The sequence below is a fragment of the Roseovarius sp. genome, from assembly GCF_040223625.1.
Taxonomy (GTDB): domain Bacteria; phylum Pseudomonadota; class Alphaproteobacteria; order Rhodobacterales; family Rhodobacteraceae; genus Roseovarius.
Genome location: NZ_JAVKFX010000003.1, coordinates 1 through 54,361, shown reverse-complemented (window position 1 = coordinate 54,361; position 54,361 = coordinate 1). Strand labels below are relative to the sequence as shown.

The window sequence follows — 54,361 nt, the reverse complement described above, 5'->3', positions numbered from 1 at the left end:
GCCGTTCTATTGGAAGCGGAAGCGATTGGCCGACATGCGACCGGCCGAGCTTGTCGGTCGTCCGTATTCTTTGGGGAAGACGGATTCTTTCGGGCGGCAGACGCACAAGTTCTCCCACGGCCACGCCCTTGTCCTCACCGGTGGCTCCGGGCGGACCGGGGCGGCGCGGTTGGCCGCGCGCGGGGCGCTCAGGATCGGGGCGGGGTTGGTGACGCTGGGGGTGCCGCCCTCTGCGCAGCAGGAGGTGGCCTGCCAGATCACCGCGCTGATGCTGCGGCGGGTGGCGGATGCGGACGGGCTGGCGGAGGTGCTGGAGGATCGGCGGGTCAAGGCGCTGTGCCTCGGGCCGGGGCTGGGGGTCGAGCGGGCGCGGGAGCTGGTGCCGGTGGCGTTGGGGGCCTCTGGCGGCGAGGTCCCGGGTCGGGCCCGGGACGGGGGGTGTGTTCTGGATGCGGATGCGCTGGCGGCCATTGCCGGGGAGCCGGAGACGTTCTTCGGGATGCTGCATGAGCGGTGCGTTCTGACACCGCATGGCGGGGAGTTTGCGAGGTTGTTTCCGGATATCGCCGAGAAACTGGATGCAGAGCCCGTCAAAGGCCCGGCCTATTCCAAGGTGGATGCGACGCGGGAGGCGGCGGAGCGGGCCGGGTGCGTGGTGCTGTTCAAGGGGCCGGATACGGTGATCGCGGCGCCGGACGGGCGGTGTTCGGTGAATTCGGCGCAGTATGATCGGGCGGCGCCGTGGCTGGCGACGGCGGGCGCGGGCGATGTGCTGGCGGGGTTCATCACCGGGTTGCTGGCACGGGGGTTTGCGCCGATGCAGGCGGCGGAGACGGCGGCGTGGCTGCATGTGGAATGTGCGCGGACCTTCGGGCCGGGGCTGATCGCGGAGGATTTGCCGGAGGAATTGCCGAGGGTTTTCAGGGAGTTGTGCGCCAGTTAAGCAAAAACCCCGGGGAGAGTCCGGGGTTTTCACTTGGTTTGGAGGGTTCAAATCGAGTGGTTAACAATTCGTATCCGGCAGTGCGCAATTACCCATGAAGCTCGCCACTTCGAGACCGTCGACATAGAGCACGCGAGGTGTGTCGAACCCGAGCTCGTAAACGGTCATCGTGGCGTTATCCTGCAGGGTCACGAACTCGCCATCGACGAGGCGGGCGACGGGCACGAGCGCCTGTTCCGCACCGAACAGGGCCTTGGCCCGCCAGTCGCGCACGAGAACCGGATGGCCGGCGGGCAGGGTCGCGTCACGCTCGGGGCGGTTGTGGCCAAGGGAGCTGGCCTTGATCCGCACCGCGCGGCCCGTGATCCGGCGGCGGCGGACCGATCGGAGAACCGCCATGCCGGTGTCGCGGGTGATGACGCGAGTGCCCGGCCGCAGGTCGGAGACACGCAGTTCCCCGTCGAGCGTCATGATGAAAGCGCCCCCGGGGAGGCCCGTCTCGTCCTGGTCGACGGTTGGAGAGAGGTCAAACGTGTCCTGCCGAGCGAATGCCGGTTTCATGTTCGTGTCCTGCTGTTTTCTGCCTCAATTTTTCCACTACAATATGGCAAGATTGCGTTAATGTCGCGTCCTTTCTTTGGACGGCGGCGATGCGCGGGCCGATTTTTTCGCTCGCATCGGCCTGTGGGCTTTGCTATTCCACAGCCTCGATGCGGGTGTGGCGAAATTGGTAGACGCACCAGATTTAGGTTCTGGCGCCGCAAGGCGTGGGGGTTCAAGTCCCTCCACCCGCACCAATCTGACCTTCAGACATTTTCTCCGAAGACATGTCGTCAGCCGGCGGCGGCCGGTTCCTGTCGGGAGAGGTGCCAGCCCCAGATGCCGGTCACGAGGATCCCGACATTGCCGGCGAGGTCCAGCAGCATCCAGGAATTCAGCACCGGTTCGACGAGCCAGAACCAGATGTTGAAGACGAAGAAGGGGACTGAGCCGACAAGCCCGAAGGTGAGGAAGGTCATCGGCGTGAAGCGTGCCGTCGCGATGATCGTGCCGCAGAGGACCGCCTGCGCGCCGAAGCAGCCCATCAGGAACCGCGCCTGTTCGGTGGCGGTGGCCAGATCAGGCCGGAAGGTGACGCGCACGACCATGGCCGGGAACAGCAGGCACCACATCCCGAGGAGCAGGAAGATGGCGGCGAGGCATAGCTGAAGGCGTCGGGGGGTCATGTCACGGGGTCCTTTCGTTGATAGTGCAATGGTTGCCGAGAGCGGGCCTGGGGCAGGTCGGTTTCGGTTCGGAGGGAGCGGTCGAACTGCGCGGCGCGGTCGAGGAACTCGTGCCGGACGGCCTGGGCGTAAGGGTTCATCGTTTCGATCGCTTCGAACACCTCCGGCGAATCCTCCCGCACCATCGCGATGGCCTTCACCAGAAGATCGAAGCTCGGGGTCGTCAACCGTGTCGGAAGGGGGCCCATGTCCGACAGCAGCTTTGCGATGAGATGGGTCAGGCCCTGGACCGTGGCCGCCTCCCTGTCGTGGGCCTCGGCGGTTGTCTCGATCACCTCGAGCTGCAGGCGCTCGCGCAGGAAGGATACGAGATAATGGTGGGGTCCGCGCACGGGACAGACCGCGATTTTCAGCCCGGCAATGCCGTCTCCGGCGCTTTCGGGGCCGAAGAGGGGGTGTGTCGCAATGATCCGGACGTGATCGGGGAGCGTGTTGCGCATCACCTCGACGGGCCAGAGCTTGACCGATGCCACGTCGATCACGAGCGCACCGGGCCGGCAGACGGGGGCGATCTCGCGAACGATGCGCTCAAGGGACGCAACGGGCGCGGCGAGGACCACGACATCGGATCGCGCCGCCGTTTCGAGGTCTGCGGGGGTGACGCCGAGGCCGAGGGCGCGTTCGCGACACTCCGGTGCGGGATCGTATGCCACGAGGTCGAAATGCGCGGCGAGGTGCCGGGCGATCAGCTGGCCGAAGGCGCCGAACCCGATGAGGCCCATTGTGGACCTTGCGGGGTCTTGCCGGGGACATCCCGCGCCCCCGGGGGCGGTGGCGCGTCTCCGGGTCACGGTCTGGCCCCCGGTTCGGCCCCGATCGGCCGGGCCCGGCCCGACACTCGTATGGGGGAGCCGGCGGCAGACGGGATGGCGACCGTGATGCGAGAGGGCGCGCCCATGTCTTCGCCCTGCCGGATCGCGACCTCGCCCTGGTGAGGCCATCCGAGGTCGCGCAGGTATCCGGCGAAGGCGGCGGCCGCGGCACCGGTGGCGGGATCCTCGTAGACGCCGTGCGAAGCGAAGAGGTTGCGCGCGTTGAATTCGTCCCGCGAGGCGGCGTGAACGAGGCAGATCGTGCCCAGCTCCCACGCGAGCATGAGCTCTTTCCCGCGCTCGAAATCGTAGGACATCGCCGCCAGCCTCTCGCGTGTCTTCAACGCGAGCACCAGGTGGGTTGCGCCGGCCTCCGCGATGGCGGGCGGAATGCGCGGGTCGAGATCGTCGTGCCCCATCGACAGGAGCGCGAGCGTCTCGGCCACGAGCTCCTCCGCGGCGGGCCGGCTGCGCGTGGGGGGCGATTGCAGCGCCGCCTGAGACCCGGTGTCATCCGACGACGCCTCGACGGTGATTTGGGCGTTGTTCAGCCGCAGCGGAAAGACACCGGCGCCAACCGTTTCCGCCAGGGCCGCGCCGAGCGCGATGGTGGCATGGCCGCAGAACGGGACTTCTGCCTCGGGGGAAAAGTAGCGCACCCGCCACTGGCCATCGGCCTCGCGCGTGGCGAAGACGGTCTCGGAATAACCGACATTCGCCGCGATGCGCTGCATCTTGTCGGCGGCGGGCAGGTGGTCCGCGATCATCACGCCGGCCGGGTTGCCGCCCCGGCCCCCCGCGGAGAAGGCGGCGTATCGACGGATGTCGCGCAGGTCGCCGGCCAAGTCGGGCGCGGTGGTTTCGATGGAGGTCATTTGCTTATCCTCTTTGCTGTCGGGTCAATCTGCCTTCGCATCGGCGGCTGCAGGCAGGCGGGTTTCGGGCGTGGGCGCTGCATCCATCACCGGCCGCACCATCAGCAGGGCGTCGCCTTCGGTGTAGTGAAGGCAGGGATGGGGCACGAGCGGGCGGCGGTCGGCGACGGTGAAGCCGCGGCGGAGGTAGAAGTCGCGGGCCGGGGCATTCTGTTCGAAGCAGATGAGCGACAGGCGGGGCAGGGCGCGGGTGAGGGCAAGCGCCTCGACATAGTCGAGGAGCGTGCCGCCGATGCCATGCGACCGGAAGGCTGCGTGCACGGCCAGGCCGGAGATATAGAGCGAGCCCGGATCCTCGAGCTCGGCATAGGGCGCCAGCACGGCATCGGGGTCCGGGGCGTCGTGGTCCGGTTCCGGCATCTCGAAGGCGTGGATCATGCCCAGCACCTCGGCGCCGTGTGTCGCCAGCAGGCAGTTCTGATAGGAGAAGGCCGTCCCGGTCCGGGCATAGCGGGCCGCGCCGACCGCTTCGACCGGTTCGCCCTCTTTCGCGTGCCGGCTCCAGATATAGGCCGCCAGCCCGTCCGACGACATCAGGAAAAGGCGCGCGATTTCGGCCGCGTCACCGCGCCTTGCCCATCGAACGTCGACTGTGTTCCGGCAGGTCATTTGGTTTTCCCTTGATCGTGGTGTTCAAACGGGTGTCGCGGCGAGGCGCGCCGGCTGGCGCCACATCGCGTAGAGCGGCGGGCAGCCCGCGACCTCGATCGTGGCGGTCTGCTGGAAGCCGTGACGGGCGTAGAGGGCGCGATTGCGCCCTGTCGTCGCCTCGAGATAGGCGGGGATACCCTCGGCATCGCATCGCGCCAGAACGGGCCGCAGTAACGCACCGCCCAGGCCATTGCCCTGTCGGTCGGGGTGGACGCCGATCATCGGCAGGTACCAGTGCGGCGCGTGCGGGTGGAGGTTGCCCATCGCCTCGAACACGGCGAAGACCTCCGCGTGGCGCGGCGCAGGGATCGAGCGCTCGATTGCGGCCATGAGCGCGGCCTCGTCGGGCCCGGCCCCCGGGGCGATCCACAGCGCGACGCCACCCTCGGCGCTGACGAGCGTGTTGTCGGAGATGGCCGGGCCGGCGAAGGCCGTTGCGAAACCCGGGAAATGGGCGAGGTAGTCGGCCCGGTCCGGATACAGCCACCGCACGGGGGGATCGGTTTCGAAGGCGGCGGTCAGCGTGCCGAGGATGGCGTTGCGGTCGGGTCTCGAGCGGGTGTCGCCGGCCGTGTCCGGCCGCCGTTCGAGCGGTTCGGCGTAAGTGGTCATGGTCTTTTCCTGTCTGGAAGGCGTCTTGATCGGGAGGGCCCCGCCCGTGGGGCGGGACGTGTTCGTGGGGTGGATCGGCTTTGAAATGGCCCGTAGGGCCTTACATCTGCTCGACCTTCTCCAACCGCTGCAGAAGCGAGGAGATCAGCCTGTCCTGCCGGTCGAGCCGCGCCTGCTGGTCGACAAGGTCTTCGTGCACTTGCTCGATGTAGATATGCGCGTGTTCCAGCTCGTTCAGCACGGCGCCGAGCTTTTCCGCAACGTTCAGCGGCGCGCCGGGCGTGGTGGGGCCCACGGCGGGCAGGTATCCCTTGGCCCACATCTCCGACGCGTGCTCGGCGATGGACAGCCTGTCGTAATCCGGTTCGAAGACGGCATCGCAGCCCGCGGCACAGGTCGGACCGGCCGTTGTCAGCGTCCCGCTCAGCACCATGTCGCCATCGGCGTTCAGGCGCATTTCCGGCCCGTCGCCGTCGACGATGTTGTAGCGGAACTCGCCGGTGCGGAGGGGGCCTTCGGTGAAGACGACGTCGGCCGACTGGTTGATGGGCGCATCCGTGGCGGTGATGCGGAAGAAGCTGAACGTGTCGTCATCGCTGATCTCGAGCGGTGCCTCCGGGGTGCCCGTGCCGATCCCCACGTTGCCGTTTGCCGCAAGCTCGAGCAGCCCGGTGGGCGCCTGGTACTGGATCCGGAAGGGCATTTGAAAGGTATCGCCGTTGATCACGGCGAACGCACTGTTGCCTGCGACCAGATCCCAGCGCCCGGGGGTTCCCTGCCGCTCTTCAAGCCGGAGCTTGGCGGCATTGAAGTTGGTAACGACATGAAGGTCGGCTTGCGGAAGGGCGGTGTTGATGCCGATGGAACCGTTATCCTGGATAGAGAGGGCATTGGACGGTGCCGCGCCCGAGACCCATAGCGGGGTCGTCCCCTCCGTGAGGTCGGACAGGAAAAATGCCTCCTGGCCCTGGGATCCCTCTTCGTTGGCCGAAAGCTGCCAGCTGCGCTTGGGGAAGTCGTCGGCAACCGTCGTGTCCTCGAAGCGAATGGCGCCGTTGATATCCTTTACCTTGAGGCCGGCGCGTGCGGACGGGATGGAGTCTTCCCCGTCGGTGCAGGCGGTGCCGACACAGAGCAGGTTGCTGTCGATGATCACGTCCTCGGTAAAGACCTCGTCGGCAAGGCCGGCGCTGGGGAGGACGGCAAGCGCCACGGTCGAGAGAAGGGTATGTTTCATGGTGTATGTCTTTCGCGGTTTCATGGTCGAAGGGTGGAAAGGATGCTCTGCCCCGACGCCGGAGGCAGGTGCGGTGGCTGTTCGGGCCGGCCGCACCTGCCCCCTCCCGAGCGGGTCAGGCGCTCTGATGCTGGAAGCAGCAATCGGCCATCGCCTCGATGTGGCGATGATCGGTGCCGCAGCAGCCGCCGTAGACCCGCAGGTTGGGCAGCACGCGCTTGAGCCGGGCGTAATCGCGGCCGAGCTCGGCCGGGTTGCCGGCATCAAGCTCTTCGGCCTCGTCGAGCTCGGCATGGCTGAGGCGCGAGGCATTGGCGCGCACGCCCCAGACCCGCTTGAGCCAGGCCGCATCGGTCTCGAGCGCGGCGCGGAAGTGATCGGGGTGGGCGCAGTTGATCATGTAATAGGCGGCCGCCCCGGCCGTCATCATGTCGGTCTGCTCGAAGGCGTCGCCCAGCGGCGTGCCGTCGGGCAGGCGGCCGTCGGTTTCGGTCGTGTAGGCCAGAACCACCGGCATCTCGGCGGCGGCGGCCGCGCGGATGATCCCGACACCCTCGTTCACCGTGCTGATGGTGACCGCGGTCACGAGGTCGGCCGCGGTCTGGGCGAACCACCCGATCTGTTCGGCGTGGAAGGCCTGGGCCTCGTCCGCCGACATCGCGGTGTCGGGCCGGTAGCCGTCGCCGCGCGGGCCGAGATTGCCCGAGATGACGATCGGAGCCACCGACCCCGCGTCGCGCCGGATCTCGGCCAGCAGCGCGATGGCAGCCTTGTTCAGCCGTTCGAGGTCGGCCGGGCCATGCCCCAGTTCCGCCCCCCAGTCGCGGCTGGCCCGCCAGGTCGGCGATTCCAGAAGGAAGCCGCTTTGGTGATCGGCCGCGATGGCGAGGTGCCGTTCGAAATAGGCGCGCAGCGTCCGGCGCCCCTCGACGGTGTCGAGCAGCGGGTAGGCGGCGAAACACGGCAGGTCGAGCCCATCGAGGAAGATGAGCGTCGTCTCGAGACCGGAATCGGTGAGCAGCGGCGTGCCGTCGGCCTGCGGCAGGCGATTGCGATGACGTGCCAGCATTACAACCACCCCCGAACCGAAGAGATCTGACGGCCGACGAGCCAGTCGGATCGGTCGATTTCAGGCAGCCCGATATCGCGTCTCTGGTGCGGGCTGAATGGCAGGATGATCTTGTTCCGGTTCCGGAACAGTTTGAAAAGGAATCGCATGGGTCGTCTCTCTGTTTGTTGACGACCCGCCTGTCGGGCATCGCTGTCACCCGGGGCGTTTGAGAAGCGTTATAAAAGCGTCAAAACGACCGGCGGCCGAGAATGGACGCTTTACCGGTTCACGCGCAGGCGCCAATAGACCGGTGCGACGCAGCGGGTTTGCCCGCAGCAAGGAGAGTCAGCCATGGATAATGAACAGATACCCGGCGGCGCCGCCGCGCCGAAAATCCGGCATGTGCGTGCAGGCGACCACGATGCCGTTCTGGAAATTCTCAACGCCCACCACGTGAACCTCGGAACCCAGCGCCTGCCGTTCCACGCCGACAGCCAGGTGGCCGCGCGCATTGCCGACGACCCGCACAAGGTGAAGCTGGTCGCGGAGATCGATGGCGCGGTTGCCGGATATGCCGAGCTCGAGTCATGGTCCGACAGGCCCCGCCAGCGCCACGGCGCAGAGGTCGACATGGTCGCCACCCACCCGGATTTTCGCGGGCGCGGCGTGGGCCCCGCGCTTCTGGAGGCCTTGGTCGACCTGTCCGACCGCTGGCTGCAGCTGACGCGCCTGCAGCTTTATGTCTGGGAGGGCAACGATGCCGCCATCCAACTCTATGAGCGTTTCGGCTTCGAGGTCGAGGGGCGTCTACGGCGGTTCGTGGTGGTCGATGGCGCCTATCGCGACGCGCTGATCATGGCCCGGCTCAGGGAGCCAATTCAGCCAGCGCCAGCCGCGTGATAGGCTGCCAACGGGCCCATGATGCCATCATGCGGGACCCCCGATGTTGCCCCGCAACCATGGCGCGCTTGCGTCACCGCGGGAGGGAATTGCGCGGGGCTGCGGATTGACGTTGCCGTCCATCCGCCGATGTGCAAGGCAGAATCCGGGCAATTCCGCCTCAACCTCAAGACTACCGGGAGGGAATGGATGCGGCCAATATCCGCCATTCTGCCGTTGGCTTTACTGGCTCTTGCAGCCTGCGATGACACTGTTTCGGGGGTTCCCACCGGGCCGGACGGCTATCTCGAGACCGTGCCGCCTGAAGTGGCGGCGCTGGCCGCGCCGGGCCAGAACCTGCAGACGGTGCAGCTTCAGTCCGACGGGTGTTACTGGTACCTGTATGAAGGGCCGGTCGAGACACTGATGGTGCCGCTGCGGGCCGAGACCGGGGGCAAGATCTGTACCTGAGCCGTCGAGGCCCGGATCTGACCCCATGAAAAAAGGCTTTCCGCCTCGTCGGCGGAAGGCCTTTTCCGTTTGGTGCCCCCGGTGAGCAGCGGGCTCAGAGCACGCCGCTGGTGGGGTAGAGATAGGCGGTCGAGCCAAGCTCGACATTGGGGTAGAGCTCGTTGATATGGGCCATGACCATGCGGATGCAGCCCGAGCTGGCGCGGCCGCCGATGGTGCGGGGTTCGGGCGTGCCGTGGATGCGGAGATAGCTGTCGCGGCTGCCGCGATAGAGGTAGAGCGCGCGGGAGCCGAGCGGGTTGGTCGGCCCCGGTTCAACGCCGCCGGCGTGCTGGGCATAGAGTTCCGGGTCGCGCTTGATCATGCTTTGGGTGGGCGTCCAGCTTGGCCACTTGGCCTTGCGCTTGATCGAGTAGATGCCGGGCACGTAGAGCTTGCCGCGGGCGATGGCGACGCCGTAGCGCATGGCCGTGCCGCCGGGCTCGATGTGGTAAAGGAAGCGGGCGACGCTGTCGACATGGATGTCGCCGGCCTTGAGCCCCGGCTTGGTTTCGACCCGGACCGGCAGGAAGCGCGGCTCGAGCCCCCAGGGGTTGGTGGTGGAGGGGTCATAGCCCGGCGGGGTGACCTGGGCATCCCACATGTCCCAGTCGCCGGCGGCGGCGCTGGCCATGCCGGGCGCGAGGGCCGGGCCGGAGAACATGGCGGCGGTCGTGATGATGAAATGGCGCCGGGTGAGCATGGCAGGGGGCTCCTTGGTTTTGTCCGGGCCGCGCAGCGCAGGCCCGCATAGTTATCTGGAACGGACAACGTATGAACTATAGAATCGGGTCCGAAGATCAATCAATAAGTCTTGAACCGTTGCAGGCTTGCAATGCGGGGGCAGGGCTGGCCTAGTCCTCGGCGATATCCTCGTTCCAGAGCTCGGGTTTTTCGCGGATGAAACGCTGCATGAGGGCGATGCAGTCGGGGTCCTGCAGGAGGTGCACCTCGACCCCGCGGTCGCGGAGGAAGGGGATGTTGCCCTCGAAGGTTTCGTTCTCGCCGATCACCACGCGGGGGATGCCGAACTGGATGATCGTGCCGGTGCACATCATGCAGGGGCTGAGCGAGGTATAGAGGGTCATGCCGCGATAGGAGCGCTGGCGGCCGGCCTTGCGCAGGCAGTCCATCTCGCCATGGGCGATGGGGTCGCCCTGTTGCACACGCTGGTTGCGGCCCTGGGCGATGAGCGTGTCGCCGCGGGCGAGCGCGCTGCCGATGGGGCAGCCGCCCTCGTTATAGCCGGCCAACGCCTCGTCATAGGCGATGCGGAGGAATCTGCGGTCGGTGTCGGTGAGCAATCGGGGCCTCGCTGTGCCGGGACGGGTGCGGGGAGGGTGGGGCAGGCGGGCCGGAAAGGGAAGTGGAATCATCCCGCACAGGCCCCAGAACCCGCTTGCACTGAGGCCCGGCCAACCCTAGAAGGGCGCGTGATTTTGACCGCCGCGGACGCCTCTGCGGCCCTTGGATGCAATGGAAGGACGAACATGCAGGTCACGGAAACCCAGAACGAAGGCCTCAAGCGCGCCTACAAGATGGTGCTGACGGCCCAGGAGCTTGATGACAAGGTCATGGAGAAGCTCAAGGAGGCCCAGCCCGAAGTCGAGATGAAGGGCTTTCGCAAGGGCAAGGTGCCGCTGCCGCTGCTGAAGAAGAATTTCGGCCAGCGGGTGCTGGGCGAGGCGATGCAGGAAGCCGTCGACGGCGCGATGAGCCAGCATTTCGAGGAAAAGGGCGAGCGCCCCGCCGGCGAGCCGACGGTGAAGATGGTCAACGAGGACTGGAAAGAGGGCGACGACGTCGAGGTCGAGATGTCCTACGAGGCGCTGCCGGACGTGCCGGAAGTCGACTTCAAGTCGGTGAAGATCGAGCGCATGGTGGTGAAGCCCGATGACGGCGCCGTGGACGACGCGCTGAAGAGCCTGGCCGAGAACGCGCAGAATTTCGAGGACCGCAAGAAGGGGACCAAGGCGAAGGATGGCGACCAGGTCGTGATCGATTTCGTCGGACGCGTGGACGGCGAGGCGTTCGAGGGCGGCAGCGCCGAGGATTACCCGTTGGTGCTGGGCTCGAACAGCTTCATCCTCGGCTTCGAGGAGCAGCTTGTCGGCGTCAAGCAGGGCGAGGAAAAGGTCGTCACGGTGAATTTCCCGGACGAGTACCAGGCCGAGCACCTGGCCGGAAAGGAGGCCGAGTTCACCTGCACCGTGAAGGCGGTGAAGGCCCCGGCGCCGGCGGAGATCGACGACGACCTGGCGCAGAAGTATGGTTCGGACAGCCTGGATGCCCTGAAGGAGCAGATCAAGGAGCGTCTGGAGCAGGAATATGCCGGGGCGTCGCGCGCGGTTCTGAAGCGCAAGCTGTTGGACGAGCTGGATAAAAAGGTCGATTTCGAGCTGCCGCCGAGCATGGTGGAGGCGGAGGCCAAGCAGATCGCGCACCAGCTGTGGCATGACGAGAACCCGGATGTGCAGGGCCATGAGCACCCCGAGGTGGAGCCCACCGAGGAGCACACCAAGCTGGCCGAGCGCCGGGTGCGGCTGGGCCTGCTGCTGGCCGATATCGGCCAGAAGGCCAAGGTCGAGGTGACCGATGCCGAGATGACGCAGGCCGTCATGGAGCAGGCGCGGCAATACCCCGGTCAGGAGCGCCAGTTCTTTGAATTCGTTCAGCAAAACCCGCAGATGCGGCAACAGCTTCGGGCGCCGATCTTCGAGGACAAGGTGATCGACTATATCGTCGAGCTGGCCGACGTGACCGAGAAGGAAGTCACCAAGGACGAGCTTGAAAAATCGGTTGAGGCGCTGGAAGACGAGTAAGCCGTCGGACAGTGACCGGAAGAGGGAAAGGCCGTCCGAAAGGGCGGCCTTTTCTGTTGGGGAGAGGGGGAAATCCGACGTCGGTATAACGTCGGTATTTTGTCGGTATTGCGTCGGTTTTTTTGTTCGGGCGGGGGGGGCTCGTCAGCCCTTGCGGGCTGCCTCGCGGGGGGGTTTTCCGGGTCTCCGGGGAGGCGCCTGTGGCGGGTGTCGGGGCGGGCGCGGCGGGAGGTCGGGTCGGGGGAGAGGGTTTCGATCGTGAGCCCGGCGACCTGTTGCAGGGCCTGGCGGATGCGCGGGATCTCGGGGGCGTCGCGGTGGAGGGCGGCGAGTTCGGTGAGGTTGCCCCTGGCGTCGAGCGTGTAGAAATGGACGAACCTGTTGGCCTCCGGCCCGCCGGGCCGGCGTGAGCCGCCGCGGTCGGAGGGGCCGAGGAATTCGCCCGCCGGGTGGCCGGGGCGGAGCGGGATGGTGCGGGTGCCGAAGGCCGTGGGCAGGATGAGCGCGTCGGGGCGGACCGTGAGCATGGGGCTGCGCCATGCGTTGAGGAAGGCCAGGCCGAGCGCCACGGCGCCGAGGACGCCGGCGAGGACGAGGAGGTTGGTCGTCAGGTCGAAGCTAGTGCCGGCGAAGAGGGCGACGCCCAGCCCGGCGCAGGCGGCGGCAAGGATCAGGACGCCCATCGCGGCGACGAGCGGGCCATCGGGTCGTCTGAAGTCTGCTGTCTGCACGGGCGTCCCTTTCCACCGGCTGAGCGAGCCTAGCAAGCGGGCGGAGATCGGCCAACGGAAAAGGGGGTGCGCTTGCCATCCAGCCCACTGCATTTCGTGTTGTGGGCGAGGACGACGTGTCAGAGGGCAACGACCGCTTGGAGCCCTTGTTTACTTGTTGCTGCGCCTGCACCAATGTCAGCTTCGACGACAGAAGAGTTTTGAGAGCGCATGCCAGACTTGTTTGAATGGATTGATACCGAAGGCGGACCTTTCCTACTCCTGCCAGAAAGGTCGCTCTCGTCGTGGCGTGGAACGGAAGGCTGGACGTTTGAAACGCATGGCGAGGATGCCAGTGATTACAGTAGGGCGTGCAACATTTCAGACTGGATTGGTCCAATTCAATACGGTGGGGACACCGGATACGTTCTTGGAGGAGACATCGGGCCTGTTTCTTGGATCACCACAAAGGAACTGGAGGGCGGCTACTTCGTACAATGGATAGGTGTAGACGATGAGGCCGAAATCTTGCCCGCCTTGCATTCCGACAAATTCGAAGAGCTACTTCTGAGCGAGAAAGCGGAACACATCAGTGTCGAGGTTCACGAACCAGGTGAACTGCGGGTCATTCAGGCAGCTGAAATTGGTGACAACCTTGTCGCACCAACGATACCCATAAAACTGCGACCGGGGATCTATGATGCAACTTCTGTATTCCTCGAAACCGCATCTCTTATGATCGTCGTCCGAAGGCTCAAACTGCAATAATGCCAAGCTTTCGCTGGAAGAAGGCGGACTTTGGCACACGTGCTCCGAAGGTCAGCTTCGTCCCGCATAGCGGCCGTTCATGCTGAGCCTTTGATCGTCAATGCCTCCCGAAGAAACCCTCGGGAGGCATTCCTCGGGTCCGGACAGCACCGCCACGAAAAAGGGCCGCACCAGACGGCGCGGCCCCTGATCCTTGCAAGGCGGGAGGCTTACTTGTCCTCGTCGTCGCCCTGGCTGTCGTCCTCGGGGAGCACGTCCTCGACGGCGTCGGCGAGGTCTTCATCGTCGGAGGCGGCGGAGCCGATATCGTCGAAGAGTTCCGCGATCTCGTAATCGGCGGCTTCCTCTTCCTCGGCGGCGGCTTCCTGGATGGTCTTGCCGGACGCCTGAAGCTCGGCCTCTTCGGGCGAGCGGGCGACGTTGACCTTGATGATCACCTCGACCTCGGGGTGCAGGGTGATCATGACCTCGTGCAGGCCGAGCTCCTTGATCGGGCCGCCCATGGCGACCTGCTTGCGGTCGATCGAGAAGCCGTCCTCGCAGACGGCGTCGGCGGCGTCACGGGTGGTGACGGAGCCGTAGAGCGCGCCGGAATCGGAGGCCTGGCGAATCACGACGAACTGTTTGCCGTCGAGGGTTTCGGCCAGTTTCTCGGCTTCCTTGCGGGTTTCGAGGTTTTGCGCCTCGAGCTGGGCCTTCTGGCCTTCGAACTGGGCGATGTTGGCCTCGGAAGCCGTCAGCGCCTTTTTCTGGGGCAGGAGGTAGTTGCGGGCGAAGCCCGGTTTCACGTCGACGACTTCGCCCATCTGGCCAAGCTTGGCGACACGTTCGAGAAGGATGACTTGCATTGGTATTCCTCCTTACTTCACGGCGTAGGGCAGGAGCGCGAGGAAGCGGGCGCGCTTGATGGCGCGGGCCAGTTCACGCTGCTTCTTCGCCGAGACGGCGGTGATGCGCGAGGGCACGATCTTGCCGCGCTCGGAGATGTAGCGCTGCAGGAGACGGGTGTCCTTGTAATCGATCTTGGGTGCATTCTCGCCCGAGAAGGGGCAGACCTTGCGGCGGCGGAAAAACGGTTTTGCGGCCATGGTTTAGTGTCCTTTCCTCAGGCTGATCAACGACGCTCGCGGCGGTCGCCGCGGTCTTCTTTCTTCTGCATCTGGACCGACGGACCTTCTTCGTGGTCATCGACCTTGATGGTCAGAACGCGCATGACGTCGTCATGCAGGCGCATCAGGCGCTCCATCTCGTGGATGGCCGGTGCCGGGGCATCGGTCTTGAGAAAGGCGTAGTGGCCCTTGCGGTTCTTGTTGATCTTGTAGGCCATCGTCTTGACGCCCCAGTACTCGCTGTCGACGACCTTGCCGCCGTTGTCCGCGAGGACGGTGCTGAAATGTTCGACGAGACCCTCGGCCTGGGTATTGGACAGGTCCTGGCGCGAGATGAATACATGCTCGTACAGCGGCATGTGAGCTCCACTTCTATCTGGGCGCATTTCAAAGGCGGGCCTTTTCATCCTTTCGCGGCCCGTCCACGAGAGACTGCGCGGTTCATGCGTGATGCGAAAGGAATGCGGGCTATACGACGGATCGCCGGGCTTGGCAAGCGGTGCGCGGCCTGCCGGGATTTTGCCCACGGGCCGCCCCATTGATGGCGTCTTTGCGGGGCAGGGTGGGGCGTAACGAAGACCCAGCGAAGGACCCGCCGCGATGACCGCCTTGCCCGATACCATGACCCAGTTCCAGGCCCATGAGCGCCGCACCGCGCCGCGCCAGCCGGTGGAGATGGCCGAGGGGCCGGGCGTGCTGGCCGGGCGGGTGGCGATGGCCGGGACGGCGATGGCGCTGATGCTGGCGGGGCTGGGCATCTGGTTGTTCCCGGCGCCGGATCACGCGGTGATGCTGGTTAAGCTGGGCGCGTCGCTGGGGATGATCGGGTTCGGGGCGGTGCTGTTGTCGGCGCTGACGGCGCGGCAGGAGATGGCGCGGGTCGAGATCGACACGCAGCGCGACGAGATCCGGACCTATGACCGGGAGTTGCGGGGGCAGGTGTACCTGACCGGGCGCTACCGGATGTCGGAGTTCGCCGAGATCCGGCTGAACAACCGCACGTTCTTTGCGCGCGACACGGCCGGGCAGCTCGTGGTGGCCGTGCCGGTGCGCGGGCGCCGGCAGGGGCGGGCGCTGCGCAAGGCGCTGGCGCTGGCCTGAGTGGCGCGGAGTGCGGGACGGTTTTGGTGTAAGGGGTCGAAATCTTTAAAAGATTTCGGTCCGCTTTCTTTTCAAGAAAGCGGCGCGCGCAGGTAAGTGTTCGTTTCTCCACACGATGTGTTGAATACCGACGGATTGATCGGTCGCGTACAGGGGTTACTCTGTGACGCACGATCGATATGACACATTGTAACAGGAGTTACGCGATGAAGACGACACTGATGGCCGCAGCAATGGCCTTCGCGGCCACCGGCGCCGTTGCCGCGCCCGAGGCTTACACGCTGGATCCCAGCCACAGCCAGGTGGTGTTCAGCTACGAGCACCTCGGCTATTCCACCACCTACGGGATGTTCTCGGGCTTCGAGGGCGAGATCATGTTCGACCAGGAAGACCCGGCGAATTCGTCGGTCGAGGTGTCGATGCCCGTGCGCTCGATGCTGACCGGCTGGGAGAAGCGGTTCGATCACTTCATGTCGGACGATTTCTTCGGAGCGGCCGAGGGCGACATGATCACCTTCACCTCCACGGGCATCGAGGTGACGGGCGAGGATACGGCGAAGATCACCGGCGACCTGACGATCGGCGACACGACGAAGGAAGTGGTGCTGGACGCCACGTTGAACCAGGCGGGCCAGCACCCGATGGAGGGCAAGGCCTGGGCCGGGTTCGATGCGACGGCGACGGTGCTGCGCTCGGATTTCGGGCTGGACAAGTTCGCGCCCAACGTGAGCGACGAGGTCCAGGTGATGATCTCGATCGAGGCCGGCAAGGCGGAGTGAGCCTTTCACAGTTTGGAGAATGGAGGGCCGCCGGGGGAACCTGGCGGCCTTTTTCTGTTTCGGTTGGGGCGCTGCCCGGCGGTGCGCCTTTGGCGCACCTTGATTCCGGGCGGGTGGCCTCAGCCTGTTACCGGCGTTCTGAGCCAGAGCAGCACTGCCAAAGCGATCAGAAGGCCCAGCCAGATGCCGCCATTGACCAGCGTGGAGCGGCGGGCCTGTTTCTTTTCGAACCATGTGCGGGGCGTGATGCCCCGTGAGAGCATGACGACCTGGGCCGCGAGGTTGACGCAGGCGACGTTGACGCAGAGGAGGAGCAGGGCGCCGAGGGCGTAGGCGGGCAGCCCTGCGCCGAGGAAGAGGCCGATGGCGGCGGTGGGGGGCAGGAGCGCCACGGCGACCATCACGCCCACCAGCGCCGAGGAGAGGCCGGTGACGAGCGAGAGCGCCGCGGCGGCGCCGGAGGCCAGCGCGATGGCCATGCCGTCGAAGCCCACGGTCGTGCGGGACATGAGTTCCTTGGAGGTGGCATCCACGGGCCAGACCGCGCCGATCAGCAGGCTGAGGCCGAGCGCCACGGCGATGCCGGCGGCGTTGGTGGTGATGGCGCGGGCCATGAGCTTGCCGTCGCCCAGGGCCACGCCCACGGCGAAAGCGAGGTTGGGGCCGAGAAGCGGCGCGATGACCATGGCGCCCACGACGACGGCGACGTTGTCGGCGATCATGCCGAAGGCCGCGACCACGGTGGAGAGCACGACAAATACGATGTAGTTGCGGTCGGTCTGGGCCTGTTTCCAGACGTTGTTGTAGATCTCCTCGCGCGACTGGCCGCCGCGGTGCTTGCGGGCGTCCTTCTTCGCGGCTTCCTTCTCTTCCTCCTCCTTCTCCTTTTCGGGGAAGGGGATGGTGGTTTCCACGGGCAGGAGGGTGATGCGCCAGCCCTCGCGCCCGCCCATCAGCGATTGCAGGCGGTCGAGGAGGGCCTGCCGCGTGTCCTGCGTGGCGAGGATGTGGACGCAGACATGGTCGGCATTGTGGAGGTCGGCCGTGGCCGTGGTGGAGAGGGCCTCGTGCTCTTCGGCCTGCCGGAGGATATCCGGCAGGGCGTCTTGCGGGGCGGAGACGATGATCTGGCGCAGGCTCATGGGGCCTAGTGTTAGCGCAGGCCTGCGCCGGGGTCACGGGCGTTTGGCGGTCAGGTCGAAGGATATGTCGACGGTGAAGCCGAGCGTGCCTTCGTCCTTGGTGCCGAGGCCGATGTTGAAATCGCGGCGGTCGACGGAAAGGGCGCCCTGGGCGGTGGCGGTGTCGCCCTCGATGGTGAGGGTGAAGGGGAGGGTGACCGGAACGGACTGGTCCTTGATGGTGAGGGTGCCGTCGGCGACGTGGCCCTCCCCTTCGGCGCGGATATCGGCGGTGAAGGTCGCGGTGGGGTGGGTCTCGGCGGCGAAATAGTCGGGGCCCATCGCCTGATCGGTGACGGAGCCGAGGGTGAGGGAGGGGATGGAGACGGTGACGGTGACGTGTTTGCCCTCGGCGTCTGGCTCTTCCGAGTAGGCGATCTCGGCGGTCCAGTCGGAGAAGGTGCCGGAGACGTCGGAGCCCATCTGCGAGACGGTGATGTCGAGCGTGCCCTCCTGCACCTGCCAGTCGCTTTCGACGGCGGCAAGCGCGGGTTCGGTGGCCTGCGCGGGGGCGTGGGAGAAGAGGCCGATGGCCGCGCCGCCGCCGATGGCGGCTGCCCAGATGGCGAGGGCGGTGACGAAAGGCAGGGCTTGGCCTGGCTGGCGGTCGGTGGGTTCGGCGCTTGTGTGGCCGGGCAACATCCGGCGCAGGGTGGCGTCGCGGTCGATGACATGGTGCTTGAGGGCGCCCGCCACGTGGAGGGCGAGGGCGCCGATCAGCACCCATTGGAGGATGTAGTGGAGGGTGGCGCTGGTTTCGGCGACGGCCTCGTCCTTGGGCACGAAGGGGAGGGTCTGGCCGAAGGGCCACCAGATGGGGGCGAAGCCGGAGGTGGCGGCGTGGTGGACCCAGCCGGTGAGGGGGACGAGAACGAGGGAGCCGTAGAGCAGCCAGTGGACGGTGGAGGCCAGCCATGCCTCGGCCGGCTTGTCGCCGTTGAGGAGCTTGGGGTGCGGGTGGGAAATGGCCCAGAGGATACGCAGGAGGGCCACGACAAAGATGGTGACGCCGATCGTCTTGTGCAGCGAGAAGAGGAGGGCGGCGCGGGCGGTGTCGGCCTCGGTCGTGGCGATGTCGGGGTTGCGGACCGCGTGGGCGAGATCGTTGGCGATCAGCCCGAGGGGGATGATCGTCAGGATCAGCAGGGCGGTGAGCCAGTGGAAGCCCTTGGCGACGGCGCCGTAGCTGTGGGTGGTGTTGGCGTAGGGCATGGGTTGTCCGGTGTGTGGTTGGGTTGGGGCAGAGAGTAGACGTGCCGGGTGACAGCACAACCGGAATCGGCGCACAGTTCCGGTGCGCGGGGTGAGGGGCGTTGCCTCTGCCCGGCGGGCGCGGTATCGGGGGGGACGATTTGGAGGGGACTGAGCATATGAGCCGAGCATTCGTATTTCCCGGGCAGGGGGCGCAGAGCATTGGCATGGGGCGCGAGCTGGCCGAGGCCTATCCGGCGGCGAAGGCCGTGTTCGACGAGGTGGACGAGGCGCTGGGCGAGACGCTGAGCGCGCTGATCTGGGAGGGGGAGGCGGACGAGCTGACCCTGACGCAGAACGCGCAGCCGGCGCTGATGGCGACGTCGCTGGCGGCGATGCGGGCGCTGGAGGCCGAAGGCGTGACTGTCGAGGCTGCCGGTATGGTGGCCGGGCATTCGCTGGGCGAGTATTCGGCGTTGGCGGCGGCGGGCGCGCTGAGCGTGGCGGATACGGCGCGGTTGCTGCGGACGAGGGGCCGGGCGATGCAGGAGGCGGTGCCGGTCGGCGTGGGCGCGATGGCGGCTTTGCTGGGCATGGACCTTGAAGGCGCCAGGGCGCTGGCGGCGGATGCGGCCGAAGGTCAGGTTCTGCAGGCCGCGAATGACAACGATCCGAGCCAGGTGGTGATTTCGGGGCACAAGGAAGCGGTCGAGCGGGCCGTCGAGATGGCCAAGGAGCGGGGTGCGAAGCGCGCCATGCTGCTGCCGGTGAGCGCGCCGTTTCATTGCGCGTTGATGGAGCCCGCCGCGAAGGTGATGGAAGAGGCGCTGGCGGGCGTGGAGATTGCCGCGCCGAAGGTGCCGCTGGTGGCCAATGTGCGGGCCGCGGCGGTGAGCGACCCGGACGAGATCAGGGCGCTGCTGGTGGAGCAGGTGACGGGCTCGGTCCGGTGGCGCGAGTCGGTGGAGTTCATGAGCCGCGAGGGCGTGAGCGAGATCTGGGAGATCGGGGCCGGGAAGGCGCTGAGCGGGATGATCCGGCGGATCGACAAGGAGATTGCCTGCCGCGCCGTGGGCGCGCCGGCGGATGTGAGTGCGGCGGCGGAGAGCTTGCGGGGCTGAGGCCCGTGTCAATGGATGAAGTGGGAGCTATAGATGTTTGATCTGACGGGAAAATGCGCGCTGGTGACCGGGGCCTCGGGCGGGATCGGCGGGGCGATTGCCAAGGCGCTGCACGGCGCGGGCGCGACCGTGGCGCTGAGCGGCACGCGAGTCGAGCCGCTGGAGGCGCTGGCGGGGGAGCTGGGCGAGCGGGCGCATGTGCTGCCCTGCAACCTGGGCGATCCGCAGGCGGTCGATTCGCTGCCGAAACAGGCGATCGAGGCGATGGGGGGCCTGGATATCCTCGTGAACAACGCGGGCGTGACAAGGGACCAGCTGTTCATGCGGATGTCGGACGAGGACTGGCAGACGGTGCTGGATGTGAACCTGACCGCGACGATGCGGCTGTGCCGGGCCGTGGTGCGGCCGATGATGAAGGCGCGCTGGGGGCGGATCGTGAATATCAGCTCGGTCGTGGGCACCACGGGCAACGCGGGGCAGGTGAACTATGCCGCCTCGAAGGCGGGCATGGTTGGGATGACCAAGTCGATCGCCCACGAGGTGGCGAGCCGGGGGATTACCGCCAATGCCGTGGCGCCCGGTTTCATTGCCACCGCGATGACCGACAAGCTGTCGGATGCGCAGAAGGAGGCGATCAACACGCAGATTCCCGCCGCGCGCATGGGCACGCCCGAGGAAATCGCCGCAGCCGTCCTATATCTGGCCAGTCCGGAGGCCGGATATGTCACCGGCGCGACCTTGCATGTGAACGGCGGAATGGCCATGATTTAGGGCAGGATGCCCTGCAACTTTGCCGGTAAACCGCGGTTCGGGAAAACATTTGCCAACGGCGCGCCATGTGCTATAGGCGGCGCAGTTTCGAACCGGGGGCGGGCAGGTGTCCTGCCGGCCGATGCCCGTGATGGACGGGCCGAATGAACCGCCCAGAGGGGCACAACCGAAGGCCGCTTCCCGGTGCGGGCAGGGGCGGAAAACGGGCCAGAGCGCCCGAGACAAGATGAGGAACGAAAACATGAGCGATATCGCAGACCGCGTGAAGAAGATCGTTGTCGAGCACCTTGGCGTGGAAGAGGACAAGGTGACGGAAAACGCTTCCTTCATCGATGATCTGGGCGCGGACAGCCTCGACACGGTCGAATTGGTCATGGCCTTTGAAGAAGAATTCGGCATCGAGATTCCCGATGACGCCGCCGAAACGATCCAGACCTTCGGCGACGCGGTCAAGTTCATCAGCGAAGCGCAGTAAGCCACGCCGGACCGACCGCAGGAATGCAGGCCCCCGCTTGAAAAGGCGGGGGCCTTTTGCATGCGCCGGTTGTGGCGGGGAAAGGCTGGACCCGGCGGACGGGCGCCCTATTTGATGGCAGGAGGCCGTTAACGGCGCTCATCATGCCGATTTGGAGATATACCCGAACTCGCATAGACTTCATTTTCCCCGCCGACCGCCGGGCCGGGCGGGAAAAGCCGAATCAAGAGGGCTGCTATCATGATTGTTTATCCCACCCTGGAACTTCACAACGGCAAGGTCGTGTCGCTGACCCGCGGGCGGCTGGAGGAGCCGGTGATCTGGCATGTGGACCCGATCGAGACGGTGCGGAATTATGCCGCCGCCGGGGCGTCGTGGGTGCATGTCACCGATATCAACGCGCTGGCCGGAGACGGCGACAACAACGAACTGCTGGAGAAGATCATCCGCGCCGCGGGCATCCCGGTGCAGCTTGGCGGCGGGTTCCGGTCGCGCGACGGGGTGCATCGCTGGATCGACAAGGGCGCGGGCCGGATCGTCATCGGCACGATGGCCGCGCATGACCCCGACCTGGTGAAGGAGCTGGCGAAGTATCACCCCGACCAGATCGTGCTGGCCGTGGATATCTACGACGGGTCGGTGATGACCGAGGGCTGGCGGACGCGCAGCGCCTTCGTGCCGGAGACCTACGTGGCGGCCTTCGAGGAGGCGCCGCTGGCGGGGATCATCGTGACCGATATCGACGCCGATATCGAGGATACGGATGCGAGCCTTTCGGTGATTTCCGGGCTGGCGAAGCAGACCCGTCACAACGTGATCGCGCGGGGCACGGTGCGCAGCGCCGATGACGTGGCACGGCTGAAATACATCCCCAACATTGCCGGCACGCTGATCGGGCGGGCCCTGCTTTCCAAGGATGTGGACCTCAAGCGGGCGCTGGAAATCGCCGCCGCCGAGGGCGAGCCGATCGCGGAATTCCAGTAGGGTCCGGCCTGCGCGAAACGCGGGGGCGCCGACGCGGGCGCCCCTTTTTCGTTGGGCTTGCCCCTTGGGGGCAAGGCACGGTATGAGCAGCGGACAGAGTTGAGAAAGGGCATAGGTATGCGTCGTGTCGTCGTCACAGGTCTGGGACTGGTTACGCCTCTGGCGGATGGGGTCGAGGAAAGCTGGAAGCGCATACTGGACGGACAGTCCGGGGCCGGCCCTATCCAGAAGTTCGATGCCAGCCGGGTGATCACCAAATATGCCTGCGAGGTGCCCTATGGCGACGGGAGCGACGGGACGTTCAACCCCGACGCCTATCTCGAGCCCAAGGAGCAGCGGAAGGTCGATGATTTCATCCTGTACGGGATGGCCGCGGCCGACCAGGCGGTGAAGGATGCCGGATGGACGCCCGAGGACGAGGAGAGCCGTCTGCGCACGGGCGTGATGATCGGCTCGGGCATCGGCGGGCTGCGTTCGATCGAGCAGACCACGCTTCTGATGCATGAGAAGGGGCCCAAGCGGGTGTCGCCCTTCTTCATTCCCGGCGCGCTGATCAACCTTGTCAGCGGGCAGGTGGGCATTCGCTATGGCTTCAAGGGGCCGAACCATTCGGTGGTGACCGCCTGTTCGACGGGCGCCCATGCCATCGGCGATGCGGCAAGGCTGATCCAGCATGGCGATGCCGAGGTGATGGTGGCCGGCGGGGCGGAATCGGCCATCTGCGAGATCGGGATTGCCGGGTTCAACGCCTGCAAGGCGCTGTCGACCAAGCGCGAGGACGACCCGAAGGCGGCGAGCCGCCCCTATGACGTGGACCGTGACGGGTTCGTCTTGGGCGAGGGCGCGGGCGTGGTCGTGCTCGAGGAATACGAGCACGCCAAGGCGCGGGGCGCGAAGATCTATGCCGAGGTTCTGGGCTATGGCCTGTCGGGCGATGCCTATCACATCACCGCACCCAGCGAGGATGGCGATGGCGGGTTCCGGGCGATGCAGGCGGCGCTGCGCAATGGGGGCCTCGATGCGTCGGAGGTGGATTACATCAACGCGCACGGCACCTCGACCATGGCCGACACGATCGAGCTGAAGGCCGTGGAGCGGCTGTTGGGCGATGCGGCGGGCAAGGCGACGATGAGCTCGACCAAGTCGTCGACCGGCCACCTTCTGGGGGCGGCGGGGGCGATCGAGGCGATCTTCTCGATCCTGGCGATCCGCGACCAGGTGGCGCCGCCGACGATCAACCTCGACAACCCGGCGGTGGAGACGCCGCTTGACCTGGCGCCCAATGCCAAGCGGGAGCGGAAGATCAGCGTGGTGATGTCGAACAGCTTCGGCTTTGGCGGCACCAACGCGTCTGTCGTGATGGGAGCGCCGCGCTGATGTGGCGTAACATTGCGTCGAATTTCCTGACGTTCCTGGTTGTTCTGGTGTTTCTCGTCGCGGGGGTGATCCTGTGGGGGAAGAACGAGTTCAACTCGGCCGGGCCGCTGGACGGCTCGATCTGCCTGCGGGTGGACCGGGGCAGCAACATGCGGCGGGTGTCGGAGGAGCTCGAGGAGCGGGGTGCCGTGAGCAGCAGCACGATCTTTCGGATCGGGGCGGATTACACCGGCAAGGACGGGCTGCTGAAGGCCGGGAGCTGGCTGATCCCCGAGGGGGCGACGATGGCCGAGATCACCGATCTGGTGACCCGCGGCGGGGCGAGCACCTGTGGCACGGAAGTGGTCTACCGCATCGGGGTGACGCAGGTCGAGGCGCAGGTGCGTGAGCTGGACCCGGCGACGGAGGCCTATCGCGAGGTCGTGGAATTCGACCTGCTGAGCGAGGCGGAGAAGCCGGGCGAATATACCGAGGTGGTGGCGCAGGCCGACACGCGGTTCCGGATCAACATCGCCGAGGGCGTGACGAGCTGGCAGATCGTGACCGCGCTCAATGCCGTGGAGGTGATGGAAGGCGAGATCGGGGGCGTGCCGCCCGAGGGGAGCCTTGCGCCCTATAGCTACGAGGTGGAACGGGGCGACGTGCGGGCCGAGCTGCTGGACCGGATGAAGGAGATCCAGAAGACGCGGCTGGCCGCGGCGTGGGAGGCACGGGACGATGACCTGCCGCTGGAAGACCCGGCCGACGTGCTGATCCTGGCCTCGATCATCGAGAAGGAGACCGGCGTGCCGGAAGAGCGCGGGCAGGTGGCGAGCGTGTTCGTGAACCGGCTGCGGCGGGGGATGCGGCTTCAGACCGACCCGACGGTGATCTACGGCATCACCAATGGCGAGGGGGTTCTGGGCCGGGGGTTGCGGCAGAGCGAGCTTCGGCAGGCAACGCCTTACAATACCTACGTTATTCAAGGCCTGCCGCCGACGCCGATCGCCAACCCGGGCGAGGCGAGCCTGATGGCCGCGGTGCAGCCGGCGGAGACGGATTACGTGTTCTTCGTGGCCGATGGCTCGGGCGGGCATGCGTTCGCCGAGACGCTGGACGAGCATAACGAGAACGTCGCCCGCTGGCGCGAGCTGGAAGCGCAGCGGCAGAACCAGTAGGCGGATCAGGCCGGGCGCGAGGGCGCCCGGCCTGCGCGCCAAACCTTAAGAAAATGTAATCATTACGGGCGGTTGGGTTGCGAGGCTCAGCCGCTTTTCATTGACATTTGCGGTGAGTACAAGTATAGGTTGTGCTTGCGTGCCGATGGGTCAGGGGGACCGGGGCGGAAGCTGTCGGTCACAGGCAGCGAGCGTCGCCCACCCGGAAAGGTGCACGCGTCACGAGCGGTGAAACATGATTCTGATAACACGGGACGACGGGCCTTCGGGCCTGGCGGCCTCGGTCGGGCTGATCGAACGCCAGATGGCGGAGATGCGGGCCGAGCTGGAGGTCATTCACGCACGGATCAGGGAAGGTGAGCTGGAGGGCATCAGGGATGCCGCCAGGATCACGGCCGATATCCGGCACTGGTTGAAACTTGCACTGGAAGCGGAGGTGCAATTTGCAAAATTCAAAGCGAAAGACAGAGGGATCGTGCGGGATTACGCCCTCGATTTCACGGAAGCCAGAGATTCTATCCGGGGCCGCCTGGCTCGTCTCGGAGGGGGCGGCGGCGCAGGCTGAGTTCCTCGACAGCCTGAGCGACGGGGAGATCCTGGCGCTGCCCTACCTGTTCGAGTTCTGGGCGATGGCGCATCAGATGCCGCCCGAGGGCGACTGGCGGGCCTGGGTGGCGATGGGCGGGCGCGGGGCGGGAAAGACCCGCGCCGGGGCCGAATGGGTCAGGGCGCAGGTGGAGGGCGGCAAGCCGCTCGACAAGGGGCGGTGCCGGCGGGTGGCGCTGGTGGCCGAGACGGTGGACCAGGCGCGCGACGTGATGGTGTTCGGCGAGAGCGGCATCCTCGCCTGTTCACCGCCCGACCGGCGGCCGGAGTGGCAGGCGACAAGGCGGCGGCTGGTCTGGCCCAACGGGGCGGCGGCGCAGGTGTTCTCGGCCAGCGAGCCGGAGAGCTTGCGGGGGCCGCAGTTCGATTGCGCCTGGGCCGACGAGTATGGCTGCGCCGCGATCGACAAGGGGACGAACCAGCCCAACAAGTTCCTCGATCCGAAATCGTCGGAAAGTTCCGTGCCGCATTTCTCGACCGGGCAGCAGGACGAGCTGATCCAGTTCCAGTACCTGCGGGCGATGGCGGGGTATTGGGGCGATCCGGCCAACAACCCGGTGTCGGAGGAATATGGCGGGCCGATGGTGGACATGACGCATGCCTATGCCTGGGCGTGGGATGCGCGGCCCTATCCGTTTTTTCCCAATGATACCGAGCGCTGGGCGGATGGCGAGAATTACCTGCGGGGGCACTGGATCACCGGGCGGGTGACGGCGTGGCGGCTGGCCTCGGTGGTGGAGGAGGTTTGCGGCCGGACGGGGCTGGAGGATTGCGACACGGGCGGGCTGCACGGGCATGTGCGCGGCTACCTGGTGGAGCAGGTGGCCGAGCCGCGGGCGGCGTTGCAGCCTTTGGCGTTGCGCTACGGGTTTGATGCGGTGGAGCGGGGCGGCGCGTTGGTCTTCCGGCAGCGGGACGGGCTGACGGATCACGTGGTCGATGTGGACCGCGTGGTGCGCGATGACGAGCGCGACGGTGCGATCGAGGAGGTGCGCGGGAGCGAGGTGGAACTGGCGGGCCGGGTCAGGCTGCGCTTCATCGAGGCGGGGGCGGATTACGACGTGATCTCGGAAGAGGCGGTGCTGGGCGTGGATGACGCGACGGTGTCGACCTCGGAGATCCCGCTGGCGATGACGCGCGCCGAGGGGCGGCAGACGGTGGAACGGTGGCTGTCGGAATCGCGGGTGGCGACGGACATGGTGCGGCTGACGCTGCCGCGGTCGCGGCTGGCAGTGGGCGCGGGGGACGTGATCGCGCTGCCCGAGGAGGGCGGGCAGGGGCATTTCCGGGTCGACCGGGTCGAGATGCTGGCCCATGCCCAGAAGCTGGAGGCGATCCGGATCGAGCGGGAGAGTTACCGGCCGGTGCTGGTGGAGCCGGAAGTGGGGCCGCTGCGCGGCTTCGATGCGCCGGCGCCGGTGACGCCTTTCTTCCTGGACCTGCCGCTGATGACCGGCGAGGAGGTGCCGCATGCCCCGCACGTGGCGGTGACGGCGCGGCCCTGGCCGGGCTCGGCGGCGGTCTACGTGGCGGACGGGGGCGAGGATTTCCGGCTGGACCAGGTGCTGGAGGCGCGGACGCCGATCGGCGTGACGGAGAGCGCGTTGCTGCCGGCGCCGGCCGGGGTATTCGACCGGGGGCCGGCGCTTCGGGTGCGGATGCTGCATGGCGGGCTGGAAAGCGTGGGCGACAGCCGGCTGCTGTCGGGGGCGAACCTGTGTGCGATCGGGGATGGCAGCCCGGGGGGCTGGGAGTTGGTCCAGTTTCGCGATGCGGCGCTGGTGGGGGTGGACACCTACGAGATCGGGCATCGGCTGCGGGGGCAATTGGGGACGGAGGTCGAGGCGATCTGGCCTGCGGGGTCTTACCTCGTGCGGTTGGACGGGACGCCGAGGCAGATCGGCCAGACCGAGGGGCAGATCGGGCAGGCGCGGCATTACCGGGTGGGGCCGGCGAACCGGCCGGTGGATGATGCGGCCTACGTGCATACGGTGCTGGCCTTCGAGGGGGCGGGGCTGCGGCCGTTGAGCCCGGTGCATTTGGATGTGGACGGGGAGCCCGGTGAGGATATGGTTTTCGGCTGGGTGAGGCGGACGCGGATCGGGGGCGACCGGTGGGAGACGCCGGAGGTGCCGCTGGGCGAGGAGGCAGAGCGGTATGTCGTGCGGGTGGTGCAGGGCGAGAGCGTGCTGCGCGAGGAGATGGTGAGCGCGCCGGGGTGGACCTACACGGCCGGGGCGCAGGCGGCGGACGGGCTGGCGGGGGCGTTCGAGCTGCGGGTGGCGCAGGTCTCGGCGCTTGTGGGCGCTGGGCGGTTCGCGGTGCTGGGGCTGGTGGCGTAGGGGGGGCGAAGCCAGCTTCGTGGCGGCTTGGGGGAGCGGTGGGTTGGCACCCACCCCACCATTGGCTCCGCAGGGCTTGACCGGGGGCCTCCGGCGGAGCGAGGTCCCGGCTCGGGGGCCGGGACGGGGAGGCGCCGGGTGTCGTTACCCGCTGGCGCAGTCGACGCAGCGGGTGGCGGCCGGATCGAGGCGCAGGCGGCCGGGCGCGATGGCCTCGCCGCAATCCTCGCAATAGCCGAATTCGCCCTCGTCCATGCGGGCGAGGGCCGCTTGCAGCCGGGCGCGTTCGGTCTTGCGGCGGGCGCTGGTGGCCTTGGCCATGGCCTGGTTCTGCAGGGCATCCATCCGGCTGAGCCGGCCGACGGCCTGTTGGTCGAGTTCCACCGTGGCCTGGCCCGCTTCGCCCATCTGGTCCTCCGCGTCCAGTTCGGCCATGCGGGCGGCGATCAGGTCGCGTAAGGTCTTCAGGCTCTCTTCATTCATTTTGGTGAAAGCTCCCATCACGCCTTTGCATTTTACCTGCCGTCCCTAAATGGTATAGTTCGGCACGCCCATGAGGAGCAATGACATGGCTGAAACCCGCACCAAACTGGCCGAGCTCGACCCGGTCTGGGCCCGGATCCGGTCCGAGGCCGAAGAGTCCGTCGAGCATGAACCGCTTCTGGGCGGGGTCGTGCATTCTTCGATCATGCACTACAAGACACTGGAATCGGCGCTGGCCTACCGGGCGTCGATGAAGCTGACCTCGAACGAGATGTCCGAGCAGATCCTGCGGGAAATCTGCGACATGGCCTATGCCGACGACGACAGTCTCGGGCTGGCGGCACGGGCCGATATCGTGGCGGTCTACGACCGCGACCCGGCCTGTGACCGGTTCCTGCTGCCGATGCTGTTCTTCAAGGGGTTCCAGGCGATCCAGGCCTATCGCGTGGCGCATTGGCTGTGGCGGAAGGGGAGGCGCGACATGGCGCGGTTCTTCCAGATGCGCGGCTCTGAGGTGTTCGGCGTGGATATCCACCCCGCCGCGAGGATCGGCAAGGGGATCATGATCGACCACGCCCATTCGATCGTCATCGGCGAGACGGCGGTGGTGGGTGACAACGTGTCGATGCTGCACTCGGTCACGCTGGGCGGGACCGGCAAGGAAGAGCAGGACCGGCACCCGAAGATCGGCGATGGCGTGCTGATCGGGGCGGGGGCCAAGGTTCTGGGTAACATCAAGGTCGGCCATTGCAGCAGGATCGCCGCCGGGTCGGTGGTGCTTCAGGAGGTGCCGCCCTGCAAGACCGTGGCCGGCGTGCCCGCGAAGATCGTGGGCGAGGCGGGCTGCGACCAGCCGTCAGTGAACATGGACCAGTTGCTGGGCGTGCGTTGACGAGACAACGCCCGTGACCGTGTAGAAAACGAAAAGCCCCGGAGGTGATCCGGGGCTTTGCCGTTTCCGGCGTTTCGATGGGCCGTCAGATCGGGGAGTTGAACTCTTCTTCCTCGGCATCGCGCTTCTTCTGGGCGCGCTTGTAGGCGAAGACCTCGTCGCGCGGGGTCCAGTTGTAGCGGGTGTCCTTGCGGACGATTTCCCAGAACAGGTCGCCGGCGTTGCGCCACGGGTCGAGCACGATGCTGTCTTCCATGCGGTCGCCGCGGCGGCCGAGGATGGTGGTCGAGTGTTCTAGCCAGAGGTTGTTGTAATTCGCAATGGCGCGGTGGATCTCGAGGGTCTTGAACCGTTCCATCTGCAGGCGGATGTCGAGGTCATGCGCCCAGTGCCAGCAGAGGCCGCGGGGCTTCTGGCCGAAATTGACCTTGGTGTTGTGCGCCAGCGGGCTGCTGTCTTCGATCTGGTACTCGATGACGAGCTGGTCGACATAGGTGTAGACGACACGCGCCGCGCGGGCCGCTTCCTCGGGGTCGACGCCGGGGCCGAGGTTGAGGAAGGCCTGGCGGAGCTTGTCGATCTCGGCGGCGTGCTTCTGGGCCGAGGCATCGCGGAAGGACTGGTCGAACAGCTTGGGCGGCGGCACGGTGCGTACCTTGCGGGTGCCGTATTCCGTTTCCGTTTCGGTGATCGTGCCGCTGGAGGCGGTACTGCTGCCGGGGGCGAGGGTGTTCACGTTGTCCGAGAAGCTGGCCGAGGTGACGGGCGCGCGCGCATCGTTGGGGGCTTCGACGCAACCCATGGCAAGCAGGAGGAGCGGAACGGCTGCGAACCGTTTGGCAGTCGGGATCATGTACACGGAATCCAATCGTCGTTGGCACTTTCCGGGCAAGCTAGTGTCGGCGGGGGGGGAAGTCGATAGAAGGGCGCAGATTGTGCGCCGGGGGTGGCCGCGGCGCATCAGTTGGCGATCACGTTTTCGTCAGTTTCGGGGACGCTCCCCCCGCCTGTGGGCGGGGGGATGCGAAGACGGCCGGGTCAGGCCAGCATGACCATGGGGTTTTCGAGGTTCTGGACGATCTGTTCCAGAAGCTGGGCGCCGAGGGCGCCGTCGATGACCCGGTGATCGACCGAGAGGGTGACCGACATGACCGTGGCCACGGTCAGCTCGCCATCCTCGCCCACCACGGGTTTCTTCACGCCCGAACCCACGGCAAGAATGCCGCCATGGGGCGGGTTGATGACGGCGTCGAAATTGTCGATGCCGAACATGCCGAGGTTGGAGATGGCGAAGCTGCCGCCCTGGTATTCTTGCGGCGCGAGTTTGCGGTCGCGGGCGCGGGAGGCGAGGTCTTTCATCTCGGCCGAGAGGGTCGAGAGCGACTTCATGTCGGCATCCTTCAGGACCGGGGTGAAGAGCCCGCCCTCGATCGCCACGGCAACGGCCACGTCGGAGGCCTTCATCTTCAGCACCCGGTCGCCCGCCCAGACGGCGTTCGCGTCCGGCACCGCTTGCAGGGCAAGGGCGCTGGCCTTGATGATGAAGTCGTTGACCGACAGTTTGACGCCACGGCCCTCGAGCTGCTTGTTGAGCTGGCTGCGGAACTTCAGAAGGGCGTCGAGCCTGATATCCCGGCGCAGGTAGAAATGCGGGATGGTCTGCTTGGCCTCGGTCAGGCGGGCGGCGATGGTCTTGCGCATCCCGTCGAGCTTGACCTCCTCGTAGTCGCGGCCCTCGTACATGGCGGCGACGGCATCGGCGGAGGGGCCGGCGGGCGCGGCGGCCGGGGCTGCGGCGGGAGCGGCTTTTTCCTCGGCCTTGGCGGGGGCGGCGCCGGGTTTGGCGTCTTCCACGTCAGCCTTCACGATGCGGCCATGGGGGCCGGAGCCCTTGATCTGGCCGAGGTCGAGCCCCTTTTGCGCGGCGATCCGCCGGGCGAGGGGGGAGGCGAAGATGCGCTCGCCCTTGTCGTCTTTCGGGGCGGCGGGGGCCGGGGTGTCGGATTTGGCCTCGGGCGCGCCACCGCCGCCGCCTTCGGGTGTGGCGGCGGGTTTCTCGGCCTTATCGTCGCCGGCGCTGCCGCCGCCGGAGGGTTCGGATTTGGGCGCGGAGGCTTCGCTGTCGATATCGGAGGCGTCCTCGCCTTCTTCCAGCAGCACCGCGATGGGGGTGTTGACCTTGACCCCTTCGGTGCCTTCCTCGATCAGGATCTTGCCGATGGTGCCCTCGTCGACGGCTTCGAACTCCATCGTCGCCTTGTCGGTCTCGATCTCGGCCAAGAGGTCGCCGGAATTGACCGTGTCACCTTCCTTGACCAGCCACTTGGCCAGCGTGCCCTCTTCCATGGTCGGAGACAGGGCGGGCATGAGAATTTCGGTAGGCATTCGTTGATCTCCTTACCGGTAGGTGACTTGTTTCACCGCCTCGAGCACTTCGGCGGTCGAGGTCAGGGCCAGCTTTTCGAGGTTGGCGGCGTAGGGCATCGGCACGTCCTTGCCGGTGCAGTTGATGACCGGCGCGTCGAGATAGTCGAAGGCGCGTTCCATCAGCGTGGCCGAGATGTGGTTGCCGATGGAGGCGACGGGCCAGCCTTCCTCGACCGTGACGCAGCGGTTGGTCTTCATGACCGACTTGATCACGGTGTCGTAGTCGAGCGGGCGCAGGGTGCGCAGGTTGATGACCTCGGCGTTGATACCATCCTCGGCCAGCTTCTCGGCGGCTTCCATGGCGTAGGTCATGCCGATGCCGAAGCTGACGATGGTGACGTCGTCGCCCGCGCGTTCGATGCGGGCCTTGCCGAAGGGGATGGTGAAATCGTCAAGCACCGGCACCTCGAAGCTCTTGCCGTAGAGGATCTCGTTTTCGAGGAAGATCACCGGGTTGGGATCGCGGATCGCGGTCTTCAGCAGCCCCTTGGCGTCCGAGGCGGAATAGGGCATCGCCACCTTGAGCCCCGGGATATGGCTGAACCAGGCGGCAAAATCCTGGCTGTGCTGCGCGGCGACCCGGGCGGCGGCGCCATTGGGACCGCGAAACACCATGGGCGCGCCCATCTGGCCACCGGACATGTAAAGCGTCTTGGCGGCGGAATTGACGATCTGGTCCATCGCCTGCATGGCGAAGTTGAAGGTCATGAATTCGACGATGGGTTTCAGCCCGCCAAAGGCCGCGCCGACGGCGAGACCGGTAAAGCCGTGTTCGGTGATCGGGGTGTCGATGACACGCTTGGGGCCGAACTCGTCGAGCAGGCCCTGGGAGATCTTGTAGGCGCCCTGGTATTCGCCGACCTCCTCGCCCATCAGAAAGACGTCGTCGTCACCGCGCATTTCCTCGGCCATGGCGTCGCGCAGCGCGTCGCGCACGGTTTGCTGCCGCATTTCGGTGCCTTCGGGCCAGTCGGGTTCGGCCTGGGATGGTCCCGAACCTGATCCTGCCTGCCCCGGACCTGATCCGGGGGGGGCGGCTTCCTGGTCTTTGTCCGCGGCTGCGTCGCGCGGCAGGGCCTGAGGCCCCGGGTCGGGGGCCGGGGCGGTGGTCGTTGCGGCCTCGGTCTTGATATCCTCGGCGCTTTCACCCTCTTCCACCAGCACGGCGATGGGGGTGTTGACCTTGACGCCCTGGGTGCCTTCGGAGATCAGAATCCGACCCAGCGTGCCTTCGTCGACCGCTTCGAACTCCATCGTCGCCTTGTCGGTCTCGATCTCGGCGATGATGTCGCCCGAGCTGACGCTGTCGCCTTCCTTGACCAGCCATTTGGCCAGCGTGCCTTCTTCCATCGTCGGCGAGAGGGCGGGCATGAGAATTTCGGTGGCCATGGCTCACGGCTCTCCTTTTTCGGGCGCGAGGAAGCCCACGATGTTGCCTTCGCCGTCCTCGACATAGGCGGCACGGCCGATGCCGGGGTAATCGGCGGGCGGCAGCGCCTCGGCGCCGCCATTGGCCAGCGCCCATGCGTAGCGGTCGTCGCAATCAGCAACCTCGAAGGTCAGCGTGCAGCCGCGCACCGGGGTGCCGGAGGCCGGGGCCTCGCCCATGCGCTGCATCATGCCGCCGGTGAGGCCGGCGTCGAGGCCGGGGCCGGAAATCAGGTGATAGGCAATTTCTTCAGCGCCGGGCATCGGTTCGAAGGACCAGCCAAAGAGGCCGCTGTAGAAGGTCCGGGCGCGCACCGGATCGGCGACGTGAATTTCGAAATGTGCGGGCATCAGCGGGCCTCCGCGTAGATGTCTGTCCAGAGTTCGTCGAGCGCCGGTTCCGGGCTCTCGCGGGCAAATTCGGCGGAGTCGTTGACCACCTTCTTGATTTCCTTGTCGATCGCCTTGAGATCCTCTTCGCTGGCATGTTTGCCCTCGAGCAGCATGGCGCGGACATGTTCGATCGGGTCGCGTTCCTCGCGCATTTTCTGCACCTCTTCGCGGGTGCGGTATTTCGCCGGGTCCGACATCGAATGGCCGCGGTAGCGGTAGGTTTTCACCTCGAGGATATAGGGGCCCTTGCCGGCGCGGCAGTGGCCCACCGCCTTTTCGCCCGCCGTCTTGACCGCCAGCACATCCATGCCGTCGACCACCTCGCCGGGGATGCCGAAGGCCTCGCCGCGGGTGTGCAGATCGGGGGTCGAGGTCGAGCGCTGTTGGGCGGTGCCCATGGCGTATTGGTTGTTTTCAATGACAAAAACCACTGGCAGAGCCCAGAGCGCGGCCATGTTGAATGTTTCATAGACCTGGCCCTGGTTGGCGGCGCCATCGCCGAAATAGGTGAAGGTGACGCGGCCGTTTTCCTTGTAGCGGTCGGCAAAGGCCAGGCCCGCGCCAATCGGCACCTGGGCGCCGACGATACCATGGCCGCCGTAGAAATGCTTTTCTTTCGAGAACATGTGCATCGAGCCGCCCTTGCCCTTGGAATAGCCGCCCTCGCGGCCGGTCAGCTCGGCCATCACGCCGCCCGGGTCCATGCCGCAGGCCAGCATATGGCCATGGTCGCGATACGAGGTGACGCGCTTGTCGCCCTCTTCGGCGGCGGCCTCGAGGCCGACGACAACCGCCTCCTGACCGATGTAGAGGTGGCAGAAGCCGCCGATCAGCCCCATGCCGTAAAGCTGGCCGGCCTTTTCCTCGAACCGCCGGATCAACAGCATGTCGCGGTAATATTGCGTCAGCTCGTCCTTGGAAATGTTGGGTTTTTTCGTCGCTCTGCGCGCGGCCATTGCGGCGCCCTCCCGGAGGCGAATTGTTTAGTGTTAAACTATAGCCTAGCCCAAGCGGCCCCCGGGTGGAAAGGGGGCTTTCCCGCTGCACCTGCGAAGGGCGGGTCAGCGAATGACGATCTCGTCGCTGCGGATCAGGCCCAGCACCTCGCGCGCCTGCTGATCGAGCAGGTCGAGGTCGAGATATTCGTCGGACAGCCGTCGGGTGAGATTTTCCATTTCCGCCAGCTCGGCGCGCAACACGTCGCGCTCGGCCTCGAGGCGGGCGGCATTGTCGAGGATTTCCGCCCGCCGGAACAAGCCGTAATCCCCTTGCACGGCGGCAAAGGTGAAATAGGCCCCCAGAGTGAACGCGATGGCGAACACGCTTAACGGGACGATGTTCCGGCGGGTCGGATGTGTGCTCATGGTCTGCCTCAATGCATCTCTGACGGATGCTGTAGGGCCACTATGACACAGGTGATTCGCCATGTGAATCCCTATTGCGAATCCTTGCGTGAATTATGTGCGATTCTCGCCCGTTGCCGTCAGAAATCTTGGCCAGCCGCCGGCATCGGGGTATCACTTGGGCATGAGGGTTCTGGTGCTTCTTTTCGTGGCGATGCTTGCGCTTGCCGCCTGTGCGCCGCGCGGCGTGCTGCATCTGGTTCGGGGCGCCGACGAAGGCGATGTGCGGCAGATTTTCGTCGCCTCGAACCGGGTGCTGAAACATGACAACGGGGTGCAGTTTTCCGGGCGGCGTGGCACGCGGCTGTATTTCTCGCGGCTCGACGTGTCGGTGCCGCCGGTGCATCGCGATGGTCGGATCGAGCGCCCGGCGCCGGAGGCCGCACCCGATCCGGCCCGGCATTTCGTGCTCTCGGGGGCCTATGCCTTTCCCACGTTGGCGGATTTCCTGGCCGGGGTGGCCAAGGCGCCGGGCGGGGCGGAGGAGGTCTTTGTCTATGTGCACGGCTACAACACCAACAATGCCGAGGCGACCTATCGGCTGGCCCAAATGGCGCATGACTTCGATGCCGAGGTTCCGGTCGTGTCGTTTTCCTGGCCGTCCGGCGGCGATCCGCGCGGCTATGTCTATGACCGTGACAGCGTGATCCACTCCCGCGACGCGCTGGAAGAGCTGCTCGTGGCGCTGACGCGGCACCGCAAGGTCTATCTGGTGGCGCATTCCATGGGGTCGCAACTGGTGATGGAGACGCGCGGCAGATCTCGATCGCCCGGAACACCGCCGTTCTGCACAAGATCAGCGGCGTGACGCTGATCTCGCCCGATATCGACCCGGAAGTCTTTGTCGTGCAGGCGGGCCGGATCACGCCGTTTCCGCAGCCCTTCATCCTGATGACATCGACCCGCGATTCGATCCTCGATCTGGCGGCCTGGATCGCCGGCCGACCGCGGCGGCTGGGCGAGATCACGACGGCGGACGAGCTGGGCGGGCTGCCGGTGACCGTGATCGACCTGAGCGATTTTGCCGATCCCGGCCAGAACGGACATGACACGGCCTTTGCGGCGCCCCGGGCCATCGAATATTTCCGGAACTTCCATGGCCTGAAATGAGCCGCGACGCGGCGGCTCAGGCGGCCCTGTTCTGCGCCGCGTCGCGGGTCAGCGCGGCCATGCGATAGAAGCCATGCGCCATCTTGGAATAGGGCGTAAGCAGAAAGAAGGTCAGCACCGCGCCGAGATGCAACGGCAGCAGCCAGGCCACGGCGGAGGTGCCGGTCGCGGCGTAAAGCGCGAGGCCCGAGACCGCGACGGCAAAGAGCAGCAGGACAAAGGCCATCTCGCCGCCCCAGGCGGCGGGGGCCCCCAGCTCGGGATCGGCCTTGAGCTTGAGCCAGGCGAGCCCGGCACACCCCACGCTGAGCAGCAGGCCGCCGGGAACCCCGAGCAGCTTGGGCAGGCTGAAGAATCCATAAGGCGCCTCTATTCCGAAGGCGTAGTGCAGCACGGTGCCGCTCGCGGTCGAGGCAAAGCTCAGCAGGAAGCCGTAAAGCACAGCCTGATGAAAATGCCGCCGCGCCTGGCTGAAACGGTCCTCGTCCTCGAAGTTGCAGCCGTCGCCATGGCCGCCGTCGAGGTTCTTCATCCGGCCGGCCGAACGCAGCGCGCCCCAGATATCGCCGGGCCGGACCGGGCCGCCGCCGACGGTGCGCCAATAGCCGCGCAGCGACACCGCGATGGCGAGCAGGGGCAGCAGGAACGCCGGGGTAAAGATCGTCACCATCAGCCCGTGGGACATATAGGCGTAGAAACCGGCGCCGCTGTCGGGGCGCAGCGCCTGCGCCAGGGCGAAGATCAGCGCAAAGCCCAGCACCAGCCCGCCGGCCATCAGCACGCCCGACCGGTCGAACAGATGCGCAAAGCCGCGCGGCCAGGCGTGATCCTTCCAGCTTGCCTGCCGCACCTCGGCCAGCGCCCGGGGCAGGTTGAGGTCGAACTCGTGCGGTGCGGTGTATTGGCAGGCGTAGTAGCAGCCGCGGCAGTTGTGGCAGAGATTGGCGAGCTGGGTGATGTCGCCGTCGCTGAAAGCACGTTCGCGGTGCAGGGCAGGGAAGACCGAGCAATAGCCTTCGCAATAGCGGCAGGCGTTGCAGATCTCGGCCTGGCGGCGGGCTTCCTGGATCAGGTCAGTTTGCATGGGCTGCGGCCTCCTTGCCTGCGATACGTCCAAAGACGGTGCCGATGGTCATGCCGAACCCGGCGAGATAACCCTGGCCGAGGATCGACCCGGCCATCGTCTCGCCTGCGGCCCAGAGATTGGTGACGGGGCGGTCGCCGATGCGGCATTGCGCGTTTTCGTCCACCTTGAGCCCCAGATAGGTGAAGGTGACACCGGTTCTCAGCGAGTAGCTGTAAAACGGTGGCTCGGTGATCGGGCGGGCCCAGTTGGTCTTGGGCGGAGTGAGGCCGCTGGTGGAGACGCCGTCAAGCTCGGTCGGGTGAAATCCCGAAGGATCGCCGCAGGCGGCGTTGAACTCGTCGACCGTGGCGCAGAGCTTGTCTGGCGGCAGGCCCATCTTTTCCGCCAGCTCCGGGAGCGTCGCGGCCTCGATCGGTGGAAACACCGAGGGCATGAAGAGCTTGAGCGATTTCGCGTCGATGATGACATAGCCCACCTGATCGGGCTGTGCCGCTACCAGCCGGCCCCAGATGGCATAGCGCTTGGGCCAGACATCCTCGCCCTCGTCGTAAAAGCGCTGCGCCTCCTTGTTGACCACGATGGAAAACGGCACGCAATCCAGCCGGGTGACGATGCCGCCATCGAATTTCGGCGCACGGCCGTCGATGGCGACGGCGTGGCACTGCGTCGGGTCGCCCACCTGTTCGACGCCCTGGTCCAGCAGGTCGGACAGCACGACGCCACGATTGTAGGGGGTGCCGCGGATCAGGAAATTCCGGGCTGCCGGTCCCCAAGCGCGGGCGAGCCAATCGGTATCGGCCTGAAACCCGCCCGAGGCGACGACGACAGATTTGGGTGTCACGGTCTTCTCTTCGCCGGCGTGGGTAAAGGTCACCTGGGCGATCCGGTCATCCGCGAGGTCCAGATGTGTCACCGCCGCCTCGTAGAGCACCTCGACCCCCAACGCCTCGGCGGTGCGGTAATAGGCGTTCACCAGGCCCTTGCCGCCGCCGAGGAAAAAGGCATTCGTCCGCGCCAGTGACAGTGTGCCCGACAGCGAGGGTTGAAACCGCACGCCATGCGCTTCCATCCAGGGCAGGCAGTCCTCGGAGGTGCGGATGGCGAGGCGCGCCAGGTGTTCGTCGGTCTTGCCGCCGGTCACCTTCATCAGATCGGAAAAATATTCCTCTTCGGAATAGCTCTCGACCAGCGGGCCCAGGGGGCCGCTGTGCATGCAGCGAAAATTGCGGGTGTGGCGCGAATTGCCGCCGCGATAGGGCTTGGGCGCGGTCTCCAGGATGAGAACCCGTGCGCCCGCTTCGGCGGCGGTGATCGCGGCGCAAAGCGCGGCATTGCCACCGCCGATCACGGCGATGTCGTAGCTGTCGGGAATGGCTGTCATGGCTGTCCTCTAGGTGTCGTCGTGGCCCCGGTCGCGCTCGCGCAGGGCGCGGATGCGCATGCGCTGCGCGGCTTCGATATGGGCGCGCATCTGCGCCTCGGCGGCGGCGCCGTCGCGGGCCTGAAGTGCCGCCATGATGTCGCGATGCTCGCTCACCGCCTCGTCGGCGCGCTGGCCGTCCAGGAGCTGCGACGGCCCGAGGATCAGCAGCGCCTTTTGCAGCGACAGCATCGACCGGGCAAGAAAGCGGTTCTTGGCCGCATCGAGAAGCGTGGCGTGGAAAATGCGGTTGATCCGCGTCGCCTCGGGGCCGGTTCCGGCTTCGGCCAGCTGGTCGTTCAGCGCGCCGAGTTCGTCCAGTTCCACATCCGAGGCGGCCCGCGCCGCCAGCCGCGCGGCGGTGCCCTCAAGCACGGCGCGCATCTCGTAAAGCTCCATCACCTCGGCATAATCGAGGCTGCGCACGGTGGCGCCCTGGCGCGGCACATGGGCGACCAGCCCGTCGGCCTCGAGCTGTCGGATCGCTTCGCGCACCGGCGTGCGCGAGACGTTCAGACGCTCGGCCAGCTCGGTCTCGCGCAGGCGATCACCGGGGAGCAATTGCCCCTCGCGGATCTCGTCCAGCAGGCGGGTGTAGGTCGAACTGCCTTGCGGTCCGGGCTGTGACGCGTCGTCCTGGTCGCTCATCTCATTTCCTCGGCATTGGTATCCATATGTATACAACTGGATACATAAGCGGTCAACCCTTGTTTCCGTCGCCCAGACGGCAAAAGCGCGGCTGCACAAAGAAAAAGACGGCGCGCAGGACTGCGGCCGTCTTTGGCAAGGCTCCGGGGCGGGGGGGAGGGTCAGATTCGGACCTCGGGGTTGATCATGTGGATCGGCCGGCCTTCGGCAAAGGCGTTCACCTGCGCGAAGATATCGCTGAACTGAAGATCGAATTCGTCCTCGGTGACAAAGCCGATATGCGGCGTGCAGATCAGCCTGGGGTGCGACAACAGCGGATCGTCGGGATCGGTCAGCGGCTCGGTCTCGAATACATCGACCGCCGCCATGCCGGGGCGCCCGGCGTTCAGCGCGTCAAGCAGCGCGCCCGGTGCCACCAACCCCGCGCGTGAGGTGTTCACAAAGAGCGCCCCGTCCTGCATTTCGGCGAAATCCGCTGCGGTGACGATACCGCGGGTGTCGGGCTTCAGCCGGATATGGATCGAGACCACGTCGCTTTCGGCGAAAAACGCCGCGCGGCTTTCGGCCACGGTTTCGCCCGCTGCCCGGGCGCGGGCCCGGCCGGCCTCGGAGCTCCACCAGACCACCTTCATTCCGAAGGCGCGGGCGTAGTCCGCCACGGCGCCGGCGATCCGGCCATAGCCGTAAAGACCCAGCGTGCGGCCGCGCAGGGTCTTGCCGACGCCCATCTGCCAATGCCCGGCCCGGGCCGAGGCCATCTGTTGCGGGATCTGCCGCATCGCCGCGAGGATCAGGCCAAAGGTCAGCTCCGCCGCGGCATAAGACGGCGTGCCGGAATGCATGTTGGAACACAGCAGCACGCCGGTGTCGGTGCAGGCCGGAACATCCACATGCGGATAGACGCTGCGCTGCGAGATCAGCCGCAGGTTCGGCAGGCGTTGCAACAGCCCGCGGGTCACCTTGGTCCGTTCGCGAAAGAGCACCAGCGCCTCGGCGTCGTGCAGGCGGTCTGCCAGGGCGGCCTCGTCAGGCGCGTGATCGGTCCAGACCGTCACCTCGTGCCCGTCGAGCAGGCGAAAACAGGGCAGGCCGCGCAGCGTGTCGAACCAATCGTCGAGGATGTGGACCTTCATCGGCTTTCCACCCCCGCGCCGGGGTGCAGGCTGCGCGGCGTGGCGACGAACACCTCGCCATCGAGGGCTGTCAGGGCGTTGCGGATGCGGGTCCGCGTGGCCAGAAGGTGGGTGTATTGCGCGTCGCAGCCGGCAATCGGGCCGGGGTACTCCGCAAGGTCGCGGGTCACCTCTTGCAGCGCCGCATGCAGATGCGCCCGAGCCTTGGCAATCTCCGACATGGTGCCTCCGTCATTTGTGTATACCGAGGTATACCAAATTTCCCGGCCGGATCAATCCCGCCAGTCAGCCTTGCCCCGAGAGCGCCGTGAGTGCCTTGCTCACCCGCTGGTGCAGCTCGGTCATGGTGCGGGTATCGCCTTCGCGTGCCTCGATCTTCTTGACCAGGTCGAAGCGAAGCCTTTCCAGATTGGCGACAGCGGAGCGGAGTTGATCGTATTCTGACATGGGTCCTTTTCCCTCGATGCGACAGAAGAACGGATATGCGGATGGGCAGACGGCCGGCTCAGGGGCCTTGCCAGATGTGCGCCGGCACGTAGACCCGGCCATCCGCCAGCTTGCGCGCGGTGCGCAAAAGCCCGGCCGAATTCAGTGCGAAGCCCTCGCTTGCGTCAAAGTTCACCAGCACCTCGATGGTGCCGGATGGATGCTCCAGCACCACATTGGCCGGGCTTGCCGTCGGCCGGTCGAGCAGGCCGTCGGCAATGGTGCCCGGGGTCAGGGCGCAGGAGGCCATGCATTGTCCGCCGGTGACCGCCATGTTGGGGTGAGTGTCCCAGGGCATGAAATAGCGCGCCGCAATGGTGCCGCCGTCGCGGGCCGGGGCGAACAGCCCGAACTTGGGGGTGACCGATTGCGCCACGTCGCCCATGCCCATCCGGGCCCCGGCCTCGATGCGCACCGCCTCCATGCGGGCAAAGAACGCCTTGTTTTCGTTCAGCTCCGCCAGGGTTTCATGGCCGCTCAGGCCAAAATCGGCGGCGCGGGCAAGGACCATCGGCATCGCGACATCCATGCAGGTGATCTCGATCCCGTCGATCTCGTCGCGCAGCTGCCCGGTGGGCAGGAACTTTCCGGTCGACGAGCCGACAACCCCCATGAAGTTGAGCGCGATCGGCGCGGCGCTGCCCGGAACGCCGGCAATCTCGGCCGCGCCGTCATAGGTCAGCACGCCGCCCGGGGTCTGGAGTTTCGTCACAACCTTGGCGCCGGTGTTGACCGCGCGGATCCGGATCTCGGTCTCGTCGGTCGTCGGTGTCACCAGCCCCAGTTCGATGGCGGCCGGCCCGACCCCCGAGAGGATATTGCCGCAGGTCGGTTTGAAATCGACCAGCCGGTCGCTGACGGACACCTGGGCAAAGAAGTAATCGACATCGGCCCAGGGATCCTCGGAGGGCGAGAGCATGGCGACCTTGGTGGTCACCGCAACGCCGCCGCCGATGCCGTCGATATTGATCGGATGGCCAGAGCCCAGCGCGGCGATCAGCACCTCGGCCAGCCTGTCGAGTTCTTCGGGCAGGTCGGCGCGGTTGAAATAGGGGCCGCGTGACGTGCCGCCGCGCATGAAGACAAAGGGAATGCCGGTCTGTGTCATCTCGATCCCTCTCAGTTCAGCGGCCAGGGCAGGTCGACGGCGTCCTGCAACAGGCCCGGCGGAAAGTCGCGATTGAGCGCCCCGGCCATGACGCACATCAGCGCGACGCCGGCGGCGGTAAGGATCGCAGTCTTCTGCCAGGAGGCGCCGGCGCGGACCCGCAGGAAGGCGGTCATGAAGCCGACGAGCGCAAGGATGAAGCCGACGACAAAGGTCAGCCCGATCAGCGCGGCAAACCAGGCCAGCGTCGACCAGAGACCATAAGGCGCATCTGCGTCCTCGCCCGAGACTTCCTTGTCGGCAAAGATCACGTCGGTCTCCGGCCGCAGCATCATCTGCACCAGCATGATCAGGCAGCAGGTCAGGGCGATGCCTCCGACCACCAGCGGCACGATCTTGTCGGTAAGGTTGAAGTTCGGGATCAGCGAGGCATTGATCAGCGCGGTCACGAGATAGGCCGAGATCACCAGCAGGAAGACCAGCGGCGCGCGTTTCGAGCCGGACTGGACGTCACCTTCGGCCATGATCGACTTGGCCTGCCGCAGACCGAGCACGACCGACACCACGGTGACGATGATCAGCACGATCACGATCGGCGAAAACACGTAATCCATGCCCTCCTCGAAGGACTTGCGGAAGCGGAACGAGGCGATCTGGAACGCCTGGTTCGAGAATTTCTCGACCGGGTTGGACAGCACGAAGCCGATCAGGAAGGCCGGGCGCGACCAGTCGAAGCGGCGCAGGAAGATGCCGATCAGCCCGATCACGAAGAGCGCCAGAAGGTCTTCGAAGTTCTGCCCCGACTGGAAGGCCGCAAAGGAGATCAGCATGAAGAGGAACGGCGCGAGATAGGTGAAGCGGATCGTGGTCAGCCGGGCGATGCCGCCGGACGCCGCGATGCAGAGCAGCGTGCCCACCACATTGGCCAGCGCCAGCAGCCAGACGATGGAATAGGTGATGTCGAGGTTGTCGCGCAGCATCGAGGGGCCGACCTCGATATCGCCCGAGCCCAGCAGCGCGATGGCACCGATGAAGATCGCCATCGAGCCCGAGCCGGGAATGCCGAACAGCAGGGTGGGGACCAGCCCACCGCCTTCCTTGGCGTTGTTCGAGCTTTCCGGGCCGATGACGCCGCGGATCTCGCCCTTGCCGAAGTTCGACTTGTCCTTGGTGGTCTGCACCGAATGGCCATAGGCGATCCAGTCGACGACCGAGCCGCCAAGGCCCGGAATGATGCCCACCAGCACGCCGATCAGCGAGCAGCGGACCGAGAGCCACTTGTTGGCGAACCAATCACGTACGCCCGCGCCCCAGCCGGCGCCCAGCTTGGCGTCCTTGGCGATCGAGCGGTCCTGGCGCAGCAGCGAGACGATTTCCGGCACCGCGAAGATGCCGAGACCGACGATCACCAGCTTCAGCCCGTCGGTGAGATAGGGAATGTCATAGGTCGCCATGCGCAGCGAGCCGCCGGCGTCGGCCTCGCCGATGGTGCCGATCATCAGGCCCAGTCCGGCGGCGGCCAGCCCCTTGAGCGCGACGCGGCCGGCCAGAACCGCCACCATCGACAGGCCGAGGATGGTGATCATCAGCATTTCCGGCAGGCCAAAGGCCAGCACGATGGGCCGGGCCACCAGAATGAAGATTGTCAGGAACAGCGCGCCCACCAGCCCGCCGAAGAGCGACGAGGAAAAGGCAGCGGCCAGCGCCCGCGCGGCCTGGCCCCGTTTGGCCAGCGGAAACCCGTCCAGCACCGTCGCCTGTGACGCCGAGGAGCCGGGGATGCCCATGAGCACGCTGGCAAAGGTGTCCGAGGTCGGCACCACGGCGACCATGCCGATCATCAGCGCAAGGCCCAGCACCGGTTCCATGCCGAACATGAAAGGCAGCAGCAGCGACAGCCCGGCGATGCCGCCCAGGCCGGGAAAGACCCCCACGGCGAGGCCCATGACCACACCCAGAACAAGATAACCGAGAACAACAGGTTGCAGAATCAGGGCCCATGCATCGCCGAGGGCGGGCAGGGCTGTTGCGAGAATATCCATCGCACCGGCCTTTTGAATTGGGTGGGGGGAGTCTGAGGTGCGGCCCGGGGCAATCGTGCCCCGGACCGCGCTTCTGCTCGATTATCAGTTCAGCGAGACGCCGTAGGCCTCTTGCAGCCAGTTGGTGACAAAGGCCTTGGCATCGGCCGACACGGTGGTGCCTTCCTTGGTGGCCCGGGCCGCGCCTTCGCCCACGAAGACCGGGTATTTACCGACCCGCTTGGCGGCGATTTCGGCAAAGTCGTCGCGGTTGCGCACCGCGTCGAAAGCCGCTTCATAGGTCTCGCGCACGTCATCCGGCGTGCCGGCCGGCAGGAAGGCGATTTTCTGCACCGGGAAACCGGCGATAAAGAAGGCTTTCCAGGCGTCCCAGGCTTCGCCGGAAGTTTCGCAGCCCTCGGTGGCTTCGCAGACTTCCTTGAAGGTCGGGATGTCCGGGAAGGTCGGGTCGCGGACGATGTTGCCATCGTCATCCAGCGCGCCCCAGGTCATCATCGGCACGGCGGTGCCGGCATCGACGAGATCCTTGGCGGCGCCGAGGTAGGCCGAGGAGGTCTGATAGTCGATGGTGGCTTCGCCGCGCTCGAACATCAGCCGGCCATCGCCGCGGCCCTTGATGCCGAACACCGGCTCGACGTTCATGCCCAGCATCTGCCAGGCGAGCAGCGGCACCAGATCGAGGCGGGTGGCGCCCTGCGAGCCGTAGATGAAATCGATGTCTTTCAGGTTGTTGGCCGAGCCGTCGAATTTCTTGCCGTCTTCGGCGTTGAGATAGGCCACGCCGCCGGTGCCCGAGGCCATGACCGGCACCCAGTCGCTGTATTCATAGCGCACGCGGGGATCGCCGAGCAGATAGGGGAATTGGGTCGAGCCGGAGGTGCCGAACATCAGCGTGCCGTCTTCGTGTTCCTGTTCCTGGAACCAGTTGGCGCCCTTGGTCGAGCCTGCGCCCGGCATGAACTTGACGACGACGGTGGGGTTGCCGGGCAGCTCTTCCGAGAGCAGCGGGGCAAAGAAATTGGCCCATTTGGCCGAACCGCCGGTTTCCGAGAACGGGATAACCCATTCGATGGTCTCCCCGGAAAAATCGACCTCGGCCGAGGCGGCGGTGGCGGCGACAAGCGCGGCCGCAGCCACGGTGGATGCGAGTGTACGTATGGTCATTGGTGTCCTCCCTGGACGGTTTCGATTGCCTCACGGTCTCCCGTCCGGCGCAATCGGTCTTCCATTAAGGGAACGAATCCCCTCTCCAATGGAGACACAATGACGTTCCAACCTTGCGCGAAACTTGCGCAACATGACAAAGTTCACGCCATGCGAATTGCCATCATCGAAGACAACGTGGAGCTGGCCCACGGCATTGCCTATCGGCTGCGCGACCGTGGTCATGCCGTGGACGCGCTGCATGACGGCGAAGAGGCCGACCGGTTTCTCGCCCAGGAAGGCGCCGATCTGGTGGTGCTCGACATCAACCTGCCGGGCATGTCCGGGCTGGATATCCTGCGTGCGCTGCGGCGGCGCGGGGACGGCACGCCGGTGATCCTCCTGACCGCGCGCAGCGAAACCGAAGAGCGGGTGGCGGGGCTGGATGCCGGGGCCGACGATTACCTGACCAAACCCTTCGAGATGGACGAGCTCGAGGCGCGGCTCCGGGCGCTGGCACGGCGCAAGGATCTTGTGTTCTCGGCCCGTGACAGGCTTGGCGGGCTGGTCTTCGACCGCAGCGCGCGGCAGCTCCTCGATGGCGACCGGCCGCTCGAGATCCCGCGCAAGGAGATCGCGACGCTGGAATGCCTGTTCGAACGGCGCGGGCGGATCGTGTCGAAGCCGCAGCTCATGGCGCATGTCTACGGCACCGGCGCCGATGTCGAGGACAGCGCCATCGAGCCGCATGTCTCGCGGCTGCGTAAGCGCCTGGAATCCTACGGCGTGCGGATCAAGACGGCGCGCGGGCTGGGCTACATGCTGGATGTCGACGGCGCATGACCCGCACCGCCCTGTCGCTGCGTGCGCGGCTCTTTCTGATGATCCTGGCGCCGTTGATCCTGGTGGCGATCCTGCTGGGATTCTGGCGGATCGAGACGGCGCGGGCCACCGCCGAAGACCTGTTCGACCGCGGCCTGCTGGCCGCCGCGCTGGCCATTTCCCGCGATGTGGCGATTTCCGAGGGTGACGCGCTGTCGCCGCGCACCCGCGGGCTGATCTCGGACGCGGGCGGCGGCGAATTGTTCTATCACGTGACCGGTCCCGGCGGCATCTATGTCACCGGCTACGCCTATCCGCCGCGCCAGAGCGAGCCGCGCGCGGGCGACGGCCCGCATTATTTCCGCGCCCTCTATCGCGGCGAGGCGGTGCGCGTGCTGCGGATGTCGGAAACCACCACCATCGGCAATCTGACCGGCGAGACCGTGGTGACCGCCTGGCAGCGGATCAGCGACCGCAACGCCTTTGCCGCCGCGCTGGCCCGCCGCGCGGTGGCCCTGATGGCCGCGCTGATCGCGACGCTGGCCATCGTCGTCTGGTTCGGCGTGCAATTCGGCCTGCGCCCGCTGCGCGATCTTCAGGACGCCATCGAACAGCGGTCGCCGGACGACCTGAGCCGCATCCGGCGGCCGGTGCCGGCCGAAGTCACGGGGATCGTCGCGACGCTGAATCGTCTGCTCGGCCAGGTCGATCATTCGATCCAGACCCACCAGGCCTTTATCTCCGACGCCGCGCACCAGCTGCGCAATCCGGCGGCGGCGATCCTGTCGCTGGCAGAGACCCTGCCGGATGTGACCGACCCCGAGGCCCGGCGCCAGCGCGAGCAGGAGCTGATTTCCGCCTCGCGCAAATCGGCGCGGCTGGCCGGGCAGCTGCTGCATCTGGAACGGCTGCACTATGGCAACACCGCCACGCCGGAACCCTTTGACCTGAATGCCGTGGTCGAGGAAGTCTCCGCCGATCTGGCGCCGGCGGTGCTCGGTCAGGATATCGCCTTTTCCTTCGACCGCAGCCCCGAGCCCTTGCCGGTCTGCGGCGATGCCACGCTGATCGGCGAGGCCGTCCGCAATCTGATCGACAATGCGCTGCGCCATGGCGGGCCGGGGCTCGGCCGGATCGCGATCCGAACCCTGCGGCAGGAGGATCGGGCATTGGTCGAGGTCACTGACGACGGGCACGGGCTGTCCCCCGACAACTCCGAGATCGCCTTTCGGCGGTTCGGTCAGGTCGAGCCCGGCGAAGGCAGCGGCCTCGGCCTCTCCATCGTGCAATCGGTCGCCACGCTTCACGATGGCGAGGTCGAAGTCGGCGATGTGCCCAATGGCGCGCTCTTGCGGTTGCGGTTGCCGCTCACTGCCGGGGCGCCGGCGACAGGAGGCGGCAGCGCGTGAAAAGGGCGGCCTCGCAGGGCCGCCCGGTGTCGTTCCGGAAATGCGCCGGGGCTCAGCCCGCTTTCGACGCCTGATAGATCGAGTCGATCGCGTCGCCCAGCTTGGCGTTGAAATCCTCGTCGCTCTGCTGTGCCGAGAGGCCTTCGGTCAGCCCGCGCGAGAAGCTGGCGATCAGCCCTTCGTTTCTGGCCAGAAGCGTGTTGGCCTCGTCGCGCGAATAGCCGCCCGAGAGCGCCACGACGCGCATCACCTTGGGGTGGTCGATCAGCGGCTTGTAGAAATTGTCCTCGCTGGGCAGCGACAGCTTGAGCATGATCTGCTCGCCTTCGGGCAGTTTGTCGAGGTGCTTGAGGATCTCGTCGCGCAGGATCGCCTCGGCTTCGGCCTTGTCGTCGATGGTGATCGTCACCTCCGGTTCGAGGATCGGCATCAGCCCGTTGGCCTTGATCTCGCGGCCGAACTCGAACTGTTGCGAGACGATGGCGGTGATGCCGGCCGGGTTGGCCGCATCGATCACCGAACGCATCTTGGTGCCGTAGATGCCCTTGCCCACGGCGCGGGCGCAGAGCGCGTCGAGACCGGGAATGGCCTTCATCAGCTTGACGCCATCGGTCGGTTCGCAAAGCCCCTTGTCGACCTTGAGAAAGGGCACGACGCCGCATGTGTCCCAGAGGTATTCGGCGGTGGGCGTGCCGTCGATGTCGCCGTCCATGGTGCGTTCGAACAGGATCGCGCCGATCACCTTGTCGCCGGAAAAGGCCGGCGATTTGATGATCCGGGCCCGCATCTCGTGGATCAGGCCGTACATCTCTTCGTCACCGGAATAGGCGTCTTCCTCGATGCCGTAAAGACGCAGCGCCTTGGGGGTCGAGCCGCCCGACTGGTCGAGTGCCGCGATAAAGCCGTCCTTGTTGGCCATCTGCTTGGCCATTGCGTCGTTGCTCATGGAAATGTCCGTCCCGAAAGTTGATCACCGGGGCGTGACCGCCCCCTGTCTGGCAGTGGTAAGCGAGGGGGCCGGCGCTTGCAATGTGCAGCGCGGCGTGATGGCGCTAACTTGGCCGCTCTGTTGCCCACGGGGCGACAGGGCAGGCGCGGCGCACCGGGCGTGGCCTCGGACAAGGGCCGGCGGGCCCGGGCGCCTTGCGCGAGGGGAGCCTGGGCGGGCGACGGCGCGCGCGATCCATCCAGGGGGAAGGGGGGCTTGGAGGCCGGACTATTTGATGCTGCGCTACGCGCGAACGGCTGCAATGCGCAGATAGCAGACTTTGCAAAATACTGTTGACGGCTCAAGGCAAAGCGCACCGGCTTTGTACACCACATCCACAGCTTTGTTTTCCTCCTTTCACAGGGATGGTGCACATGTCATGACCTTACGCACCATCTTGGTCGTTCAAACGGCCTTCGAACCTGAAGCTTTATTGTCCTTGCGCGCATCGATGAGAACAATGTCTTTGCTGTCTTCGAGAGCAAGCCGCTTCAATATTCGCTGAACGCGAGTCAACTGTGAATACGAGAAGTAAACAATGGCCTTTATAGCGCGTTGCGCATCTGATGATGCTTGATATATGTCAGTTTGCTTTTTGAGATTCATCTCAAGTTTTGTGTTTTTTGCCAGCTTCATCTCGACCAGCGTCTTTTCTCTACCGCGGGATATTTTGAAGTCAACCGGCCCGCGACCATCATTGGCCTCGGTACCTGCATCCGACGGTGTTCCGAACCAAACCAATCGGTACAGTATCTGAACGTCTTTCTCTCTTTCGACCGCATTTCCATTTTCGTCATAGAAGATACGCCAGCCTCCCATGTCTTCGATGACGTGCTTCAGGTAAGCGAGTCGAATATGAGCTTCTTCGTACGTGCCGGGCTTTACGCGGTAGAAATCGGTTCCAGCCAGAACAGGCTGGAGAACTTCGCGGAGGCGCTTGGAGAAAAACAATTCCGTTGCGAAGACCTTCTCAAAGCTCAAATCAGTAGCATCATCGCCAGTGTCTTCTTTCAACTTGATGTAATAGTCGATAAGTTCAGGAAACTGCCGGATAGTCTCTGTCGCTGCCTCAGCCCTCTCTGCTTTCGTAGGATGTCGCCCCTTCTTCTTGCGTGCTTTGAGTTCTCTCTCAAAGTAGTTGCTGACGGACGCCCTAGGGTCAGGACCCATTGATTTCCGCCTGTCGGCGTGATTCACGGTTCGAAAAACGAGCGGTGAACATGTCCGATCTTTTGTAACCGCCCGATTTGAACCGCCTGCTCGTATGTCCCGGTGATTGATAAGAGACGTCCATAATGACGTCATTAGAGACGTCTCCTACAGGGAGGCAGGGATGCGGGGCGAAATTCTGGGCGTGGAGCGTCGGCGCCGATGGAGCGACGAGGAGAAGTTGTCGATTGTGCTTTCGGTCGGGGTGAACGGCGCGACGGTATCGCAAGTCGCGCATCGGCACGAGATCAGGCGGCAGCAGATTTATGCCTGGCGATATGAACTGAGGAAGAAGGGGCTTCTGACGCCTGACGACACTGCGCTGTTCTTGCCGGTCGATATTGCACTGCCGCCCGGACCGCCAGAAGCTTGCGTCCCTGACGCGAGCTCGTTGCTGATCGAAGTGGTTTTGCGCGAGGGCCGCAGCCTCCGGGTCGATGCCCGTGTGGACGCGGCGGTGCTGACCCGTTTGATCCAAGCGGTTGAGGCGGCATGATCGGCCCCGGCACCGGCGTTCGGGTTTACCTGGCTTGCGGTCACACGGATATGCGCAAGGGCATTATGGGCCTGTCCGCCATCGCCCAGGACGTCCTGCGGCAGAGACCGGCGAACGGTGCGGTGTTCGCGTTTCGGGGGCGCCGCGGCGACAGGGTGAAACTTTTGTATTGGGATGGCCAGGGATTTTGCCTGTATTACAAAGTCCTCGAGAAGGGGCGTTTTCCATGGCCCGCGGCAACGGATGGCAGCGTGCGTCTGACCGCCGCTCAGCTGGCCATGCTCTGCGAAGGTGTTTGGGGATACCCCCTTTGGTGATGCTGACGAATCTTTTCCAGAGCAGGTTCAGGTCCTTGATCCGCGCCATCCACTCTTTGGGCGCAGGTTCCAAGTTCTTGGTCGATCGTTGTTTCGCAGGAGCAGTTCTTCGCCGTTCTACGAGGTCGCGTATTGCGATGGCGTGACACTGAATGTGCCGGTGGCGGTGACCGAGCCGTGTGCCTTGTTGACTTCCCCCACCAAACTGAGTGTGGAAGCTTTGCTGGATCTACTAAATGTGGTATGTTTGGATCATGAGCATGGCACCCGAAGATCTCTGGGCGACACTGCCGGTGACGCTAAGGCGCCAGATCGTCGACGACATAGCCGTGGTTCTGGCGGAGGTCTTTCGTGATGTCCGAGTTGATCCAACTGGCGCATCTGAAGCGCAAGGCCATCGTCTACATTCGGCAATCGACGCCGCATCAGGTCGTGAGCAACCAAGAGAGCCTGCGGCTGCAATACGCGCTCAGCCAACGCGCCCGCGATCTTGGATGGCATGAAGCTGACATTGACGTGATCGACGCCGATCTCGGTCTGAGCGGCGCCTCGGCCGCACATCGCAGCGGGTTCCAGGAACTTGTCGGTCGGGTCGGGCTCAGCGAAGTGGGGATCATCCTGTCCATCGATGTGACACGGCTCGCACGCAATTGTTCCGATTGGTATCCTCTTCTCGACATCTGTGGGCTTCGGGGGTGTTTGATCGCCGATCGCGACGGTGTCTATGATCCCGGCAGTGCCAACGGGCGCCTGCTGCTTGGCCTCAAGGGCACCATTTCCGAACTGGAGCTGCATACGATCCGTAGCCGCCTGACGGCCGGCCTCATCGCCAAGGCACAGCGTGGGGAGCTTGCTCTCACCTTGCCGGTCGGCCTCGTGCGGGACCCCAGCGGCGTGGTGTTGAAAGACCCCGATATGGCTGTTCAGGGTCGGCTCGGCCTTGTGTTCGAACTCTTTCTGAAGCTGCGCAGCATCGCCAAGGTGATGCGCATGCTGAATGCGCGTGACCTCGATCTGCCACGCAGGGACCGGCATGGCGAGCTGCACTGGGCGCGTGCGACGGTTTCTGCGGTCGCTGCAATCTTGAAGAATCCCGCTTACGCAGGCGCTTTCGTCTACGGCCGAACCCGCATGAGGGACCCGTCCCCGGACAGCCGGTCTCCGGCAAAAGCAAAAGTGGCGAGACCTCTCGAGGAATGGCGTATCGTCGTGAAGGACCGATATCCGGCCTATATCGATTGGCCGACCTATGAGAAAATCCGCAGCATCGTGAGCGACAACCGGGCCGAATACATGCGCACCAAGACAAGAGGCATCCCCCGCGACGGCGACCTTCTCTTGCATGGCATCGTGTGGTGCGGACGCTGCGGCCACAAGATGTATGTTCGATACAAGGGCGGCGGAGAGTATGTCTGCAACCACTTGCGCACCCATTCCGGCTTGCCCACTTGCCAGCATATCCGGGCCGAGGCAGTGGACGCCGCTGTTGCCGAGGCCTTCCTGTCCGCGCTGGCCCCTGCGGAACTTGATGCCCTGTCGCGCGCCCGCCGGGCTCAGAGCAAAGTCGACAGCGCCTTGCGTGCAAACGCAGAACGCGAAGTTGAGCGCAAACGCTATGCAGCGGCCCTGGCACAGCGACAGTACAATCGCGTCGATCCTGACAACCGTCTTGTCGCCGCCGAACTTGAGAGCCGCTGGGAAAGCGCGCTGATGGAGGTTCGAGCGGCGGAGGCCGCGCTGGCCGAGCAGTCCGCACAGCAACCGACCGCGCATATGGCAATGGGCAAGGCTTTCACCGGCAAGGTGGTGACCCTGGCGGGACGTCTGCCGCAAATCTGGGCGGAGCCCGCTACCACCGATGCACATCGCAAGTCGCTACTGCGCTGCCTGGTGGACAAGGTGGTGCTGAACCGGACGCCCGAGAGCGCGCTGGTCCGCATCGTCTGGCGCGGCGGTGCGGTGACCGAGCTCGACATCAAGATGCGGGTAACCGCAATCGCGAAACTCGCACGGGGCGCCGAAATGCGGGTGCGCCTGCTTGAACTTGCAAAGGCTGGCGTGCCCGACGATGAAATCGCCCGCGTTCTCACCACCGAGGGACACCGCTCTGCACACTGTGCCGACAAGGTTCTCCCTGTCACCGTGCAGCGTATCCGGCTGGCCGAAGGCATCAAGGCGCCTCCCTCGTGCCGGCGGTGGAACCACGATCCCAGCTACCTGAGCACAACGGCTCTTGCTGCAAAGCTGGGTATCCCGGTCAACTGGCTCTATGTCCAGATCAGGAAAAAGCGTCTGCTCATCGACCCTCAGCCAACCGGTGCCTATCTGTTTCCCGACACATCTGTCGTGCTGGAAGGCGTGCGGAGCCTTCGAAACCACGTGATCGGCGAACTGGATTTGAGAATCTGTCAGCCTGACAATGGGGGGTATCAACATGGGTGATCGTGGGAGGGGATCGATTGGCGCCGGCCGGATTGGGGGGCGCCGCCAGCCCGGACGGGTTGAATTATCTCTCTGGAATCGTTTGTTTTTATGGCACCTGATCTGCGGTCATGGTATCCACCGCCATGTCCGACGAAGCCACGTCTCTCTCCAATGATCCTGCCGTCCTGAAGGCGATGATCGCCGCATTGCAGGCGGAAAACCAGAAGATGTCGGCCAGTTTGCGAGCCCATGATCTGCTGGTTCAGGCGCTGCGCGTCCGGATCGCCAGATTGCAGAAGCAGAAATTCGGATCCAGCTCGGAAAAGATTGAACGCGAGATCGAACAACTGGAATTGGCGCTGGAGGGCCTGCAGGTGGCGCTCGCCGAGGCGGAGGACCAGTCGCAGGACGACGACGATGAACCGGAGACGGAAAACCAGGCCCCGGAACCGGTCGAGGCGCGGGACCCGAGGCGCCGCCGCCCGAAGGTGTCGAAGGACACGCCGCGCGAACGCCGCGAGCTTGATCCCGGCGACAATTGTCCGGATTGCGGGGGCGACCTGCGGGTGGTGGGCGAAGATGTCAGCGAGCTGATCGACATGATCTCGGCGCAGCTGAAGGTCATCGAGATTGCGCGCGTCAAGAAATCCTGCAGGCGCTGCGAAAAGATCGTTCAGAAACCTGCGCCCAGCCGTCCCATTCCCCGCAGCATGGCGGGCCCGAACCTTCTGGCTTATGTGCTGACCTCGAAATTCGACGACCATGTACCGTTGTATCGTCAGAACGAGATCTTCGCCCGCATGGGGGCGGACATCCCGGACACGACCCTGGTGGACTGGTGCGGCGGGGCGATGAAGACGCTGGCGCCGCTGATCGGGAAGATCGAGACCGAGATCATGGCCAGCGATCTTCTGCACGCCGATGACACGCCCATCCGGGTTCTCGATCGCGGCCGGCGCGACAAGGGGCTGGGCAAGGGCGTCAAGAAAGGCCGGATCTGGGCCTATGTCCGCGATCAGCGCCCCTGGGCGGGCACGGCTCCACCCGGTGCGGTCTACCGGTTCGCCCCGGACTGGAGGGAAGAGCATGTCCTTGCCCATCTCGGCGAAACCCGCGGCATTCTCCAGGCCGATGGCTACAAGGGCTATGCCAAGCTCTATGCCGCCGATCCGGACGGCAAGAGCCAGTTCCGGGAAGCCGCGTGCTGGGCGCATCTTCGCCGCGACTTCCACGATGTCTGGACCGCGACGAAATCCGAGATCGCGCGCGAGGCGCTCGACAGGATCGGAGCGCTCTACGACATCGAACGGCAAATCAGCGGCAGGCCCGCCAAACAGCGGCAAGCCGTGCGCCAAAAGGAAAGCAAGCCCAAGGCCGATGCGTTCCAGAACTGGGCCGAAAGGCAGCTCACCCGCATTCCAGGCAAGAGCGATCTGGCCAAGGCGTTCCGCTACGGGCTGAGCCGCTGGCCCGCGTTCACGCTGTTCCTCGACGACGGGCGCGTGGCCATCGACAACAATCCCGCCGAGCGCGCGCTGAGACCGATTGGCGTCGGAAGGCGGAACTGGCTATTCGCTGGCTCGGATACCGGTGGTGAAACCCTCGCCCGCGCCATGACCGTGATTGAGACCGCCAAGATGAACGGGCTTGACCCGCAGGCCTATCTGGCCGACGTCTTGGATCGCATCCACGATCACATGAACAACCGCCTGGCCGAATTGCTCCCTTGGAACTGGAGCCCGACGGATCAATCTCGCAACGAGGCCGCGTGATGGCGGCAACGACCTACGTGTGCTCCATCGCCCATGTCGCCACCCGCCTGGGCGAAGATCCCGAGCTGCTCGAGGCCATCGTCAGCAACGACGACAACCTAACCTACGGCAATATCGTCAGCGTCCATGTCGGGCACGACGACTACATCACCGCGCTGACCGACGACGGCATCGACGAGATACGTGATATGCTCGCATCCGCACGCAGGTCCGTCGAAGAGTGGCACAGCTTCCTCGACGACTTCGTCGCCGAGCCAGACATTATCGCCCGCGTCAAGGACCAGCCGCTGCGGTAGAAACCGGGCGCTTAC

Annotated in this window: 59 protein-coding genes and 1 tRNA gene (1 of these 60 cut by a window edge); 26 read left to right on the top strand and 34 right to left on the bottom strand. The window is 65.6% G+C overall.

Going from position 1 to position 54,361, the window contains the following annotated elements:
- A protein-coding gene (locus RLN94_RS00670) for an NAD(P)H-hydrate dehydratase (RefSeq protein ID WP_350124924.1) crosses the window boundary here: on the top strand, positions 1-943 show its 3' portion. Its footprint begins 677 nt before the window's first position; 943 of the gene's 1,620 nt are visible here — the last part of the coding sequence; its start codon lies off the left edge, out of view; its stop codon occupies positions 941-943.
- A gap of 60 nt (positions 944-1,003) precedes the next feature.
- On the opposite strand, the gene RLN94_RS00665 is transcribed toward RLN94_RS00670, so the two are convergent.
- Complete coding sequence (locus RLN94_RS00665; protein ID WP_350124921.1) at positions 1,004-1,504, bottom strand: Hint domain-containing protein; 501 nt, start codon at positions 1,502-1,504, stop codon at positions 1,004-1,006.
- A gap of 151 nt (positions 1,505-1,655) precedes the next feature.
- Here RLN94_RS00665 and RLN94_RS00660 point away from each other — a divergent pair.
- Positions 1,656-1,740, top strand: a tRNA-Leu gene (locus RLN94_RS00660).
- A gap of 36 nt (positions 1,741-1,776) precedes the next feature.
- Here RLN94_RS00660 and RLN94_RS00655 read toward each other — a convergent pair.
- The 7 genes from RLN94_RS00655 to RLN94_RS00625 form a co-directional block, all read right to left on the bottom strand.
- Positions 1,777-2,169, bottom strand: coding sequence for a hypothetical protein (locus RLN94_RS00655; protein WP_350124918.1), 393 nt, complete (start codon positions 2,167-2,169; stop codon positions 1,777-1,779).
- Positions 2,166-3,020: a prephenate dehydrogenase/arogenate dehydrogenase family protein gene (locus RLN94_RS00650; RefSeq protein WP_350124915.1), complete on the bottom strand. Its 855-nt coding sequence runs from the start codon at positions 3,018-3,020 to the stop codon at positions 2,166-2,168. Before RLN94_RS00650 ends, RLN94_RS00655 begins: the two co-directional genes overlap by 4 nt.
- Entirely contained in the window at positions 3,017-3,916 is a 900-nt protein-coding gene (locus tag RLN94_RS00645) for a PhzF family phenazine biosynthesis protein (RefSeq protein WP_350124911.1), read from the bottom strand. The genes RLN94_RS00650 and RLN94_RS00645 overlap by 4 nt, the downstream gene beginning before the upstream one ends.
- A gap of 24 nt (positions 3,917-3,940) precedes the next feature.
- Positions 3,941-4,585 (bottom strand): GNAT family N-acetyltransferase, encoded by a 645-nt coding sequence (locus RLN94_RS00640; RefSeq protein WP_350124908.1) that lies wholly within the window; start codon positions 4,583-4,585, stop codon positions 3,941-3,943.
- 24 nt (positions 4,586-4,609) lie between these two features.
- A complete protein-coding gene (locus RLN94_RS00635; protein ID WP_350124905.1) occupies positions 4,610-5,239 on the bottom strand; it encodes a GNAT family N-acetyltransferase in 630 nt (209 codons plus the stop codon).
- Positions 5,240-5,339: 100 nt separating this feature from the next.
- Positions 5,340-6,476, bottom strand: coding sequence for a hypothetical protein (locus RLN94_RS00630; RefSeq protein ID WP_350124902.1), 1,137 nt, complete (start codon positions 6,474-6,476; stop codon positions 5,340-5,342).
- 115 nt (positions 6,477-6,591) lie between these two features.
- Positions 6,592-7,545 carry a homocysteine S-methyltransferase family protein gene (locus RLN94_RS00625; RefSeq protein ID WP_350124899.1) on the bottom strand — a complete coding sequence of 318 codons (954 nt, stop codon included), beginning with the start codon at positions 7,543-7,545 and terminating at the stop codon, positions 6,592-6,594.
- A gap of 333 nt (positions 7,546-7,878) precedes the next feature.
- On the opposite strand from RLN94_RS00625, the gene RLN94_RS00620 reads away from it, so the two are divergent.
- Both RLN94_RS00620 and RLN94_RS00615 read left to right on the top strand, forming a co-directional pair.
- On the top strand, positions 7,879-8,427 hold the full coding sequence (locus RLN94_RS00620; protein WP_350124896.1) for a GNAT family N-acetyltransferase: 549 nt from the start codon (positions 7,879-7,881) through the stop codon (positions 8,425-8,427).
- 189 nt (positions 8,428-8,616) lie between these two features.
- Entirely contained in the window at positions 8,617-8,877 is a 261-nt protein-coding gene (locus RLN94_RS00615; protein ID WP_350124893.1) for a hypothetical protein, read from the top strand.
- A 94-nt stretch (positions 8,878-8,971) separates the two neighbouring features.
- Here RLN94_RS00615 and RLN94_RS00610 read toward each other — a convergent pair whose 3' ends face one another.
- Positions 8,972-9,619, bottom strand: coding sequence for a L,D-transpeptidase (locus tag RLN94_RS00610; RefSeq protein ID WP_350124890.1), 648 nt, complete (start codon positions 9,617-9,619; stop codon positions 8,972-8,974).
- A 151-nt stretch (positions 9,620-9,770) separates the two neighbouring features.
- Positions 9,771-10,220 (bottom strand): nucleoside deaminase, encoded by a 450-nt coding sequence (locus tag RLN94_RS00605; protein ID WP_350124887.1) that lies wholly within the window; start codon positions 10,218-10,220, stop codon positions 9,771-9,773.
- 186 nt (positions 10,221-10,406) lie between these two features.
- Here RLN94_RS00605 and tig point away from each other — a divergent pair, with 186 nt between their 5' ends.
- Complete coding sequence (gene tig, locus RLN94_RS00600) at positions 10,407-11,738, top strand: trigger factor (protein WP_350124884.1); 1,332 nt, start codon at positions 10,407-10,409, stop codon at positions 11,736-11,738.
- On the opposite strand, the gene RLN94_RS00595 is transcribed toward tig, so the two are convergent.
- On the bottom strand, positions 11,651-12,469 hold the full coding sequence (locus RLN94_RS00595) for a hypothetical protein (RefSeq protein WP_350168340.1): 819 nt from the start codon (positions 12,467-12,469) through the stop codon (positions 11,651-11,653). The genes tig and RLN94_RS00595 overlap by 88 nt on opposite strands.
- Positions 12,470-12,679: 210 nt before the next feature.
- On the opposite strand from RLN94_RS00595, the gene RLN94_RS00590 reads away from it, so the two are divergent.
- A complete protein-coding gene (locus tag RLN94_RS00590; RefSeq protein WP_350124878.1) occupies positions 12,680-13,216 on the top strand; it encodes an Imm21 family immunity protein in 537 nt (178 codons plus the stop codon).
- Positions 13,217-13,425: 209 nt separating this feature from the next.
- Here the strand turns inward: RLN94_RS00590 and rplI are convergent, their stop codons facing one another.
- From rplI to rpsF, 3 genes are read right to left on the bottom strand one after another with little or no spacing between them, the layout of a single operon-like run.
- Complete coding sequence (gene rplI, locus RLN94_RS00585; protein WP_350124875.1) at positions 13,426-14,064, bottom strand: 50S ribosomal protein L9; 639 nt, start codon at positions 14,062-14,064, stop codon at positions 13,426-13,428.
- 12 nt (positions 14,065-14,076) lie between these two features.
- The gene (gene rpsR, locus RLN94_RS00580) at positions 14,077-14,304 is read right to left on the bottom strand and encodes a 30S ribosomal protein S18 (protein WP_005608650.1); all 228 of its coding nucleotides are present in this window, start codon (positions 14,302-14,304) and stop codon (positions 14,077-14,079) included.
- A 26-nt stretch (positions 14,305-14,330) separates the two neighbouring features.
- Positions 14,331-14,684: a 30S ribosomal protein S6 gene (gene rpsF / locus RLN94_RS00575; RefSeq protein ID WP_350124868.1), complete on the bottom strand. Its 354-nt coding sequence runs from the start codon at positions 14,682-14,684 to the stop codon at positions 14,331-14,333.
- A gap of 241 nt (positions 14,685-14,925) precedes the next feature.
- Between rpsF and RLN94_RS00570 the strand changes: the two genes are divergently transcribed.
- Both RLN94_RS00570 and RLN94_RS00565 read left to right on the top strand, forming a co-directional pair.
- Complete coding sequence (locus RLN94_RS00570) at positions 14,926-15,426, top strand: hypothetical protein (RefSeq protein ID WP_350124865.1); 501 nt, start codon at positions 14,926-14,928, stop codon at positions 15,424-15,426.
- A 206-nt stretch (positions 15,427-15,632) separates the two neighbouring features.
- Complete coding sequence (locus RLN94_RS00565) at positions 15,633-16,205, top strand: YceI family protein (protein ID WP_350124862.1); 573 nt, start codon at positions 15,633-15,635, stop codon at positions 16,203-16,205.
- A 119-nt stretch (positions 16,206-16,324) separates the two neighbouring features.
- Here RLN94_RS00565 and RLN94_RS00560 read toward each other — a convergent pair whose 3' ends face one another.
- Together RLN94_RS00560 and RLN94_RS00555 are read right to left on the bottom strand one after the other, a co-directional pair.
- Positions 16,325-17,347 (bottom strand): TIGR00341 family protein, encoded by a 1,023-nt coding sequence (locus tag RLN94_RS00560; RefSeq protein ID WP_350124859.1) that lies wholly within the window; start codon positions 17,345-17,347, stop codon positions 16,325-16,327.
- A 33-nt stretch (positions 17,348-17,380) separates the two neighbouring features.
- The gene (locus RLN94_RS00555) at positions 17,381-18,598 is read right to left on the bottom strand and encodes a cytochrome b/b6 domain-containing protein (RefSeq protein WP_350124856.1); all 1,218 of its coding nucleotides are present in this window, start codon (positions 18,596-18,598) and stop codon (positions 17,381-17,383) included.
- Between the two features lie 158 nt (positions 18,599-18,756).
- Here RLN94_RS00555 and fabD point away from each other — a divergent pair, with 158 nt between their 5' ends.
- The 8 genes from fabD (at position 18,757) to RLN94_RS00515 (ending at position 27,410) form a co-directional block, all read left to right on the top strand.
- Positions 18,757-19,698, top strand: a complete 942-nt coding sequence (gene fabD / locus RLN94_RS00550; protein WP_350124853.1) for an ACP S-malonyltransferase — start codon at positions 18,757-18,759, stop codon at positions 19,696-19,698.
- Between the two features lie 33 nt (positions 19,699-19,731).
- The gene (gene fabG, locus RLN94_RS00545; RefSeq protein ID WP_350124850.1) at positions 19,732-20,469 is read left to right on the top strand and encodes a 3-oxoacyl-[acyl-carrier-protein] reductase; all 738 of its coding nucleotides are present in this window, start codon (positions 19,732-19,734) and stop codon (positions 20,467-20,469) included.
- A 241-nt stretch (positions 20,470-20,710) separates the two neighbouring features.
- Positions 20,711-20,944, top strand: coding sequence for an acyl carrier protein (locus RLN94_RS00540; RefSeq protein WP_057819526.1), 234 nt, complete (start codon positions 20,711-20,713; stop codon positions 20,942-20,944).
- A gap of 240 nt (positions 20,945-21,184) precedes the next feature.
- On the top strand, positions 21,185-21,928 hold the full coding sequence (locus RLN94_RS00535; protein WP_350124846.1) for a 1-(5-phosphoribosyl)-5-[(5-phosphoribosylamino)methylideneamino] imidazole-4-carboxamide isomerase: 744 nt from the start codon (positions 21,185-21,187) through the stop codon (positions 21,926-21,928).
- 117 nt (positions 21,929-22,045) lie between these two features.
- Positions 22,046-23,305 carry a beta-ketoacyl-ACP synthase II gene (gene fabF, locus RLN94_RS00530; RefSeq protein ID WP_350168336.1) on the top strand — a complete coding sequence of 420 codons (1,260 nt, stop codon included), beginning with the start codon at positions 22,046-22,048 and terminating at the stop codon, positions 23,303-23,305.
- On the top strand, positions 23,305-24,462 hold the full coding sequence (gene mltG, locus RLN94_RS00525) for an endolytic transglycosylase MltG (protein WP_350124840.1): 1,158 nt from the start codon (positions 23,305-23,307) through the stop codon (positions 24,460-24,462). The genes fabF and mltG overlap by 1 nt, the downstream gene beginning before the upstream one ends.
- A gap of 235 nt (positions 24,463-24,697) precedes the next feature.
- Positions 24,698-25,027, top strand: coding sequence for a hypothetical protein (locus RLN94_RS00520; protein ID WP_350124837.1), 330 nt, complete (start codon positions 24,698-24,700; stop codon positions 25,025-25,027).
- Between the two features lie 64 nt (positions 25,028-25,091).
- The gene (locus tag RLN94_RS00515; protein ID WP_350124834.1) at positions 25,092-27,410 is read left to right on the top strand and encodes a baseplate megatron protein TIM-barrel domain-containing protein; all 2,319 of its coding nucleotides are present in this window, start codon (positions 25,092-25,094) and stop codon (positions 27,408-27,410) included.
- 144 nt (positions 27,411-27,554) lie between these two features.
- Here RLN94_RS00515 and RLN94_RS00510 read toward each other — a convergent pair whose 3' ends face one another.
- The gene (locus RLN94_RS00510; protein ID WP_350124831.1) at positions 27,555-27,893 is read right to left on the bottom strand and encodes a TraR/DksA family transcriptional regulator; all 339 of its coding nucleotides are present in this window, start codon (positions 27,891-27,893) and stop codon (positions 27,555-27,557) included.
- A gap of 85 nt (positions 27,894-27,978) precedes the next feature.
- On the opposite strand from RLN94_RS00510, the gene cysE reads away from it, so the two are divergent.
- Positions 27,979-28,785, top strand: coding sequence for a serine O-acetyltransferase (gene cysE / locus RLN94_RS00505; protein WP_350124828.1), 807 nt, complete (start codon positions 27,979-27,981; stop codon positions 28,783-28,785).
- An 85-nt stretch (positions 28,786-28,870) separates the two neighbouring features.
- Here the strand turns inward: cysE and RLN94_RS00500 are convergent, their stop codons facing one another.
- The 6 genes from RLN94_RS00500 to RLN94_RS00475 all read right to left on the bottom strand — a co-directional run bounded on the left by RLN94_RS00500 (position 28,871) and on the right by RLN94_RS00475 (position 34,397).
- Positions 28,871-29,638 (bottom strand): hypothetical protein, encoded by a 768-nt coding sequence (locus tag RLN94_RS00500; protein ID WP_350124824.1) that lies wholly within the window; start codon positions 29,636-29,638, stop codon positions 28,871-28,873.
- A gap of 185 nt (positions 29,639-29,823) precedes the next feature.
- On the bottom strand, positions 29,824-31,170 hold the full coding sequence (locus tag RLN94_RS00495; RefSeq protein WP_350124821.1) for a pyruvate dehydrogenase complex dihydrolipoamide acetyltransferase: 1,347 nt from the start codon (positions 31,168-31,170) through the stop codon (positions 29,824-29,826).
- 12 nt (positions 31,171-31,182) lie between these two features.
- Positions 31,183-32,601: a pyruvate dehydrogenase complex E1 component subunit beta gene (locus tag RLN94_RS00490; protein ID WP_350168332.1), complete on the bottom strand. Its 1,419-nt coding sequence runs from the start codon at positions 32,599-32,601 to the stop codon at positions 31,183-31,185.
- Positions 32,602-32,604: 3 nt separating this feature from the next.
- The gene (locus RLN94_RS00485; protein ID WP_048532075.1) at positions 32,605-32,991 is read right to left on the bottom strand and encodes a VOC family protein; all 387 of its coding nucleotides are present in this window, start codon (positions 32,989-32,991) and stop codon (positions 32,605-32,607) included.
- Positions 32,991-33,989: a pyruvate dehydrogenase (acetyl-transferring) E1 component subunit alpha gene (gene pdhA, locus RLN94_RS00480; protein ID WP_048532074.1), complete on the bottom strand. Its 999-nt coding sequence runs from the start codon at positions 33,987-33,989 to the stop codon at positions 32,991-32,993. The genes RLN94_RS00485 and pdhA overlap by 1 nt, the downstream gene beginning before the upstream one ends.
- Before the next feature lie 105 nt (positions 33,990-34,094).
- Positions 34,095-34,397 carry an FtsB family cell division protein gene (locus RLN94_RS00475; RefSeq protein ID WP_048532073.1) on the bottom strand — a complete coding sequence of 101 codons (303 nt, stop codon included), beginning with the start codon at positions 34,395-34,397 and terminating at the stop codon, positions 34,095-34,097.
- 163 nt (positions 34,398-34,560) lie between these two features.
- Here RLN94_RS00475 and RLN94_RS00470 point away from each other — a divergent pair, with 163 nt between their 5' ends.
- Together RLN94_RS00470 and RLN94_RS00465 are read left to right on the top strand one after the other, a co-directional pair.
- The gene (locus RLN94_RS00470; protein ID WP_083416027.1) at positions 34,561-35,244 is read left to right on the top strand and encodes an alpha/beta hydrolase; all 684 of its coding nucleotides are present in this window, start codon (positions 34,561-34,563) and stop codon (positions 35,242-35,244) included.
- A complete protein-coding gene (locus RLN94_RS00465) occupies positions 35,241-35,546 on the top strand; it encodes an alpha/beta hydrolase (RefSeq protein WP_074836661.1) in 306 nt (101 codons plus the stop codon). Before RLN94_RS00470 ends, RLN94_RS00465 begins: the two co-directional genes overlap by 4 nt.
- Before the next feature lie 16 nt (positions 35,547-35,562).
- On the opposite strand, the gene tcuB is transcribed toward RLN94_RS00465, so the two are convergent.
- The 9 genes from tcuB to RLN94_RS00420 all read right to left on the bottom strand — a co-directional run bounded on the left by tcuB (position 35,563) and on the right by RLN94_RS00420 (position 44,634).
- Entirely contained in the window at positions 35,563-36,630 is a 1,068-nt protein-coding gene (gene tcuB, locus RLN94_RS00460; protein WP_074836662.1) for a tricarballylate utilization 4Fe-4S protein TcuB, read from the bottom strand.
- Entirely contained in the window at positions 36,620-38,005 is a 1,386-nt protein-coding gene (tcuA, locus tag RLN94_RS00455; RefSeq protein WP_074836803.1) for an FAD-dependent tricarballylate dehydrogenase TcuA, read from the bottom strand. Before tcuA ends, tcuB begins: the two co-directional genes overlap by 11 nt.
- A gap of 18 nt (positions 38,006-38,023) precedes the next feature.
- Positions 38,024-38,701: a GntR family transcriptional regulator gene (locus RLN94_RS00450; protein ID WP_048532070.1), complete on the bottom strand. Its 678-nt coding sequence runs from the start codon at positions 38,699-38,701 to the stop codon at positions 38,024-38,026.
- A 161-nt stretch (positions 38,702-38,862) separates the two neighbouring features.
- Positions 38,863-39,834 (bottom strand): D-2-hydroxyacid dehydrogenase family protein, encoded by a 972-nt coding sequence (locus RLN94_RS00445; protein ID WP_074836663.1) that lies wholly within the window; start codon positions 39,832-39,834, stop codon positions 38,863-38,865.
- Entirely contained in the window at positions 39,831-40,055 is a 225-nt protein-coding gene (locus RLN94_RS00440; RefSeq protein WP_074836664.1) for a hypothetical protein, read from the bottom strand. Before RLN94_RS00440 ends, RLN94_RS00445 begins: the two co-directional genes overlap by 4 nt.
- Positions 40,056-40,119: 64 nt before the next feature.
- Entirely contained in the window at positions 40,120-40,281 is a 162-nt protein-coding gene (locus RLN94_RS00435; protein ID WP_158499032.1) for a hypothetical protein, read from the bottom strand.
- A gap of 58 nt (positions 40,282-40,339) precedes the next feature.
- Entirely contained in the window at positions 40,340-41,428 is a 1,089-nt protein-coding gene (locus RLN94_RS00430) for a 4-oxalomesaconate tautomerase (RefSeq protein WP_074836665.1), read from the bottom strand.
- 11 nt (positions 41,429-41,439) lie between these two features.
- Positions 41,440-43,470, bottom strand: coding sequence for a tripartite tricarboxylate transporter permease (locus RLN94_RS00425; protein WP_048532066.1), 2,031 nt, complete (start codon positions 43,468-43,470; stop codon positions 41,440-41,442).
- A gap of 84 nt (positions 43,471-43,554) precedes the next feature.
- Positions 43,555-44,634 (bottom strand): type 2 periplasmic-binding domain-containing protein, encoded by a 1,080-nt coding sequence (locus RLN94_RS00420; RefSeq protein WP_048532065.1) that lies wholly within the window; start codon positions 44,632-44,634, stop codon positions 43,555-43,557.
- 150 nt (positions 44,635-44,784) lie between these two features.
- Between RLN94_RS00420 and RLN94_RS00415 the strand changes: the two genes are divergently transcribed.
- Positions 44,785-45,456: a response regulator transcription factor gene (locus tag RLN94_RS00415; RefSeq protein WP_048532064.1), complete on the top strand. Its 672-nt coding sequence runs from the start codon at positions 44,785-44,787 to the stop codon at positions 45,454-45,456.
- A complete protein-coding gene (locus RLN94_RS00410) occupies positions 45,453-46,844 on the top strand; it encodes a sensor histidine kinase (RefSeq protein ID WP_074836667.1) in 1,392 nt (463 codons plus the stop codon). The genes RLN94_RS00415 and RLN94_RS00410 overlap by 4 nt, the downstream gene beginning before the upstream one ends.
- 52 nt (positions 46,845-46,896) lie before the next feature.
- Here RLN94_RS00410 and RLN94_RS00405 read toward each other — a convergent pair whose 3' ends face one another.
- Both RLN94_RS00405 and RLN94_RS00400 read right to left on the bottom strand, forming a co-directional pair.
- The gene (locus tag RLN94_RS00405; protein WP_074836668.1) at positions 46,897-47,790 is read right to left on the bottom strand and encodes a fructose bisphosphate aldolase; all 894 of its coding nucleotides are present in this window, start codon (positions 47,788-47,790) and stop codon (positions 46,897-46,899) included.
- Positions 47,791-48,237: 447 nt separating this feature from the next.
- On the bottom strand, positions 48,238-49,002 hold the full coding sequence (locus RLN94_RS00400; RefSeq protein ID WP_350044776.1) for a DUF8371 domain-containing protein: 765 nt from the start codon (positions 49,000-49,002) through the stop codon (positions 48,238-48,240).
- A 163-nt stretch (positions 49,003-49,165) separates the two neighbouring features.
- Between RLN94_RS00400 and tnpA the strand changes: the two genes are divergently transcribed.
- The 5 genes from tnpA (at position 49,166) to RLN94_RS00375 (ending at position 54,346) form a co-directional block, all read left to right on the top strand.
- Positions 49,166-49,537: an IS66-like element accessory protein TnpA gene (tnpA, locus tag RLN94_RS00395; RefSeq protein ID WP_176247341.1), complete on the top strand. Its 372-nt coding sequence runs from the start codon at positions 49,166-49,168 to the stop codon at positions 49,535-49,537.
- Positions 49,534-49,854: an IS66 family insertion sequence element accessory protein TnpB gene (gene tnpB, locus RLN94_RS00390; protein ID WP_085851842.1), complete on the top strand. Its 321-nt coding sequence runs from the start codon at positions 49,534-49,536 to the stop codon at positions 49,852-49,854. Before tnpA ends, tnpB begins: the two co-directional genes overlap by 4 nt.
- Before the next feature lie 354 nt (positions 49,855-50,208).
- Positions 50,209-52,296: a recombinase family protein gene (locus RLN94_RS00385; protein ID WP_211569047.1), complete on the top strand. Its 2,088-nt coding sequence runs from the start codon at positions 50,209-50,211 to the stop codon at positions 52,294-52,296.
- 125 nt (positions 52,297-52,421) lie between these two features.
- A complete protein-coding gene (tnpC, locus tag RLN94_RS00380) occupies positions 52,422-54,050 on the top strand; it encodes an IS66 family transposase (protein ID WP_283644713.1) in 1,629 nt (542 codons plus the stop codon).
- Positions 54,050-54,346, top strand: coding sequence for a hypothetical protein (locus RLN94_RS00375; RefSeq protein ID WP_074836092.1), 297 nt, complete (start codon positions 54,050-54,052; stop codon positions 54,344-54,346). Before tnpC ends, RLN94_RS00375 begins: the two co-directional genes overlap by 1 nt.
- The last annotated feature ends 15 nt before the right edge of the window (positions 54,347-54,361 follow it).

Coding starts and splice junctions, on each gene's coding strand:
- fabG (WP_350124850.1), top strand. CDS start 19,732: ATGTTTGATCTGACGGGAAAATGCGCGCTGGTGACCGGGGCCTCGGGC.
- RLN94_RS00385 (WP_211569047.1), top strand. CDS start 50,209: ATGTCCGAGTTGATCCAACTGGCGCATCTGAAGCGCAAGGCCATCGTC.
- RLN94_RS00560 (WP_350124859.1), bottom strand. CDS start 17,347: ATGAGCCTGCGCCAGATCATCGTCTCCGCCCCGCAAGACGCCCTGCCG.
- RLN94_RS00655 (WP_350124918.1), bottom strand. CDS start 2,169: ATGACCCCCCGACGCCTTCAGCTATGCCTCGCCGCCATCTTCCTGCTC.
- cysE (WP_350124828.1), top strand. CDS start 27,979: ATGGCTGAAACCCGCACCAAACTGGCCGAGCTCGACCCGGTCTGGGCC.
- RLN94_RS00375 (WP_074836092.1), top strand. CDS start 54,050: ATGGCGGCAACGACCTACGTGTGCTCCATCGCCCATGTCGCCACCCGC.
- RLN94_RS00470 (WP_083416027.1), top strand. CDS start 34,561: ATGAGGGTTCTGGTGCTTCTTTTCGTGGCGATGCTTGCGCTTGCCGCC.
- RLN94_RS00645 (WP_350124911.1), bottom strand. CDS start 3,916: ATGACCTCCATCGAAACCACCGCGCCCGACTTGGCCGGCGACCTGCGC.
- RLN94_RS00450 (WP_048532070.1), bottom strand. CDS start 38,701: ATGAGCGACCAGGACGACGCGTCACAGCCCGGACCGCAAGGCAGTTCG.
- pdhA (WP_048532074.1), bottom strand. CDS start 33,989: ATGGCCGCGCGCAGAGCGACGAAAAAACCCAACATTTCCAAGGACGAG.
- RLN94_RS00435 (WP_158499032.1), bottom strand. CDS start 40,281: ATGTCAGAATACGATCAACTCCGCTCCGCTGTCGCCAATCTGGAAAGG.
- RLN94_RS00630 (WP_350124902.1), bottom strand. CDS start 6,476: ATGAAACATACCCTTCTCTCGACCGTGGCGCTTGCCGTCCTCCCCAGC.
- tig (WP_350124884.1), top strand. CDS start 10,407: ATGCAGGTCACGGAAACCCAGAACGAAGGCCTCAAGCGCGCCTACAAG.
- RLN94_RS00615 (WP_350124893.1), top strand. CDS start 8,617: ATGCGGCCAATATCCGCCATTCTGCCGTTGGCTTTACTGGCTCTTGCA.
- RLN94_RS00410 (WP_074836667.1), top strand. CDS start 45,453: ATGACCCGCACCGCCCTGTCGCTGCGTGCGCGGCTCTTTCTGATGATC.
- RLN94_RS00495 (WP_350124821.1), bottom strand. CDS start 31,170: ATGCCTACCGAAATTCTCATGCCCGCCCTGTCTCCGACCATGGAAGAG.
- RLN94_RS00400 (WP_350044776.1), bottom strand. CDS start 49,002: ATGGGTCCTGACCCTAGGGCGTCCGTCAGCAACTACTTTGAGAGAGAA.
- RLN94_RS00440 (WP_074836664.1), bottom strand. CDS start 40,055: ATGTCGGAGATTGCCAAGGCTCGGGCGCATCTGCATGCGGCGCTGCAA.
- RLN94_RS00535 (WP_350124846.1), top strand. CDS start 21,185: ATGATTGTTTATCCCACCCTGGAACTTCACAACGGCAAGGTCGTGTCG.
- mltG (WP_350124840.1), top strand. CDS start 23,305: ATGTGGCGTAACATTGCGTCGAATTTCCTGACGTTCCTGGTTGTTCTG.
- RLN94_RS00610 (WP_350124890.1), bottom strand. CDS start 9,619: ATGCTCACCCGGCGCCATTTCATCATCACGACCGCCGCCATGTTCTCC.
- rpsR (WP_005608650.1), bottom strand. CDS start 14,304: ATGGCCGCAAAACCGTTTTTCCGCCGCCGCAAGGTCTGCCCCTTCTCG.
- RLN94_RS00445 (WP_074836663.1), bottom strand. CDS start 39,834: ATGAAGGTCCACATCCTCGACGATTGGTTCGACACGCTGCGCGGCCTG.
- rplI (WP_350124875.1), bottom strand. CDS start 14,064: ATGCAAGTCATCCTTCTCGAACGTGTCGCCAAGCTTGGCCAGATGGGC.
- fabF (WP_350168336.1), top strand. CDS start 22,046: ATGCGTCGTGTCGTCGTCACAGGTCTGGGACTGGTTACGCCTCTGGCG.
- RLN94_RS00500 (WP_350124824.1), bottom strand. CDS start 29,638: ATGATCCCGACTGCCAAACGGTTCGCAGCCGTTCCGCTCCTCCTGCTT.
- tnpB (WP_085851842.1), top strand. CDS start 49,534: ATGATCGGCCCCGGCACCGGCGTTCGGGTTTACCTGGCTTGCGGTCAC.
- RLN94_RS00625 (WP_350124899.1), bottom strand. CDS start 7,545: ATGCTGGCACGTCATCGCAATCGCCTGCCGCAGGCCGACGGCACGCCG.
- RLN94_RS00665 (WP_350124921.1), bottom strand. CDS start 1,504: ATGAAACCGGCATTCGCTCGGCAGGACACGTTTGACCTCTCTCCAACC.
- RLN94_RS00520 (WP_350124837.1), top strand. CDS start 24,698: ATGATTCTGATAACACGGGACGACGGGCCTTCGGGCCTGGCGGCCTCG.
- RLN94_RS00555 (WP_350124856.1), bottom strand. CDS start 18,598: ATGCCCTACGCCAACACCACCCACAGCTACGGCGCCGTCGCCAAGGGC.
- RLN94_RS00405 (WP_074836668.1), bottom strand. CDS start 47,790: ATGAGCAACGACGCAATGGCCAAGCAGATGGCCAACAAGGACGGCTTT.
- RLN94_RS00420 (WP_048532065.1), bottom strand. CDS start 44,634: ATGACCATACGTACACTCGCATCCACCGTGGCTGCGGCCGCGCTTGTC.
- tcuB (WP_074836662.1), bottom strand. CDS start 36,630: ATGCAAACTGACCTGATCCAGGAAGCCCGCCGCCAGGCCGAGATCTGC.
- RLN94_RS00415 (WP_048532064.1), top strand. CDS start 44,785: ATGCGAATTGCCATCATCGAAGACAACGTGGAGCTGGCCCACGGCATT.
- RLN94_RS00490 (WP_350168332.1), bottom strand. CDS start 32,601: ATGGCCACCGAAATTCTCATGCCCGCCCTCTCGCCGACGATGGAAGAA.
- RLN94_RS00425 (WP_048532066.1), bottom strand. CDS start 43,470: ATGGATATTCTCGCAACAGCCCTGCCCGCCCTCGGCGATGCATGGGCC.
- RLN94_RS00475 (WP_048532073.1), bottom strand. CDS start 34,397: ATGAGCACACATCCGACCCGCCGGAACATCGTCCCGTTAAGCGTGTTC.
- rpsF (WP_350124868.1), bottom strand. CDS start 14,684: ATGCCGCTGTACGAGCATGTATTCATCTCGCGCCAGGACCTGTCCAAT.
- RLN94_RS00565 (WP_350124862.1), top strand. CDS start 15,633: ATGAAGACGACACTGATGGCCGCAGCAATGGCCTTCGCGGCCACCGGC.
- RLN94_RS00510 (WP_350124831.1), bottom strand. CDS start 27,893: ATGAATGAAGAGAGCCTGAAGACCTTACGCGACCTGATCGCCGCCCGC.
- fabD (WP_350124853.1), top strand. CDS start 18,757: ATGAGCCGAGCATTCGTATTTCCCGGGCAGGGGGCGCAGAGCATTGGC.
- tnpC (WP_283644713.1), top strand. CDS start 52,422: ATGTCCGACGAAGCCACGTCTCTCTCCAATGATCCTGCCGTCCTGAAG.
- RLN94_RS00485 (WP_048532075.1), bottom strand. CDS start 32,991: ATGCCCGCACATTTCGAAATTCACGTCGCCGATCCGGTGCGCGCCCGG.
- RLN94_RS00635 (WP_350124905.1), bottom strand. CDS start 5,239: ATGACCACTTACGCCGAACCGCTCGAACGGCGGCCGGACACGGCCGGC.
- RLN94_RS00590 (WP_350124878.1), top strand. CDS start 12,680: ATGCCAGACTTGTTTGAATGGATTGATACCGAAGGCGGACCTTTCCTA.
- RLN94_RS00540 (WP_057819526.1), top strand. CDS start 20,711: ATGAGCGATATCGCAGACCGCGTGAAGAAGATCGTTGTCGAGCACCTT.
- RLN94_RS00515 (WP_350124834.1), top strand. CDS start 25,092: ATGGCGCATCAGATGCCGCCCGAGGGCGACTGGCGGGCCTGGGTGGCG.
- tnpA (WP_176247341.1), top strand. CDS start 49,166: ATGCGGGGCGAAATTCTGGGCGTGGAGCGTCGGCGCCGATGGAGCGAC.
- RLN94_RS00620 (WP_350124896.1), top strand. CDS start 7,879: ATGGATAATGAACAGATACCCGGCGGCGCCGCCGCGCCGAAAATCCGG.
- RLN94_RS00570 (WP_350124865.1), top strand. CDS start 14,926: ATGACCGCCTTGCCCGATACCATGACCCAGTTCCAGGCCCATGAGCGC.
- RLN94_RS00640 (WP_350124908.1), bottom strand. CDS start 4,585: ATGACCTGCCGGAACACAGTCGACGTTCGATGGGCAAGGCGCGGTGAC.
- RLN94_RS00430 (WP_074836665.1), bottom strand. CDS start 41,428: ATGACACAGACCGGCATTCCCTTTGTCTTCATGCGCGGCGGCACGTCA.